Origin of the sequence: Bacillus sp. FSL K6-2944 (assembly GCF_038005385.1) — a bacterium.
Classification (GTDB): domain Bacteria; phylum Bacillota; class Bacilli; order Bacillales; family Bacillaceae_G; genus Bacillus_A; species Bacillus_A cereus.
Window position 1 is genome coordinate 2,188,883 of the sequence record NZ_JBBOTE010000001.1, and the last position, 57,671, is coordinate 2,246,553.

Consider the following 57,671-nt stretch of genomic DNA (forward strand, 5'->3'; position numbering starts at 1 on the left):
TACAATCCAGGTGAAAGAAGGTACTGAAAGTAACACATCGTTAGTAGAGTGGTCTGGTACATTCACTCCTGTTGAGGTTAGTGATGAAGAGGCAATAAATCTGTTTCATGGTATTTACAGCGATGGACTGAAAGCATTACAGCAAGCATTTCTAGATTAATTCATGTAATAAATTGAGACGAAAAAGTAAATTAACAGTCAAATATTCGATTTTTTTAGTTAAATTCATTATGAAAGATAAACAAATACAAATTTCATGCCTGCTTGTTATTGACAAGAAATAAAAAATACTACCTCCAAATGGAAGGTAGTATTTTTTTATTAATCAGGAAAAACAATTAATCCCTCTTCTTTTTCCTCCTGTTTTAAATCTTCTTCTGGGAAGGTTACAGTTGAATTTTTATCACCTGTTCTTTTTGTTTCTTCACCTGGAAATACGAAAGTTGAATTTTCTTTTCCTTCATTTTTTTCTACGTTATCTGGAAATACCATAGGATCATTGGTAGTCAAATCACTATGAAATCCAAGGTTAGACAAAATTGCTTTTAAATCTGGTAAAACCCCTATTTTATCAGATGATGGGTTATTAGACTTTGTGCCTGTATTAGGATTACTTAAAATTGCTCTCAATTCTTTTGGTGTATATGCCTTACCTAAATGTTCTTTAGCAATCCCTTGAATCGATACAGCAGCCCCAGCAATTATAGGCGAAGCGCTAGAAGTACCACGGAAATTAGAAGTATAACGATTAATTATGTTCTGATCTGTAACTTTTTGTCCTTTACTATTTTGATTTTGATATGTATCTAATGTATCAACATACTCTCCCCAACCATATACATCAATTCTACTACCATAGTTAGAGAAAGCTAAACGTTTATGAGGAACTCTTGCTGTAGATGCTCCAACTATAATAGCTCCTGAATCTTTAAAGTCTGGACTATTTCGATTTAAAATCTGCTTACCATTACGGTCTTTAAATTCATCTAAATCAATCCCACCATTACCAGCTGCTTCTACAATAATAATGCCTTTATCTGTACCTTTGCGAATTGCGTTAAATATACTCGGGTATACTTCTACTGGTAAAGGGTCATCTCCATATCCATCATATTTAAAGGATTCTTCTATTAATAAAACATCTCCAGCCTGTAAAGAATCTACGGCACTTAAAATAGCATCTCTTACATCGATTCTCCCATTATCTCGGATCACTGAAATTACTTTTGCCTTTGCTTTTTGTGCAATCCCAATATTCCCAATCCCATTGTCAGCTGCCGAAACAACACCTAGAACTGAAGTACCGTGAGAAAGATCATTACTCATTTTTCCAGACATAAATTCAATATTTTGACCGACTAAATCTTCATGATTTAATAACCAGCCTTCTTCTAAATCTACAAAAGTTGCTCCCTGACCATTTCCTCCTTTAATTCCCCAAGCATAAGGAGCATTAATTCCTAAAGGTGCCTCTTCAAGATATCCCTGTCTTGAAAATCTAGGTTCATCATAAGGATTGACTGATAATACAGGCAATCTCGAACCAGTTGTTGTGTTTATACTCTTATTAGAACGAACTTGTATTTTACTAGAATCGTCATTAGCAGCATATACTGTATTTGTTACAAATGTCGTACCTATCCCAGCAAAAGTTGTAATTGCAAGTGATGATATCAACATACCTTTAAAATTTTTCATTTTTCCACCTCTATTTTTCTATTAGAAATAACATATTTAATAATGTGTATGAACTAAAAACATTTTATCTTATTATAAAAATAAATAGATTTTATAACTTTTTGATTTACATAAAAACTCCCTTCATTCTTGTAATTCAATATGTACATCTCAAAACAACAAACTTACTGTAACTATTATAGTTACACCTTTATTAATTTTCAACTACGAAATATAAATTTTTAAAAATAAATTTATATTACTTTAAAACAGCACTAACCTTTTACCCACATAAAGTGAAACTTTAATCAGTGGAGTTTTGTTCATCCCCCACTGATTATTAGCCCTCACCAATCGGGCATTTACGGGCAGTTAATGCGGGATAAAAATGCCAAATATCTATCCAAATTACAGCAATCAATAAGTTTATGGACTACGAAAGAAATACGAAAAAGCAAAGCACTAAGTGCTTTGCTCCTTATAAAATCCCTTTTAACTTTTCACCAATTAACTTCGCTACATACTCATAACCTTCTGGCCCAAAGTGTAATCCATCTTTTTCATCATTTTCTACAAATCTTTTATAATCCCGTTCTTGAATCATTTCAGCGAATACGTTTAGAAAATAACTTCCTGTTTCCCTCGCCACTTTCTCCACCACGTCTGCATACTGACTAAGCACTCTATTTGTTCTATTACGCTGTCTTTCTTCATCAACTGGTGCAGGACTAATCAGTAGTACTTTATCTGATGAAACTTGGTTCACAATCTTCTCTAAGTTTTCTTTATATGCTTGTAATGACACTTGAGAAAAAGAAACTGCATCATTCGTACCAAGAAAAACTGTTACGAAATCTGGTTTATATGATATTACATCTTCTTCAATCCTATTTAACGCATCGAATGTATTATCACCTGGAACACCTGCATTCACTACTTTCCAGTTCGGAAACATCTCTTGCAAACGTGGTGTTAATCTCGGCATTCCATCAAAAAATGTTTCATCAGCTGTAATACTATCTCCAAAACATACTAACGTTTTCATTAAGCTACTCTCCTTTTACGTATGAAACAACTTTCCTTCTATTGCTTTTATATATCTGTCAGCAGAACGTTCAACTGCCTCATTTGCATTTTCTTTTACTACTCGATGAAAAGCGTTGTATAAACGATTAAACTGTAACGGCTTCACTCGATTCACCATTTCTTCCACTTTTCTCGCTGGTAGTGGAATTAAGTTTGGATAGCTGTACATGAAGCTTACCCACCGCTCATCTGCTACAACTTGAATAATATCACCTGTTAACAAAATTCCTTTTCCGTCATTACCTTCTTCCCAATGTAAGACAGATCCACCTTTAAAATGTCCCCCTAAACGATGAATGACTAATCCATCAGCTAATTGTAAAGACTCACCAGACCAATAAATAATACGACTACTCGGACGCATCACCCACTCTTTATCATCTTCATGTATATAAATTGGTACATCAAATGTCTCTGCCCATTCTACTTGCGTTGAATAATAATGAGGATGAGACAATGCAATCGCATCTAATCCGCCAAGCTCTTTTATTTTCGTAATTGTCGTTTCATCTAAATACGTAATACAGTCCCACAGTAAACGATATGACTCTGTTTTCACTACAAATGCCGTTTGACCGATCGCAAATCCTGGTTTTGTCGTAATACTATAAAGTCCATTTTCCTCTTTAATTATTTCATTTTTATATGTATCATCTGTTTGCAAATTTTCTAAAGTCGTCCAAGACTGCCCTTTCGGATTCACATACTGCCTTTCTTCATCACAAATATGACAACTCACTGGTTCTTCTACACTCGCTGCATACTGCACGCCACACGTTGTACAAACGTAATTTTTCATCATAATTCCCCCTATCCCTAAATTTTTATTAAGCTGCTTTTTTATGTTCAATTAATAAACTTATAAAAGTAAGTAAATAGACAAATGTAACCGATAATGGAATTACAGTAAATCCTTTTTCGCTTCTACAACATTCATCTCACCATCTCCCCTAAAAATATTTGTACTATAAAGTCACCTCAACCTCACCCATCCAATAACGCCAAGCTGCTAAATAATCTTCTAAATCTTTTGGGTGGTGCCGTAAACATGTATCTATACGCAAATATAATCCTATGACTATCTCTTCATATAAATCACGGTCATTTTTATGAAATACACATTGTTTCATCGCATAACCAATCGTTTCTTTTGTTAAATCTTCCGGAGTTGAACAGAACGCATAAATTAAATCATATATAGGATCTCCTAACACTGGTAAAGGATCAATTACACCGTGCAGTTTATTCTCTTGAAATATAAAATTATGAAATCCAAGATCACCATGCAATAAAAATGGCTGATTTATTCCAGTCCCCCTACTTGGACTATTTGCTAACTTAAAAACCGTTCTATACGCTTCCTCACTTATGTAACGTCTTACATTTTCATGAGCTTCCATCACATTTGTCGTTAAAAATTCATTCCAAGATTGAACTAGGTTTTCTTTCCATCCCCAGCCATCAATCTCTGTAGCTACTTCATACTTATTGATAACTTCCTTTACAAGTTTACAAAGAACGCTCCGTTTATGGCCTAGTTTGCAAAAAGTTGTGCCCTCAAGGAATGAGTAAACAATATAGCGATTTAAAGGTTCCTTATAAAAAAGCTTTGGAAATAATTCATCCTTTTTATAAAACTGAAGAAAATAAGCTTCTTCACGTATGACATCCGATTCATTCAACTTTACAACGTATTGTTCATCTAACAAATATATAGTACTTGTCGTACCCCCGTTTAATGCTTTTACACTATTTGGATAATGTGAAATCACTTTCTCCTTAACTAGTTGTGCAGTGATTATTGAAATATCCATTCTCTCACCCTTTAACTCCGAATATTCCCTTAATTCAAAAGACAACTTTACTATTATTTGACAAACATAAGGGAATTCCTCCTAAAAATCTTAATATAACAAAAGATAATTTTATTTCATTGCAACTGCGTCTTTCAATATTCCATCATATAGTTCATTCCATTGATGGTAATGCGATGTAATTTCTTCACTCCAAATGTTCTTCATTTAATCTAGTAATTTCTATTGAATTATCTCTTTCTTTTAACTTATGAGCCAAACTTTCTACACCAAACACTTCTGTAAACGTATGACTGCCTACAATTAAATTAATCCCTTTAAATTTCGCATGTTGCACTGTATATAATGTTTTTTCACCTGTTATGTACGTGTCACACCCTTTTTCTAATGCACGTTCAATCAAATTTGTATTGTTTCCTGCACCGGTTAAAATCGCAATCCGTTTTACTGGTTTATCGTGATTTCTCCAGCTCTTCACTTTCTCTTCCATTCTTTCTTCAAGTTTTCCAACTAAGTTTGAAAAAGGAATCGCTTCTTTATATTCTCCTATTCCCGGTAGTTCTTCTTCCTCATACGTGGAATATTCCAGTATTGTATCTATCCCAATTCCGTTAAATAACGATGTACATGTGCCAAACTTTACAAAATCTAACGGCAAATGAATCCAAAAATGATTCATTTCATATTGCTTCAATTTCTCAATACAAGCCTCTTCCATACCAAATAAAAAACTCCACGGCGCATGATGTGTAACTATCATATCGACTCCATTTCTATACGCTTCTTCAATAGTTTCTAACGTTAAATTTGTTGTGTAACCGATTTTGTGAAATTCATCTTTACTTATATGAGTAAAACCATATTCATCATCGCCGTATTTATGAAGATGCTCTCCAAATAGTGATGTTATATGTTCGTTAAACTGCTTTATATTCATTTTATTTCTCCTTTCATTTACTTTTATATTTCAAAAATAAGGAAATACTAAATAAAAACGTTACATACATATAGGAGGACACCATGAAACCTGAATTTTTAAAAGCTGTACATGATGCCATTGGAAACGTCGAACATATTCATATAGAAGAAAGCGGTGCTGACAGCTTACTTATCCATCATGATGATGCACAGCAATTACAACAAGTCGCTAAAACGCTAGAAAATAACAATTTTCGCTCTGCTTTAAGAACAACTGGAGATGCTTCGTATATTGAAGTGTTGAACAGATAATGAAAGTCCGGATGTATGCCGGGCTTTCTTTTTTATATTAAAACTTCAAACTCTTTCACATACACCGCTGTTCCAGCAATATCTATTTGTAACTTTTCGTTTTCTATCCCTTTCGTTACATAAACAGTTACACGACCATCTTTATTTATTTCCTGTCCTTGCTCAACGATTAAGTCCAATTCATGTTCAAAATCTTTCTCTAAATACTCCGCATAATACGCTCCCATTACACCTGAAGCTGTTCCTGTCACTGGATCTTCAATCGTCCCAGCATAAGCTGACGAGAAATGACGGCCATGCATTTGTGCTAGTTCATCATAAGTTTCTAGACAAATTGGGTGAATAGAAGCATTAGGTATTTCTTTTAATACCGATGGAAATGCAGCATTATTAGGTTTCATTCTCTCACACGCATCTAGATTTTTAATCGGCACAATTACAGTCCAGTTTCCTGTACTTCCATATACTATCGGTAAACTTACATCTAAATCATTTACTTCTAAACCAATACTATGAGCTAATTCTTCTTTTGAACCTGCAAAATCTTTAAACTGAGGTGCTGTCTGCCTCATTTTAATAAAGGTTTCTCCATTTTCATTTACACCTATTTGTATCGGTAAAATCCCTGCCTTCGTTTCAATCGTAAGGTTACTTTTCTCTTCTAATAAACCTTTTTCGCGCAAGGCATATATCGTCCCTACTGTCCCATGACCACATAAATCCATTTCAAAACCAGGTGTAAAATAGCGCATTCTTATATCTCCTACTTCTGAGGAAAGAACAAAAGTTGTTTCGTTATATCCAACTTTTTCAGCAATAATTTGCATTTCCTCTTCCGTTAATCCATCTGCTTCTAATACAATACCTGCTGGATTACCCATACTCGGTTTATTCGTAAATGCGTCATAATGAAATACGTTTATAGTCTTCATTTTCTTTTCTCCTAACCTTCTTTAAAAATTTTATAATAAAGCTCTATCTCCGTTTTCAACGAACAATTATTTCTCCAAAATATTCTCTGCATCTTTTCATTTGAAGTATGTGTGCTTCCGATGTAATAAGTAGCCCCTATTTCCTTTAACATATGTAAAGATTGAAGATGCAGCCGGGAAGCAATTCCTTTCCCGCGATAATAAGGCATTACTCCAAAGTAAAATAATCGCCCTTCACTTTCTGTTCCAGTTTCTATATGCGGTATGGACATACCAATTGGCTCAGTTTTATCATAAAAAACAATACATGACTTTTCCCACCCCTTACCTAACTCTGTTTGCACGGAATAAAAATGTTCATCGATAGTTAAAATTGAAGTTTGATTCCCTGAACCCGACATACATTGTTCCCAAATATATTTAAATTCTTTTTCCGATAACGTTCCTTCTGCTATTGATCGATATGTATATTGTCTTTCAAGCTCTTCTACATTGTTCAATTCTCTACATACTTCTATCTTTGCGGCATACAAAGAAAAACCGACATCAAGTAACACTTTCACACTTGAGTTATAACTACTAAACCTTTTGTTTAATACAATACTCGCTCTTTTTAACTCCCAATTAAAACAAACCTCTTCAAATCTACTTATCTTTTCTTTATATGTTTGTACGTTATACAAAACGTCTTCTTCGATCTCTTCAATCGTTACTGCATTTGGTAAGCCATTTAATACTTTTTTAGAAGGGCCAAACAGATTCTGAATGATTGCAAGATCGTATATCACCATTTTAATTCCCCTACACCTGGCTCAATAAACTTGCCTGAAACATCCTCGTTTGAATCTATTACCCAATCATATATATTTTTTGCTCCTTCAGCGGGAGTCATATTCGCATCAAAAGCACCAATGTCAGTCTTTAATTTTCCAGGGTGAATAGCAGTTACATGAATTCCTTTATCCTCAAACTCTTGTTGTAAACAGAGCGTTAACATATTTTGTGCAGCGTTAACATATTTTGTGCAGCTTTAGCAATTCGATATGAATATGAGAACTGACCTTGTGGAAACTCTTTGTTCGCCATTTTATGCAATGAACCTAACCGAGAGGACACATTTATGATTCTCGGATGATCCGATTTAGCTAAAGCCATATATGTACCTTTTACAGCTCGAATTACACCTAAGCAATGAATATTAAATAAGTCCGTTAACTCTTCTGAATTTGTATGTAAAACCTCAGTCTCCTTCCCAGTAATGCCAGCGTTATTTATAACTAGATCAACATGCTCTGTATATTCCTCAAGCTGCTTCTCAATTTGCTCCGTACTCTCATCAACCGATAAGTCTGCCAATATAGGAAAACATCTACAACTATACATTTGCTTCAATTGCGTTACCGCAACCTCAGTTCTAACTAACGGATAAACGATATGCCCCTTTTCATGAAATACTTTTACTAACTGTAACCCTAATCCCCGATTTCCACCTGTAATAACCACTCTCATATACTCATCTCCTTATTTTTAAAATAAATAAGAAAATCCATCCACTTACCATTCTCTAATGAAAATGCCTCTCTCTTGCATTCAAATGAAAAGCCTGCGCTTTCCGCAAGACGCACTGATGGCTCATTATCAACATGTATATGTAATTCGATTCTATGAAAATTAAGGCTATTAAAAAATAACGATAACGTAGCGTTTACACTTTCTACCCCATATCCATTTTTCCAATATTGATTATGAATAGAGTAGCCCATCATTGCCCACTGATAATCCATACGTAAAATTTTTATTAGCTCTAGCTTTCCAATATTAGCCCCATCTTCTTTACGAAAAATACCTAATACATACATCTCATCTCGATGTGCTGCTTCATCAAACCCTCTAATCCATTCCGTGAACCATTCTTTTGTTCGTGATGCCATAACTTGATAGCCATCGTCATATTTATACTGCGATGGCAGTCTCTTATTAAATCCATCTAACCAACTTTCGTAATCATCTTTTTGAAATGGACGGATAATGAGTCTATCCGTCTCTACTTCTAATAACGGTAGCTTCATTTAATTTCATCCCTCGAATTATTAATTGAATATTCTTTATTATCTTACACAAAATACAAAATCTAGTAAATTATTATGTTTTTGATACATAAAAACCCAGTCATGCTTTATACATAACTGGGTTCTCCATCGTTTCATAATTTTCTATTTCACAAGAACTACATCTCGTAATTCCCTCTTCAACACTTTTCCTAAAGCGTTTTTCGGTAACTCATCTATGAATACCACTTCTGGTATTTTGTAACTGGCTAATTTCTGTTTACAATACTGAGTAATACTTTCTTCTGTTAATATTGTTTCGCTATCCTTCACAATGAAAGCTCTTGGAACCTCTCCCCAAAAGTCATCTAGAACTCCAACTACTGCAACTTCTAAAACACCTTGTATTTCATGAATAACATCTTCTACTTGATCTGGATATACATTGTCACCACCGCGTATAATAACGTCTTTATATCTTCCCATAATATGCAGGAATCCATCGTCATCTATCATGCCAGCATCACCCATGTTAAACCAGTTATCTTTTACTACCTTCTTTGTTGCCTTTTCATTATTCCAATACCCTTTAAACATGTATGGACTTTTCACATGAATCTCTCCAACTTCATTTGTTGTTAGTTCATGTCCTGTTTCCGGATGAACAATTTTCACCTCTACATTTTTCAAGGTTTTTCCTACAGAAGACATCTTTTCTTTTCCCATCATTGGATGCCATGAGGTTACAACCCAACCTTCTGTACTACCATAACCTTGCACCATATAGATTCCTTTTTCCATATATTTTTGAATGAGTGTTTCTGGCACTTTTGTACCACCGCTTTGTGCCACTTTAAAGGTTGAAATATTACGTTCTTTTTTATTTAATTCATCAAGCATGTAACTATAAACAGCAGGGAACGCAAGCATCGTAGTAATTTTCTCTTCTTCAATCTTATCCCAAATAATAGCAGGATTCGAATCAGCTAAGAAAATCATCGTAACGCCATGATAAATACAATTTAAAATAGAAAGCACGCCACTCATATGGAACAATGGATGCACAGATAAAAAGCGTTCACCTGCTGGGATTTCTCTTTGTCCCGCAATTTCAGCAAAATAGTGATGTAAGTTTTTATGTCCAATTACACATGCTTTCGCCTGTCCAGTCGTTCCTGAAGTAAATAAGTAAATGGCGTCGTCTTCTTCATGAACTTCTACGTTCGGTTCTGTCGTTGGCTGTTTTTGCAGCTCTAATTCAAATGAACCAAAACCTTCTTTTGTCGTTTGAATTACATAAGGAATTTCTTTAACAGCATCAACATTTAATAACACTTCACTAAATTCTTCATCAATAACTAACACTTTTAATTTCGCTTCTTTTACAATTGTTTCTAATTCATATACAGTAAGCTGATGATTTAGCGGAATAAATACCGCTCCAATTTTTAAACTTGCCATCATAACGCTTGGAAATGGGTGATTATTTTTGCATAGTATTCCTATACGATCTCCTCTTTGCACACCATTATGTAACAAATAATGTGCAAGCTGATTTACTCGTTCATTATATTGCTGAAACGAATATCTTTTCTTCCCTCCTACAAGCGCTTCCAAATTTGGTGACTGCATTGCTCTCTTTTGTAATAATTGTCGCATCGTTCTCAAGTAAAACTCCCCTTTATATATGTTAGGTTTTTTATTTTACCAGATTAACTATTAATTTACTAAAGATTACACTTAGTGAATATAAGAAGAATATAAAATAGCCATTTACTTCACAAGTAAATGGCTATTTTTCATTATATATTAGAATACTTCTTGTTCATTACATATTGCACATACTCAGGTGCACTTTTATCAATCTCTTCATCACTTAGTTTATATTCTGCACCATATAAATAAAAGGAAGGTATAAATTCCATACCTGTATATAGGCATGTAGCTTGGAATGGTTTCGTCAACTCATCCATTGTAATCCCACTATTTTCATAGTCTTTTTCTAATCCACCTATAGAAATAGCTACACCAAATTCTTTCCCCTTCACTTTATCTCCTTGTGATCCGTACGCAAATCCATATGTTAATACATCATCGAACCATTTTTTTAATAATGGTGGTGAGCTGTACCAGTAAAGCGGAAATTGAAATATATATCTGTCATGTTCTACTAATAACTTTTGCTCTTGTTCAATATTAAACTCCCAATTTGGTGCCACCTTATATAATTCATGCACCGTAATTTCATCTGAATGTTTCTCAAGTTCTTCTATCCATCTTTTATTAATTTTTGATTTTTCAATATGAGGGTGTGCTACAATTACAAGTGTTCTCATCATTTTCCAGCCCCTTTATAAATTAATCAATCCTTTACGTATTAGTATGAATGAGTTACATATAATTGAAAAGTACGTACTTTCAGGTACTATAGGAACCTTGAAGTACCTTTGGAGGTGTTATATGAATCAAAATGATAATTGCCCAATTGCAACAACACTCGATGTAATCGGTGGAAAATGGAAAGTTCATATTTTATGTATTTTGTCGGATGGAAAAATGCGAACAAATGAAATTAAACGAGAAATCCCAAACATTACACAAAAGGTTCTTACACAACAACTTCGGCAACTTGAAGCTGATGGGATTATCTATCGTACCGTATATCAAGAAGTACCACCAAAGGTTGAGTACACCATAAGTGAATACGGAAAATCTTTAATGCAAATAATGAATGATCTGTTTGAATGGGGAAAAGATCATCAAATTAAAAGATTACATGACTAAAAAAGCACTATATACTTTGTTTAATCCTCTACGTTCATATTTTTTATTTCTATAAAGTTTATTTTCATCATTTTTTAGCTAACTTGTTTTCTTAGATTGATGGACGTGACCCCACATCCATCAATCTAAAAAGATACAATTAGAAAAATGAGATTTCTATAAAGTTTCGCATATAAACACTACTTCCGCCTCATTAAGCGCTCGCTCTACTTTTTCTAATCTCAATTGTACGTAAGCTATAAAGAAGCACCCCTAAACCGAGAATTTTTTCATTATTAGACACATTAGAACCTAAGGTAATAGTAGGTACATTTAAACCCATAAACCTTTCACTCCATTCTATAGGCATATAAAAAGATACTCCTTAAAAATAAAAAACGCTATTCTCTCTGTAAAATCATAGAAAAGAATAGCGTTTTTTATTTTGAAATAGAAGTCATTATTTAAACTAAACATGCTAATATTGATTTTGTGCGATTGTCAGTTACCTCATAATAAATTTCTAATCCTTTCCGAGTACCTGTAACCATTTTAGCAGCTTTTAGTTTAGATAAATGTTGACTAATTGTACTTTGAGGCATTTGTAAATCCCCATACATTGTTGTTACATTAGTAGGACCTTTTGCAAGCATTATTTTTACTAAAGATAGACGAACTGGATGCGCCAATACCTTTAACACCTCAGCGATTTCTTGAAACATTTCTTTTTTTTCTTTCATCTTATTTCTCCCCTTTTATATACATATTTATGTTATCCATATATATAATTCGAAGGTATATGCGTTTTTATGTCCGTCATTTTAAAAAAATATAAAAAAACTTTAATCCGAAACTAAAGGATTAGCTTAACATACTGTCTCACTATTCATAATGAATAGGAATCTCGTTATAGAAGCAGCAGTTTTTATGCTACAACTCTACATTCAACTAACTAAAACTAATGAAAAAAAGAGCAGATAGTCCGCTCTTTTATGATGCCTCCTTATGTTCCGTGGAATGTTTAACACTCCCCAGTCTCTTTAGTTTATTCCACCCTACCGCTACTCCTCGAAGCGATGAGAATATAGATTTAATGACAACATAAGTCATAAATTGACGATAAATAAAACGTTGTAAAATTAACCATACTAATGGTTTCGGATTTTCTTCCTCTAATTTAAATGCGAACAGAGAAGCGAAAAGATCCATTAAAAAGAATACAAAATAAAATCCTAAAACTTTTAGCGGATTACTACTAAATAGTCCTATAATCATTAATATATCTGCAAAAGGAGCAATGAATTGCAGAACATATTGGAATAACCACATGTTAGGCAGTGCAATAAACCCTAACGTTTTATGTTTTGAATTACACAACGCTTTTCGATGTTTCCAAAGACATTGAAGTGTACCATATGACCAACGATATCGCTGTTTAATGAGACTTTTCACATCCTCAGGTGATTCCGTAAAAGCATGCGCTTTTTCTTCATATACAATTCTATGCCCTTGACGTAAAAATGTAATAGTAAGATCGGTATCTTCTGCTAATGTATCTTCGCTTAAATATCCAGATTCAACTACATTCTTCTTGCGCCACGCCCCAATAGCTCCTGGAACTACTGTAATACAATTTAACTCATCAAAAGCTCTACGTTCTAAATTAAACCCTGTAATATACTCAACATGTTGCCAAGTAGTTAACAAATTCCGTCTATTCCCCACTTTGACATTACCTGAAACTGCAGCTACATTCTGATCTTCAAAGTGTCTAACCATTAAAGAAATAGCGTCTTGCGCAATAATAGTATCCGCATCTAAAGTGACAATGATTTCTCCTCGCGATTGTTGAAACCCTAGGTTCATTGCCGATGATTTCCCGCCATTTCCTTTCTGAATGAAACGAACTTTAGGGTGTTTATAAAATGTTTCTTTCATTACTTTTGACGTACCATCTGTCGATCCGTCATCCACAACAATAACTTCAAATTCTCTATAATTACTATTCAAAATTGAGTGAATCGTCTTGGCTATCACCTTTTCTTCATTATATGCCGCTATGACAACACTAACAAAAGGTTGATAAGACGAATTAATATAGCGAGATAACGTTTTTCTTTTCTGCTTCCATGCAAAATAAATTAAGAATAAAAATCGAAAAATCCCTAATCCAATAGCAATATAAAAAATAGTAGTTAATATATGTTTAAAGTATCCCGCTCCTGAAAAGACAGCTTTATTGTAAAGTAAATATTGCTTCCCCTCAGAAGAAACAGGAGGCATAATTTCATCTCGTTCTTTATTCATTAAATCTGAAATTGTTACAAAACTATATCCATGCTTTTTTAGGTCTTTAATAATGATTGGGAGCGCCTCTACTGTATGTGTACGATTCCCTCCCGCATCATGGAGAAGAATAATATTTCCCTCTCCCTTATAAATGGGATTAAGAGCACGCTTTACTAATTCATTTGTTGATGGTGTTGCCCAGTCTTCGGGATCAACTTTTTCCGCTACCATTGTATAGTTCATATTTTGTGCACGTAAAATAGGCAATATTTCATTTGATGAATCCGGGTTAGCATCCGCTTCATATGGCGGTCTAAATAAAACCGTAGAATGTCCAGTTACTTCCTGAATTAAACGTTGCGTCGTATTAAGTTCTACTTTCGTTCGCAGTAAAGACGTATCAGCTATGTTAGGATGCTTGAAAGTATGATTGCCAATTTCATGCCCTTCATCGTATATTCTTTTTACAATACTAGTATTTAGTTGTGCGTTTTCACCAAGTACAAAAAAAGCAGCTTTTATTTGATTCTCTTTTAATATATCTAAAATTTCTGGCGTATATTTCGGGTCTGGTCCATCATCAAATGTTAATACTACTTGTCTCCCATTTGGTTTTCCATATCGTTGCACTTCATATGCAGATGGTAAGGATTGATATACTTCATCTGTAAGGTAACCATCTTTGCCTACTTTAAAATCTCTCAATCCATTTTTTCTTTCATTCTCAATCTGTAAAATTTCACCTTGTCCAGAATAATTTACTTCATCTAAACTATTGATTTTATGTAATACATTAGGATTTTTTTGTACCTCAATCGGATTTTTTAAAACTTTCCATATTGTAGGATCTTCTGCTCCTAATCTCCATAGCGCAAATCCATTTACATTATTGTCCATTGCGATTTTCACTTGATTATAGAGAGTAACGCCATCTAAGAACCAAGCAGTATGTTCTTTCTCTCCTGTTTTATATCTAAAATAAGGGTTCCCACTAATCTTATCCCATTGAATTTTCATATTTGAATCATGAGCCATTGCCATAACTTCTGAGAAAGTTAAAGATTTCGCAGCTTCTTTACTATTTACTTCCCAATCATACCCATAGTTACCGAAAGCAACTATAAGTTTATTAGACGGAATATTCAGTTCTTTCAATGTATGTTGGAACCACTTATTTGAAGCAATTGGTCCTGGTTCCCCGGCTCCATAGTGCTCATCGTACATCATTACAATCATTCGATCTATTATTTTTGCTAACGCACTATAATCAAAAGCCTTATCATTAGCTGGAACATCTTGTGTAACGAGCAAATCATGTTGATGAAATTCCGTAGTAAGTTCTTTCATAAAATTTGTTAAGTTTTCTCTATCACTTTCAGGTACGGCCTCAAAGTCAATATTAATTCCTGAAAAATGATTCTTTTTAACTTGGCTTACTAAATCATTAATAAACTTTGTCTTTACATCATTTGAGGAATTCAGTAACTTATGAATTAGCCCACTATCAGGACCAGAAGCTTCCTCAGTATAATTAGTAAGCAAAGGCATAATCTTCACTTGATTTTTTTCTGCCAACTTTACTATCTCAGGTTTGATTTCACTTCTAATCGTTAAATCTGCTTTTAAATGATACCACTCTGGTACTAACGTAGTTAAGGAATCGATATTTTCTTTTAAAGAAGCGGTACTATTTTCATCCCAGTTTACATAAAAACCATACACTTCTTTAGGTTGTTTACTATCCTTCGGCGGATTCACCAAATTTTCATTATCCTTCGTTCCGGTATTTGGGTTAAATTCTTCCTTCTTTAACTGCTGATCACTAAGTTTTTGATTAATTGGTACAAGTTTAGTATCTTGTTGTACAGCGGTATTCATATTTGGAATTTCTGGTGTTGAAAAAATACTTTGAAAGAAAAAATAAAATAAAACACCTACACTAACTATTGAGATACATAGAAACGAAATAAAGGCTATGTTTCTCCTTCCTTTCGGATCATAAAAAACAGGTTTTTCTTTATCTTTCTCTTGTTGAATGTTTTTCTCCATTATATTTTTCACATACTCCTTCTTAATAGAACTATAAAATAATAAAGTGCAACTTTAATCAGCCCTCACCAATTGGGCATTTACAAGCAGCCCAACTCCCACCTAACTTCTTTGCTCCAGCCAAATTTTGAGATGGGAGTTTTACTGCCCACAATAGCGAGAGAAATCCTTTTAGCTTTGAAATGAATCTCTCACTTCCATATTCTATTGATTCTTCTTTTCATTCCCTTGCTGGTGGCCTCTATTTTCTTGTTGAGACCCCCTACCGTTGTTCCCTTGCTCGTTTCCGTCATTTTCTTTCTGGGATCCTCTTCCATTGTTCCCTTGCTGATTCCCGTTATTTCCTTGTTGAGGATCTCTTCCATTGTTCCCTTGCCCATTTCCATTATTCCCTTGTTGAGACCCTCTTCCGTTGTTCCCTTGCTCGTTCCCATTATTTCCTTGTTGAGACCCTCTTCCGTTGTTCCCTTGTCCATTTCCATTATTCCCTTGTTGTGATCCTCTTCCGTTGTTCCCTTGCCCATTTCCATTATTCCCTTGTTGTGATCCTCTTCCGTTGTTCCCTTGCCCATTTCCATTATTTCCTTGTTGTGATTCTCTTCCGTTGTTCCCTTGCTGATTCCCATTATTTCCTTGTTGAGCTTCTCTACTGTTATTCTCCTGTTGATTCCCTCTATTTTCTTGCTGAGATCCTCTTCCATTGTTTTCTTTTATTTGCTTCGATGGCTGTCCCTCTGTTTTCTTTTGTTCTTTCTGCTCTTGCTTTTCATATTTTTTTTCTTTTACAGGAGATAAATCCATTGATGCATCAGGAGATGACTCCGGCTGTGATTGCACCTCTTCTTCATTTTCCACCGGATTAGGCGGCGTGGCAGGAGGAGTAAGCGATTTGTTTTTCTCATTCTCTTGCTTTATATAGACACCTGTGCCAATTCCAGCTTTTCTAGCATTCTCTCGTACTTGCATCGTGCTACTTTGATATTCAACTGTAATATGTTTTAACTCATATTCTTTCTTCAATTCTTTCATTGCCTTTTCTAACTGTGGTTCTAGCGCCTTGTCCTTTGCAACTGCTGTTAGCATAACTTGCTTATCATTCGTTAAATACTTATCCTCTTGACTTTGCTTTATAATAGTACGTATTACTTCTTGTAATTGTTTATTTTCCCATTGCTTCAATTCTTTTAAAATACGCCTTCCATCATCATTACAAGCCTGTAAATCTATAACACGAAAATCCTTCGTTACGCTCACCTCTAAACTTGGATTTATATCAACTGAGACGTAAGCAAATACTTTTTCTTCTGGTTGGTTGTAGAAAAACAGCACTGCAAATAGAAAACAAGCAACAAGTATTGATGCAGGTTTTAGAAAGGAAGGGATCGAAAAATGCGATGCTTTTTGTTCTTGCTCATCAAATGAGATTTCCTCCCCGATCATGCAAGAATCCCCTTTTCTTTTACACGTAATAAACTCTCCATTTGGTGTTAAAACAACTACGCTATGCTTTTTTATATCCATCACAATTCCTTTATTCATCATGCTTTTCCCCTCTTATGTAATCCAGAATATATGTATAGTTGTTTGCAAAAATAATACACATTGCAATAATGTATTTTCTATGTCGTTCCAACGTTTTACGACTTATCCTAACACGCGGTTCAATATGTTTAAGCGGTAACTTTTTCTTTCGGAACAGCTCTTCCATCATTTCCTCTTCTTTTATAATAATTTTTACAATTTCTATTAAGTGCTCACGCGTATCACGATGCTTAGGAGATTCTTTAGCAAGCTCTGAGAATGTGATTTTAAACTCAGCTAGCACACTTTGAAAATGAAGAATTTCCTCCTTACGGTTACTATTTTCCATCTCTTTCATATACTCTGTAAGCGACACTTGCATTTCTAACATTTCCTCTTGCTCATCTTCTTTTAAAAAGACAAAGTTATGTTTAGACTCCTTACGTATATAGTCAATTACATCTCTTTTTATAAGAAGATCAGCAAACGCTAAAAAGGATTTTCCTTTTGTATAGGAATACTGTTCAATTGCTTCGTTAAACGCAAACAATCCAATGCTATATTCATCATCCTGTTCTGTAATATATCGGCGGCAGACAGATGAAATTGATTTTCTAATAAAAGGCTGATACTGTACGATAAATGCTTCTTTATCTGCTTCGTTGTTTTGTATGTTACATACGATATCTTCTATTTTCGGTTTTCTTAAGATCTTCATTACTAAACTCAACACTTGTAATCTCCCAGCCTCCTTCAAATAGCAAAATGGCCACTACAAAAGTGACCATTTAACCAGATTTTCTTGGTACTTTTCTTCGGTCTTGTTTTCTTGCTGTTAGTTATATTTTTCGAGTCTAACTTTTTCCAACGTTTTCTTAATGATTTTCCTTTTCTCTCGGCACTACAGTTAGGTTTGTATTTTTATCTACTTTCTTATTTTCTACCGTTCGTTTTGCTTATTCTTTTTCTATTTTATCTGCAATCCTTGAATAACTCTCCTCTATACCATTGGTAATTTCATCCTTTTATTTTGGATGCCCACCTAATCTAGTAATTTTATTAATGCTTTATATTCTTTCATAGTCATTTTTCTTCTATTTATTTTCTTCACTATACATATTCGGAGGAATACATAGTTTTATGGGGGTCAAAAAATATTTTCATAAAAAAATACATATTTATTTCAAAAATAAAAACCACCAATTTGAAAAAGGATAATCAAATTGGTGGTTTTCTTATAATATCTATTAAATTAAGTTGGATTCTCATTATATCTAAAAAAGTACTAGCTATCCTCTTCTGATTTTCTCCATTTTTATCTTTCTTGGTTATCATAATATGTCTTATCTGCGTATTTTCTATCATTTCCTTTTAGATAAGCTAAAATTACTTTTGGATTTTTAAGTAAAGTCCAGTCTCCATATGTATCAAATCTTCTGCATGAAGTTATCATTCCATTTTTAATAGTACCGAATTTCTTATTTTTTTTCTTTCCCCACTCTTTTAAACGTTTAGCGAAATCTGCATCTTCTGCCATAAGCATGTTTTCATTAAATCCGTTGATTGCCATAAAGTCTTTTCTATAGCACCAAAAAATCCCTACAGATATAGCTCCGTACTTAAAAAGTAAGGGGATTATGATTAACATTGCGGAGAGAAATATTCCTAAAGATATTCTTTCAAACTTACCATTCACCCCACCACCAATGTATGTACCTGAAGCTAAATATTTATCCACATTAAACAACATAGACTCTGTCATTATGGTATCAGCGTCTATAGTAACGATTATTTCTCCACTAGCTATTTTAGCCCCTGCATTTCGAATTTTAGATAAGTTTTTATCGTTATTTTTCAATGTAACACAATTATAAGATTTTGCTATTTCCTCTGTTTTATCTGTACAACGATTTAAAACAACTATAACTTCCGTTTGCTCTTTATATGCCTCTGATGCCTTTGCAATTGAATCTAAACATTTTCTAATGTACTTTTCTTCATTATGCGCAGGAATTATAATAGAAAACTTCACATCTTTTTTCAAATTAACTTCTAAAGATTCGTTTGTCTCAGTCATAATATTCCCCCCTTATTTTATAAGGTAAATATCTACTATACATAAATTATATTAATATTTATTAGGTTATATTATAGAAACTGAAGGTAAAGAGGCTCTTACTGTCGACGTTCAAAAGCAAGACGTACAGCAAGCCCCATTAAAACACTTGCCATAAGCCAACGCTGTACTCGTAGCCACGTCGGGCGTGTGCCAAACCATTTTGCAATTTTACTTGCTGTACATACAATTACAAGGTTAACTATAAAGCTAACAGTGATTTGCGTAAGTCCCAAAACTGCACCTTGAAAAAGCAACGATCCCTTCTCTGGATCTTCAAATTGAGGTAGAAGTGATACATACAAAATAGCAATCTTTGGATTCAAAAGTAACCTATCCGTAGAGCTACTAAAACTACTACGAATAAAGCAAAGCAACATGTAATATTTCGAATCCACTTTTGTATATCACCAAAATACCTTTCTATATATAGCGTTGATAGTAAGCATAAGAAATAAAACAAAGAAAGAAAGGCAGCGAGGTATAGGTCCATTTTTATCTTCATGGCTGGAATTATACTCCTTACCAAACTTCTAAATGAAATGTATAGCTAAGTAGTTACCTTATTTTTCAAAAAAATTCTGATTATTTCTTTTTCACTTCTTCTACAAATTCCCATGTCTCTCCGTTATCTTTTGATTGATAAAGTGCACTACTATCGCCATTGTAGTCTCCATCTGCCCCTTGTCCAACTAACATATTAAAAACCCCATCTTTCTCATATGGCATACTAGGTGAATCAAAAGGACTTATTGTGGACTGTGTATGATCTAATTTCACTTCATGCGGCGGATATTCTACCTTTTTAAAAGATACTCCCCCATCATCTGTGCGATATAACTCTCCTTCATTACCAGAAGGCCTAATTGCTCCTAAAAACCCAAGTTTATCATTTATAAAAGTGATTCCTGATACACTACCAATCCCCCCATTAAATGGGTCTGGATTGATAACCTCCCATGTTTTCCCTTCATCACTAGTCTTGCTTAATGAATAAAAGGCGCTCCCTAATGCTTTATCTGTCATATTTAGTTTATAACCAACTTCTTTCGATAGGAAAAACTGTTCTTTTTCATTCTTTAAATCTTGTTGTTTCTTCTCTTTAAGCATATCTTCTTTTGGAGGCGTCTTTGATTTACTCCAACTTGCGTCACTTATTAAATTATATCTAGCAGGGACTAGCTCTTGCTCTTTTCCAGGGACAAATATAGATACAGTATATCCAATGATATCAGAAGCTGCTTTTTTAAGACTCTGTCCCTTACCATCCTCAGTAATATTAATAATTCCCTCTGTATTGGATCCCCAATTTCTTTTTCCATAATAAATCAACCCATACTTACTTTCATTCCATTTTCTAACCGTTTGCTTAACTGGAATCGCCTTAACCGTTTCAATTAAAGGTTCTACTAATTTATCATCATTATAATCAGGCTTTGCGTATCCGTCTCGTATTATAGTAATATCTTCTGACTTCTTCTTATTATAAGAGATTAAATAAGTTTCTTCTTTCCCATCATCATTTTTCCCATAAACAAATGTATCAAACGCTGTGATTGTTCCATCTGAATGAAATGTAAGATCAAAATCAGTTGCCATATACAATTTCTTTGGCAAAGGATATTTTTTATTTATATCTTCAAAAATACCTTCTACTCCAGACTTATATATATTATTATGTTTAAGTTTAACTGACCTTTCATGTTTTAACTTTTCTATAAACCATGCCAATTTACCATTGTAATTTATTGCACTTTTATAAATCTGCATCCCATAAAATGATGTAATTGCAACAATAATGATAATAGAAATGGATCTCCATGCTATTGAATTTGTTAATTTTTTAGATTCATATTCTCTATTTTTTATCACCCGCATTGTAGTAAATGTAGTTATGGATATAAAAAGTACTATACATAATAACAAAATGTAAATATTATAATTCATTCTTCCGTACTTACAGTATAAGGCCAACTCATAACAAAAAATTCCGTATACAATTATTAGTATTGGATTTGTTACTAATGACAGAAGTATCCTTTTTGTATTTTCTCTAAATATAGAAACCACCCCTAATTACATGAATTACTGATATTAAGTATACTTTATTGTAAAGTAACAAAAAAGCTATTTAATCTTGCCGCAAAAAATACAATAGACATCTTTCTATTAAAGCCGTTTACAAATCTAGTTGTTTCATAGACAATGGATTTTTGAGTGAATACTAAAGTTGCTTCATTTATATGAATTACAAATCCAAGCATGATGCTTAATAAAAAAATAAATCCTGTCATACGCCCCTGTGTAATGGAACGAGAAATAAGATAAATCAAAATAGGCCCAGGTGAACAAACCATACTAAGTAAAACAAGCGCAAAAGCTAGCAAAGTACTCAGGCTCACCATAAACCTTCCTTCTTTATCTTACATAAAATTTCCTATTGTACATTTTATCATGATTGAGGAGAGAAAAGATTAATATAAACCGATGCAGCTAAGTAATAGTATCGGATCAAATGTAGTGTAATCACATACATATTTCTCATTCTCTTAAGTAAGGACTAAAAATAACCTATCCATAGAGCTACTAAAACCACTACAAATAAAGCAAAGCAACATGTAATATTTCGAATCCACTTTTGTATATCACCAAAATACCTTTCTATAAATATAGCGTTGATAGTAAGCATAAGAAATAAAACAATGTAAGTAAAAGATCCCAATTTATCGTTAAATTTTTCATTAGTAAATGTACTTACATGAAGGAATAGAAAAACAAACGTTACTATGAATAGCTCAAATAATCTTTTTTTATTCAATCTGCCACCACCTTACAGCAATTCCCTTTTATTCCATTTCATCAGAACATACTGTGTAGCAGTATATGAATATTATATTCATTTCAAAAAGGCCAACAATACAAGATCGTTAGCCTCTACTTTCTATATTCGCACCTTTTATCACTTTACTTCCTAACAACCGGAATCCACATTTCACCAAATACTAAGCCATTTCTCTGTCCCATCTCAACCGTTGTATTCGGTCCACCAACGTAGGCAAAATCCTTTGCTTCTGGTAAAGCTTGACCGAAGGCGATGCCAGTAAGCTTATTACTTAGCTCTTTAGCCGTTTTGTCTTCCCCTTTCACTACTAAGTATTCTCCCCTCGGAAACTGAATCACTCTAGATTCTTCTTCTATTTGTGCTTCTGTCATGACACCCGCATAATACATCATTTTGTTATTCACCGCTTCGCTCACGGAAAAAATGTATTCATTTGTAGCTAAAGCTTTTAAAGTGTCCAGCCTTCCATCTTCTTTAACAGCCGACCAAAAGTCTTCCTTTTCTTTATTTATTCCAGCAAAGTCTGTGTATTCACTCTTAATTTCAGTTCCAATACCTAACACAATAAAGCTATCTTTTTCTTCTATAGAATAATTTTTCATATTCAAAACCTGCCTCTTTTTTTATTAATCAAACGATTTATCTTTTCATCTGATACGTTTATAATACCTTTAAACCATGTCAAAAAATGATACTGTTTAGGAGACTAAAATGAAAAAAGTTGAACGGATTAATACAATTATGCGGTATATCAACAACCGCTCTCACTTTACAATTTCTGAAATTATACAAGAATTTAACATATCACGGTCGACAGCTATTAGAGACATTAGAGAAATTGAAGCTATGGGAATGCCACTTGTCGCTGAAGTTGGGAGGACCGGGGGATATTTTGTTATGCACAACTCTATCCTGCCCGTTGTTCGCTTTACTGATAATGAAGTGAAAGCTCTTTTTATTGCCTTTATGGCTACAAGGAATCAACAACTTCCCTACCTAAAGAGTCGTCAATCTTTAGCCGAAAAACTACTAGGACTCATCTCAGAAACCCAGCAAGATGATCTCGTTCTTTTAAATCAACTCTTGCTTTTCCAAGGGACTAACCCTCATAATCCCGATCTACTTGAGCTTTCTGATCTCCCCCATCCTATGTTAGAAAAACTCATTCAAATCCTTCTTTTGGATAACCATTTATTGATTACTATGAAAGAAGATGAAGAAATCAAGTCTTATCCAATTTATCTATTGCACCTTTATCAAGAAAAAAGCCATTGGATCATTGAAGGGTTTGACTTAAAAAAAGAAAAGAAGATGATGTTTCCTGTCGATGATCTCATTAATATCGAACCATACACGACGAACAAAAGGCTAAATAAGAAAAAGATTTTAGAAAAACTAAGTAAGAAGGACGAAGCAATTAACCTTGTATTTGAACTTGGTCCGACAGCAATTGCCCAGTTCAAAAAATACCATCCTTTAAAAATTTCAATATCTTATACTAATCCTTACCAATCCACAGCCATTTTACAAACTTTTATCAATGTTAACAATCCCGATGAAATGACGGAAATAATAAATTGGCTGCTTTTTCTAGGGAAGGATATTAAAATCAAAGAAATTCCCGATGAAGTATTAGCAGATTTACAAAAACGAGTGTGCTTATACATTCCATAAGCAGTGAGCCTCAAATATTAAGCTTTATGGACAATTATTCTATTTTTAAATACCATTTCATTTACTACAATGAGAGCATGATAAATAATAAAAGCACGGAAAATCTCCCGTGCTTTTCTAAATATATATTATTCCTGAAGGTTTCGTTTATCTCGTTTCTTACCCTAACTGACGTTTAAATGCTTTACTGGCGAAAAAGTAAGAGATGACCATTATACCTACGCACCAAGCGAGCGCAATCCAAATATCGTTACCAACAGTTCCTTCATATAAAAGAGCACGAATCGCATTCACGATTGAAGTTACAGGCTGATTCTCCGCAAACACACGAACAATTTTTGGCATCGTTTCGGTAGGCACAAAGGCCGAACTAATAAATGGAAGAAAAACTAGCGGGTACGAGTAAGCAGTCGCCCCTTCCATAGACCTCGCTTTCAATCCTGGAATGATAGCTAGCCATGTTAGCGCCAGCGTAAACATCCCTAGTATCCCAGCTACTGCAAGCCAATCTAGAATATTAGCGCTGGAACGAAAGCCCATTAAGAGTGCAACAAGAATAACCACCACGATAGTAAGTACATTAGCAACAAGAGAGGTTAAAACGTGAGCCCACAATATCGATGAGCGCTTAATAGGCATCGTAATGAAACGTGCCATCAGCCCACTCTTTACATCCGTAAAGAGTCGCACGGAAGTGTAAGCTACACCGGATGCGATAGCCATTAGCAAAATTCCCGGCAATAAATAATTGACGTAATTTTCCGTTCCTGTTTTTATTGCGCCGCCAAACACGTAGACAAATAATAGCATCATCATAATCGGCGTAATCGCTACTGTAATAATTGTATCCGGGCTGCGCATAATGTTACGCATTAAACGACCTAGTAATACACCTGTTCTACTTTTCATTTACATCTCCTCCTTTTTACCAATGATCGCAAGGAAGATTTCTTCCAATGTCGGTTGCTTTTCGATATACTCTACTTTTGCTGGCGGGAACATCTCTTTTAGTTCAGCAAGAGTACCTGTCGTAATAATTTTTCCGCCATGCAAAATAGCGATACGGTCTGCTAGTTGTTCGGCTTCTTCCAAGTACTGAGTCGTAAGCAAAATCGTTGTGCCGCTACCAGCAAGTTCCTTGACTGTATCCCACACTTCGATTCGCGCTTCAGGATCAAGTCCAGTCGTTGGTTCGTCAAGAAAAATAACTGCTGGCGCCCCAATCAAACTCATCGCGATATCAAGCCGGCGCTTCATCCCGCCTGAATACTGATCTGCCCTTTGGTTTGCCGCATCAGTCAGGCTAAATCTTGCAAGTAGATTGTCAGCAACTTGAGCGGGATTGGAAACACCACGTAATTTGGCGATCATTATCAAGTTTTCCCTCCCAGTCAGCATACCGTCTAAAGCTGCGAACTGCCCTGTCAAACTGATACTTTGACGAACATGATCTGGTTGACTCTGTACATCAAATCCACAAATACTTACTTCACCGCTATCTTGCTTCATTAGTGTCGAAAGGATGTTGACCGTTGTCGTCTTTCCCGCTCCATTTGAGCCTAGCAGCGCGAAAATTTCTCCACGCTGCACCTCAAAATCTACCCCTTTTAAAACTTCCTTGTCTTTAAAGGATTTTTTCAAGCCTTTTACAGAAATCACTGCATGACTCATACTTTTTTCCTCCCTATAAAAATGTTTTGCGTAGACTATTTATTTACCTCTATCTATTTAGTATCACTGATATTCTGTATTACTTAGTACCGAATTAAAAATATAACTGAATAGCTATGATGGCAATTCATATGTGTAACCAGCTAATCAGTCGGTACTACTTATTCCATTTATTTTTTTCTCAATTTCTTCATAATACTTTCATTCAAATCTTCACGATACTTGGAGACGTAAGTTTTAGCATTTGCCACTAGTTCGTCAGCAAAGGAAGCCACGTCATCCCCAGTAATGTCAAGCACTTGTCTTCCTTCCGCTGCACCCGCTTCGAACAAATCGATTAATTCATACTGTATGTGTAACATATCCATCCCGTTACCCGCTGAAAAATTCCACATGTAGTTTTGAATTTTCTTAAATACAAATTGGTAGTCCTCTGGCAGAGCCTCAACTCGTGCCATCATCATTTTGTACTCTTTTTTATCACCAATTAACTTTTTGAACATTTCTAACATCTTATTTTCCTCCTTTTTTATAAAACCGAACAAGAAATTCTCAAAATATCGGCCGGAACATTTTATCTTATGAACCTATTTTGACTTCAAGACGTTAATTTTTGACGATACAAAATCCCATTTTTTCCAAAACAATTCAAGCTCCTGGCGGCCTTCTTCATTTAATGAATAAAACTTACGAGGCGGTCCCATATCTGATGGTTTCTTTTCAATATTCACAAGCTTTTTCTTCTCTAATCGTACGAGGATGGTATACACCGTACCTTCCACAACTTCGGTAAACCCAAGATCATTCAGGTGGCGGGTAATCTCATAGCCATACGTTTCACGGCGACTAATGATTTCCAGTACACACCCTTCCAGTGAACCTTTCAGCATTTCAGTTAAATTTTCCATGTCCTGATCCTCCTTTACCCCCTATTCTGTCTGACTTATATTCAGTATCACAGAGTACTAAGGCGAATTTTTTACTGAATAGTTTTTGAGTAAAACCACACTATTCAGTATTACTTATTACAACTACATTGTATGACTAAGTAGCGATGAATGTCAACTGATTTTCAAATTTTTTCTATAATCCGCTATTACCTATTGTCTACTGAAAATATTTTGAGAAACAACACTACTCAGTATTGCTTATTACAACTACATTGTATGACTAAGTAGCGATGAATGTCAACTCGATTTTATATTTTTTTCTAAAATCAACTATTACCTATTCGATACAGCCTGTTTTCTTTTTTTTAATTTCCCCATACCTATCCCACTAAGAAAAGAAACTACCCCAAAATAAAAATTCTACATTTTTGTTTTGGGGCACTATACTATACCAAAGTTAATAAATATGGCTAGCTCTTCTTATTTAATAAGACAGATCATTTTTTATTACGATAACATCATAGCCATATCTTCTGCTGCATTTGTAATTAGTTTTAAACCAAATGTTTCTTGTAATACATCAAGCACGCCAGGTGAAATAAATTCAGGAGCCTTTGGACCGATGCGAATATCTTGAATTCCAAGACTAAATAGCCCGAGTAAAATGGCAACCGCTTTTTGTTCAAACCATGATAGCACAATACTTACTGGCAATTCATTCACTTCACATTGGAAAGCATCAGCTAATGCAGCTGCTATTTTCACTGTAGAAATGGAATTATTACATTGTCCTAAGTCGATGTAGCGCGGAATCTCGGTACCAGGTACAACACCGTAATCCACATCATTAAAGCGGAATTTCCCGCAAGAAGTTGTTAAAATAACTGTTTCTGGCGGAAGTGACGTTGCTAATTCACGATAATATTCTCCGCCTTTTCCCGGTGCATCACAACCGGCGATAACAAAGAAACGCTTTATCTTCCCCTCTTTTACTGCATTAATAATTTCCGGAGCTAATGATAATACTGTATTATGATGAAACCCTGTTACTAACTGTTCATCCGACTCCATATGTACTTCTGAAAGTTCTAGTGCTTTTTGAATCAATGGTGTAAAATCATCATTTTCAATTTTTTGTACACCCTCTAAACCTGCAATGTCATATGAAAAGAATCGATCAGAGTATGATCCTTTAATTGGCATAACACAGTTCGTTGTAGCTAATATGGCACCAGTAAATTTTTCAAAAAGGCGTCTTTGATCATACCATGCCTTACCGATGTTTCCTTTTAAATGTTTATATTTTTTCAGTTGCGGGTATCCGTGTGCTGGTAGCATTTCAGAATGCGTATAAATATTAATGTCTTTTCCTTCTGTTTGCTTTAATAGTTCTTCTAATGCAAATAAATTATGGCCCGTAACTACAATTGCTTTACCTTCTACACGATTTTGTGTAATTTGTACAGGCTCTGGCACACCAAAATGATTCGTATGTGCCTCATCCAATAACTCCATCACCCGTAAAGCTGATTTCCCAACTTTCATAGCCATATCAATATGCTCTTGTTCGTTAAAGTTAGAATTTGTTAATGTCATATATAAAGCTTCTTGTGTTGTAGCATCTACAAATGCATCCGTATACCCTAGCTGAGCAGCATGTGTGCGATAAGCTGCAATTCCTTTTAGCCCAAACACAATCGTATCTTGTAAACTCGCAATCGTTTCATTCTTGCCACAAACACCCATTACTTTACATCCGCCTGTTGGCGTTTGTTCACATTGATAACAAAACATATCATCCCACCCTCTCCCAATCATTCATTACACCTTAAGCATAATACCCATTGAAAAAAAGTGATGTGATATCAATCACAATAATATATAAAGATTTGTGACAGTTCATATTGTTGACATAATACTTTTATTGACATCCAAAAAATATACATTAGTGTGCACACATCTTTCGATACTTTTAAATAGCTAAATAATTAATTTGGAGAAATATATACAACGAAAAAATTTTTTTGAATCCCTTATACAAATAATTGCAATTCATCTCATATGAAAATAGCGTATTTTTTATTTTAAGGAACTATCATTTTTTTATTAAAGCCTTCATTGTAAACCTCTTTATTTACAATACATTTACACTATCTTAACATTACTTACATTATTTATATGATATATTTATATAGAAGCTACTTAAGAAATTTCATATACATTTTATCTTTATGATCTCTAATCTAATCAATAAAAAGATCATGTTATATTTTTATAACAGGGGTGAATTACGATGACTGAAACTTTAAAAACACTTATAATGCTTGATGCTACTTACGTTGTTATTGCAATTATGACAGTACTAGTATTTGTATACTTGGAATTAAAATCTCAGTAATATATGCTGACGTAATCGACAGATTCAGCATTTAAATATAGTTAGAAGAAAGAAAGGAGAAAATTATTTCTCCTTTCTTTTGTATTTCTACAATTTCTTATTTTAATAAATCCAATGTATGTAAAAGTAATCCCTTGTCTCCTACTTCTCCATGACCAGGTACTACCGAATTTATATTTCCATATCGCTTCAGCACATTCTCAATCGATGTAGACCATTCATTTACATACGCATCCGCAACATTTCCTAAATCTTTAGCTTCCGCAGATTTTACTAAACAGCCTCCAGCTAAAATTTGATATTGTGGCAACCAAACAACAATATTATCTTCTGTATGTCCTTTCCCTGGATAGAACGTTTCTACTTTTGTGTTGCCAAACTTCAAACTCATAATTGTTTGTAAATCTCCAAGCGGCTCTTCATATCCACTGTTCTTTGCTAGTTCTGCGGTTAATGCTGTACTATGCGCTTTAATGCCTCTTTCTTTCAACGCTGTTATTCCGCCAATTCGATCAGCGTGCGCATGTGTAATAATGACATCTGTTACGCGCTTCTGAAATTTCTTTTCTACCATTTCTATTAGTTCCTTCGTTAATTTGTTATCCCAAGAAGAATCAACAAGTACTAGCCCTTTAGAAGTATTAAGAACTAGACCGTTCGAAGGAACTGCTTCTCCATTAAAATAACCTAACTCCGTATGAACCCATACATTCTTGTTTAACTGAGATATTGAAATAGTTCCCGTCTCATTTTTGATTACTATTTGCTCTACCTTTTGTGATGCTTGTACAGAAGAAATCGTGCTAACAAATTGAGTTGTTCCTAGTAAACTTACACATAATCCTACTTTTAACAACGTATTCTTTTTCATGTTATCAACCCTTTCTTTCAAGCTAAATAGTTATTACCTATATTAGACAATTCATCTCAAATGTTTGTTCCATCTTCATTTGCATACTTTTATGTAATTAACAAAAAAGCGTACAAAATTTTGTACGCTTTAAAACTTAATCTTTCATTCCATAACTCTCAAACTCTTCCTCATTCCCATAAAATACATTCAAATCAATATGCTTTTCTTTTCCATTATAACCGCTTAATCTCCCGCGGTTCGTGTATTGCCAAAACGTCCATTTTCTCTCATCAGATAAACTCGGTTTTGTAAAAACACTACGAATCCATATATCACATTTTGGATACGCATCCTTTATATATAAATCATATGCCTCTTGCGTTGCATACAATATTACTTTCTTATCGTAATGTTTTTCTAGCATTTCAATCATGACCGCCAACTCTTTCGTAACATCTTCACGCTTAGGCGGATTATCTTTTTTGTTAGCGTAAAACTCAACATCAATCACGGGTGGCAGTGCTTGTTTATATTTTGGAACAGTTCGTATAAATTGCTCTGCTTGTGTTTCGCCCTTACTATCGAAACTAAAAAAATGATACGCTCCGATGCGTATATCTGTCTTATTCGCATTCCTCCAATTTTTCGAAAAGTACTCATCCACAAACGAACTTCCTTCAGTCGCCTTTATAAACGCAAACTTCATATTTTGCTTTTTTAACTCTCTCCAATCTATATCCCCTTGATACGATGCGACATCTACACCTTTTATTTCATACTTATCAGCACTTATTTGATTCGGAATGAATATGCCTTGAAAAACTAAGTAAACGACAACACTTATTACACTAATTAAAGTAAAGGTTCCTCCTATAAAAAGCTTCTTTTTCATTCATATCACCCATCTTTACAAATTAAAATTCTACTTACCATTCACGCTTTTTATTAATTTTCATTTTTTCTTTAAACGCCTTCTCTAAATCAATATTTAATTTATTTGCTAAATCACATACATTCCAAATTACATCAAACATTTCTAAACCGATTTCTCTTTTCGCATCTTGTATTGTATCACGCTTTAATATGACTTCCGCTAATTCACCTAATTCCGCCATCGTATATATCGTACGCTCTTCAATTGTTGTATCTTGAAATCCTTTTTCTTTACTGAAATTTGATACATACCTCTGAAACTCCACAATATTCATACTTAATCTCCCCTCATTATCAATACTCCATTTTTCTATTACACTTAAAACCAAAATTATATTTTGTTAAATTGTAACATTCGGACTATAATTTATTTATAGCCCATTAACGGAGGTGTTTGCAATGACTCTCTTCGCTTCACCAACATTATTTATAGTAGCAATCATTTCATTTGCACTAGCTTATTTCATCGGAGTAAAGCAGTACACTTGGCTCTTATCAGGATTCAACGAACGCCGCGTGCCTGATAAAGTGAAACTATCAAAAATAGTAGGTCTTTATAATTTAATTGCTGGTGTCATTGCGACAATCGGTAGTGTCTTCACTACGCCCAATGTCACAATCGTTATTCCTATCACTCTAATTGGACACTTTATAATCGCGGCTTATGTAAATACACGCATGGTGCAGTAAAAAAGATCACCCAAAAGGATGATCTTTTTTATAATTTATCAACATATTGCTTCGCTTCTAGTAAGGAAAAACCAAAAGCTTCTCTTACTCTCTTAACTGCTGTAATTTTTTTGCCTTCTTCTACAAGCTGGCGTAGTTCTTTATTAATTTCAGGTTCTCTTTCTATAATTCCCATTTCTTTCGTAATTAATTGTAATCTATCTTCAATTCTCTTTAAACGCGCATCATTTTTCTTTTCAATTGTAGTTAATTTTTCAGCGATATAAATGAAACCAACAGCTACTATCAGTATAACCATCCAGAATTCCATGAATGTTCCCCCTTACTAACTTTCATTTTCTTTATTCCACTAACTTATGTAAATTTTACCATAATAAACATTTAATGTATAATATCACTATATCAAACTGTTAATAAAACCTATTATTTTAGGGGGACACTTTATGAAAAGATTTTTAAATACGTTACTTCAATTTGTAGTTCTTTCAATCGTGCTACATTTGTTATTCGATATAGTTGGTTGGCTTGTTTTCAATGCACCAATTAAAAACAAACAAATCATCATTTCTTTAATAACAATCTCATGGGTTATGTACATGTACCGAGACAATTTTTTTCAAAAGTTCACTTCAAACTAACTAAAAAAGAAAACACTTCATTGGTGAATGACGAAGTGTTTTCTTTTTTTTACTACTGTATAATAAAAATACTATTCTGTCTTTAAAGAAAGGAGTCACCATGAACTTAAAAAGTAGCAATATATACGAGAAAATGAACCAATATTCCGTTGCAGGTTTAAGCCTCGCTGTTATATGTAATGGCAAACTAGATGAAGCGACTGCCTTTGGAACACTTGAAGCTGGAACAACTAGAGCTGTTACTACAAATTCTCTCTTTAATTCTTGTTCTATCAGCAAATTCATCACTACAATGCTCGTACTAATGTTATCAGATCAAGAAATCTTGCATTTAGACGAAGACGTAAATGATAAACTCACATCTTGGAACATTCCTACTAATCTATTTACTTCACAAAAAAGCATCACTTTGAGAAACTTATTAAGCCATCAATCTGGACTCATTGATCCACCTAATAGTTTTGAACATTATACACCTGCAAAAGGCTTACCTAATATGTCTGAGCTCCTTTCCGGTAAAACACTATATTGCCCCGTACCTATAGAGGTAACTTATAAACCAGAAAGTGAATTTCACTACTCAGACGCAAACTTTTGTATAATCGAACTACTACTAGAAGATATTACAGGAAGATCATTTAGTCAGTTATTAGAAGAACACATCTTCCAGCCATTACAAATGAAAAATAGTACACTTTTTTCTCCAAAAGACATAGATAAAACCGATGTTTTTGCTTGCGGACATAATAAAGATAGAACTGTAACAAATGAGAAGTATCCATTTTATCCATTCGCAGCTGCTTCAGGTATTTGGCCAACACCAACTGACTTATCAGCTTTAGTTATTGAAATCATTCATTCCTTACAAGGAAAGGGCAAACTAAAACTTTCTCAAAAATTAGTAATAGACATGATTTCTCCTCAAGGTTGCTCAAAATGGACTGGATTAGGTGTTTTTCTAGATGATTCTAATGAAGAATTACAGATTTATTCACTCGGATGGGGCGTTGGATTTCAATGTATGATGGTTTGTTATCCATACTGCGGGAATGGTGCTGTTATTATGACCAATTCCGATTTAGGTGTTCATCAAATGGAAGGGATCATTGGTGAGGTTGTAAAAACGTTACCCTTATAATGAAAGTAAAGAAGCTGTTCCTTCCAGCTTCTTTATCTATATAACATTTTTCGCAACAATTTTTATATGTTCTGGTGCGATAATCTCCGTTATACTTTCTTGGAAATCTTCCCGCAACATTTCTTCCAAATGTTCTAACTGCACTTCAACATGAGTGCATTCTAAATTATGTATATTTAACAGTGCATAATGATCTTTTTTCTTAATTACTAAATATTGATTTTCCTCTGTCACAAGTACAGAACCTAATCGGACTCCTAGTAAGCGTTGATCATCAAACTTCATAATTACTTCTCCTTCCCTCATATAAACAAAATTACAATGAAAATAATTACATTTATGGAAAAACACACTTATTTAGACTATATCATAATTTACTAAAATAGAAATATCTTTTTCTGTTTTAATAAAAATCCCTATTTTTTCATATATTTCGATACAAAAAACTTTCTCAACATTAAATTTGAATTTTCAGTTTTTAATTCTATGAAAGTCTATTATAATAAAGTTAATAAATGTTTGACCTCTCCTAATTCATGTACATATGGATGATCAGTAGTTATTGCTACTGATCTATTTTTTTGATTTCAGAAAGTACATACTCTGCATCCTTTCCTACACCACAAATAAGTGCGGAACCCCTTTGAGATTGCCATGGTAAACCGATATAATACAATCCTTTTACTGGACTGATTCCCTTTATATGATTAGGAAATCCTTTCTCATTCACTGCCTGTTCAATTTCAATCCAATTATAATTTTGAACAAAACCAGTTGACCATATAATGCTTTCTGCACTATAAGTATCACCATTCTGAAACATAATGTTATTTCCTGATGCACTTACTACTTTTTCTTGCAGTTTGATTGCTCCATTACGAATAAGTTTCTTACCTTCAAAACCGAAAATAGGGTCCTTTCTCTTCTGAAACCATCTTCCCCTTTTTGTATTTATTTCAGCGTACAATAAACCCACTTTTTCTAGCAGATTAAAAATACTTTTTCCCAAAAGTTGTAACGGTAAAAACGTTAAAGGATGACTAATAGACACCGTAACTTCATGAGTCTTTGCCAGTTCTACTGCAATTTGCATTCCTGAATTCCCACCACCTACTACTAGTACTTTTCCCTTAGGAATTTGTGATGGTGATTTATATTGTGATGAATGTATTTGAAAAATATGTGATGATAGATTTGCTGAAACTGAGGGAATAAACGGTTGCTGAAAAGCACCTGATGCGATAATAACTTTTTTCGTTTGTAAAATTTCTGTAGGAGTATGTAATTCAAATATTTCTTTTTCTTTCTTTATTTTTAGAACTTCCGTTTGTAATTGTACCGGTAATTGAAAATGTCTTGCATATTCTTCTAAATAAGTTGCAATTTCATCTTTATATGGAAATTCATTTTTTTCACCTATTAACGCCATACCCGGCAAGCTACTGTAAGACCTTGGGGTAAAAAGCTGCAAAGAATCATATCGATTTCTCCATGAATCACCAACTCGTTTTCCTGCCTCAAGTAATAAAAAATTATGCCCTTCTTGCTTCAAGTAATATCCCATTGTTAATCCAGCTTGACCCGCCCCAATAATAATTAGATCTTTCATTCTAATCCCTCCTCTTCTTAAACGTATGAATACTTGTTCATATATTCATACGTTTCCATAATCATAACATTTTCTTTTTATATGATTCAATATCTACTCAAAATAAAAAAGAGCAGTTCACTGCTCTATGAACTACTCTTCATTCCATTTCTACAATTTTTCCTCGTATAGTGTAATTCTATTTGAAAACGGATCAATTACAGTTAATTCAATTGTACCCCAAGGTGTTTTTTCTATATTCGGCTTCGAATAAGCATATTCTTTACTTAATACTACAGAATGATAATCCTTTACATCATCTATTTTGATCCGAATCGCACCACCTGGTGAGGCATCACCATGATGTTCTGATAAATGTATCACAGCATCCTGTAACGAAATTTGCAAATATAATGGCATATTTTCCTCATACCGATGTTCCCAATCCAGTTTAAATCCTAAAAAACCTAAGTAAAATAGTTTTGCTTTTTCAATATCAAAAATTCTAAATATAGGTGTTATCATTTATACTCTCCTCCTATTTATAAACATCTGCTGCCAATTCTCTCAAAACTTCCACGTTTACTACTTCAAAACAACCATCATTCTTCTTTATTATCTCTTTATCACAAAAAACATTTAATGTGCGCAACAAATGCCGATAGCTCGTTCCTAACAATTCCGCTGTTTCCGTTAAATTCCCACTAAATACAATTCTATTTCCGTGCTGTACTGCCCGTTCTCCTGCTGCTAACATGTAACTCGCAAGTCTATTTTCAAGCGGATACAATAAATTAATTGTACTATTTTTTGAAAGTCGATTTAACTTATGTGCTAACGATCCACAAATACATCTTAAAAATTTCGCATCATGAAATAGCTGATTTCTCACTTTTCCTAATGGTAAACCAACACAATATGAATCTGCCATTACTTGTACATTTGAAGTAATCCTTTGGGAATGAATTAACTCTACATCTCCAAGTAACTGCAAACTATCATAAAAACACAGTAATACGGATTTCCCGTTACTTAATGTGTTAAACGCTTTCGCTTTTCCTTCAACAAAGAAATATAAATAATCTATCTCTTCATTTTCTCTACAAATAAACTCATTCTTTTTAAAAAATATAAGTTCCATATATGGCTTCATATCATGACTAAAAAATGAATCAATATTATTTTTCTTCATATACTCTGCTAATTTAATAGAATTACATACTTTCTTCATAGTTCCCCACCTTTACAACTCATCCCCATTGTAATCAAAATTTTCTTCTTCCACTATGACATATGTCATAACAATACACAATTTCAGCATGATACAGTCATTACAAATATGAAATACAAAGGGGATATTACATTGTATAACTTTCTTTCTGTCTTTATTGGTGTGCTCATCGCCGTTATGCTTCCATTGAATGGAATTTTATCTGAGTTAATTGGCAAGTACACAGCAAGCGTGGTCATTCACCTTGTCGGTTTAATTGCAGTTATCTTCATTTTAATCATAAACAAAAATAAAATTCGTTTCGATAAAAGTATTCCACTTTTTTTATATAGCGCTGGAGCGATTGGAGTATTCACTGTTCTTTTTAACAATATAAGTTTTTCCGTCCTTGGTGCTTCTATTACGATCGCATTAAGTTTACTCGGTCAATCTATTGCTTCCATCGTTATTGATCATTTCGGCTTATTAGGAATGAAAGTTGCAAAGTTTGAAAAGAAAAAACTAATTGGATTATGTTTCATCTCTTCTGGAATTATAATCATGACAATTTATTAATGGGGGCAAGAAAATGTTATATATTACGATCGCTATTTTAGCTGGTGTTTCTATCGTTGTTGCTAGAATTATTAACGCGAATTTAGCAAAGGAAATTGGAAACTGGGAAGGCACGTTTTTCAATTATATTACTGGATTATTTTTCTCTATGTTATTTTTAATTTTCAGTTCAGATTCATTGTATATCCCTATTCATAAGTTGCAATCTATTCCTATCGCCGTATACTTAGGCGGATTAGTAGGAGTTATCGTTATTTCATTATCCAACTATATTACTCCTAAAATATCAGCCTTTTATTTAACATTACTCATCTTTATCGGACAATTATTTGCGGGGACTATTATTGATTTCTTCCTGACAAATGAACTCTCAATTGGTAAAGTTATCGGTGGCATTTTCGTATTAATTGGGCTCACTTACAATTTACTCATAGATCGCCCGATAAAAACTGTGAAGCATAACCAAGTTCAACTATAATACTTTACGCTTACCTATCATATATTAATAGAAAAGCTCTTCACACGAAGTAATAGAGAGGAGAAAATCCTATTAAAAAAATTATTTTATTGCTAGGTAGCGTATTAATTATTTCTGGAATTGCATGGTTTATAAACTCGGGAAAATCTATTCAAGATCTCTATACTGCAAATAAGCCGAAAAAGAAAGCTACTATTATTTCAAGCTCGCGAGATCCAAATGAGCCCCCTGTTTTTTTAGGTAAACAGGAAATAAAAGATATACATGTCGAATCAATTAAAACAAAACAGGATATCTTTCTCACAAAAACAGATGAATTAAAAACGTTTATTAACAGTATGAATACCGCAAAAAAAGGTAAATTAACATTAGATGAAGAAGGATCAGACTTAATAGATTGTGATATGTGGATTACTTTCGAGGATGGAACTTATAAAAAATATTTCATATGGGTAGTTGATCATCACAGCAGCGAAGTGATGATTGCTCAGCAAGATACTCCTGATGATGTAAAACTTACGTACTATCAGTTAAACGAAGATAGTTCAAAAAAAGTTTATAATTTATTTAAAAAAATTATTTAAACGAAAAAGTCATGAGCACGCGAACTCATGACTTTTTGCACTATATATACTCAGGGAACACTCTACAACCCTTTTCCTGCTCTATATCATGACCAAAGAAAACAATTGGTTTCTCTTTCGCCACAACTCCTTTTAAACGTTTAATTGAAGATAAAGCTAATTCTGGATCAAATCCTGCGAACGGCACTTCATCTTCAAAATTCTCTTTCGTGTACGATGCATCAATTGTTAATAAAACTGAACCGGATTGCTCCGTCTCAATGAATAACGACTGATGGCCTGGAGAATGACCTGGCGTATACAATAATTGAACACCTGGTACCACTTCATAATCCCCTTCAATAATTTTGTAGTTCAAATGCGGTAATATACATTCTTTCATATATTCTTCTCTATGAAGTGCTGCCTCATATTCCGTTCGCTGCACAATAATCGGTGTATTTGTAAAAGCACCGTTTCCTCCTGCATGATCAAAATGTAAGTGAGAACTAATAATATATAAAAGGTCGTCCGGCTCATACCCTACACGCTTTAATATATTCACGATTCTATCTTCTTCAGTCATTTTCGGTAAAATCTGTCCTTCAACAAATGTACCGTTAAAAAGCCCTTCATTATTAACTGCACTTTCTGGCATACCTGTATCTACTAAAATAGGCCCCTCTTCTGTCTCCAAAAGATAACACCATACAGGTAAGTTCAATAAATTCCCCGGCGCGAGTGTACCATTAACAGAAGAATGATCCAACATACAACGACCTGCTGGGATGAAATAAAGTTTCTTTACTGTCATTATGTATCCACCTTTACATTTAGTTTTGGATAAAGTAATACAGTAAAAAATTCTTCTTTTTAGAAATAAATTCCTTCTAGACTATCAGTACAGCTTACATAAAAATGAAACATTAACACCGATTAACGCTGAAAACTTAAAGAAAGCACATGCACTACTTGAAAGCGGGCACACCATTGGGAAAATCGTATTAGAGAGATTTTAATCATGATAGTGACAGATAGTATGTGAAACTATATTAACGATTTTTCGAATATATCTATCATAACGTACAATATATCAACGATTTTTCAAATATATCTATCATAAATCAAATTATATCAACGATTCGTCAAGCTATATCGATTTATCGACAAATAGCAACAATAAGAAAAGGCTGTTCCAGATGAACAGCCTTTTCTTTATTAACTTGAAATCTCTTTATTATTTTGAACGTCTAACGGAGCTCGCTTTCCTATTCCGAAAGCATAGAAACTAATTGTAACGATAGCTAAGAAAATAATACCTACAACTAATGAAATACGAGTATCATCGTTAAACCACATTCCGATTAATACCATAATTAAAAAGGCAATCGTTAAATAGTTTGTTACAGGAGCAAATGGCATTTTGAATGGATGATCTTTCATCTCTGCTCCCTTTTCTTTTCTAAAATTAATTTGACTAATTAAAATGACAAACCATGGTACCATACCAGGAAGTACACTCGCACTATATACATATACGAATAAGTTTTTCGGTGCGATGTAACTTAAAACAACACCAACCGCCAGACCGATAATTACGCCAACTGTACCAAATAAAGGTACACCATTTCCAGAAAGTTTCGTAAAATATTTCGGTGCTTGTCCATTTACACCTAACGTATAAAGCATACGACCAGCACTATAAATACCACTATTACAACCAGACATTGCTGCTGTAATAACAACAAAGTTAATAAGTCCAGCTGCTGCCGTAATACCAACTTTCGCAAAAGTCGCTACGAACGGGCTACCAATTGTACTTAATTGATCCCACGGATACACAGTTACAATAACGAAAATAGCACCGATGTAGAAAATTAAAATACGCCAAATTGTACTTTGAATCGCTCTTGTAAGTGTCTTCTTTGGATCCTTCGCTTCACCAGCAGTAATACCGATTAATTCCACACCTTGATACGCTCCAACTACAAGTGATAATGCAAAGAAGAATCCTGAAAAACCACCTGTAAAGAAACCGCCATTTGACCAAAGATTAGATATGCCAATCGCTTCTCCGCCGTTACCAATTCCAAAGAAAATAAGGCCAAATCCCGCAATAATCATTAATAGAATCGTAACGATTTTAATCATCGCAAACCAAAATTCAAATTCACCAAATGACTTAACTGAAATTAAGTTAGCTGCACCAAGAATAACCATTGCGATTATACCTGGTATCCAAGCTGGTAAATCCGGGAACCAATATTGCATATATGCTCCAACCGCGATAATTTCTGACATCCCAACGATAACCCACTGGAACCAGTTACTCCACGCTGTCATATAACCAGCTAACGGGTGAATATACTTATGACCGAACGTCGCAAATGAGCCTGTACTTGGCTCCATATACAACATTTCTCCCATGGCACGCATGATGAAGAAGATAAAAATACCTGCAATGGCATAAGCAAGCATTACTGACGGACCTGTCCATTTAATTGTGCTGGCTGACCCCATAAACAAACCAACACCAATCGTTCCGCCTAAAGCAATCATTTGAATATGACGTGCTTCTAAACCTCTTTTCAATTCTTTGTTTGCCACTTCACTTCCCCCTCTTAGATGATTCATAGCCGCATTTTAACACAAGATGCTTTCCCCTAATTCCTTTCGGCCCTGAAAATGATGAAGCAAACGTCATTTTACACTAGCTTTAAAGCTATCCTAAAATCGTTTTGCGCTCCTAATAAAATTCTCAAAACCTTTCATCTTCCAATATTCTATAAATCTTAAAATTACTTACCTTATATTAATTCATTAATCTGAAAAATTCAATTATTTTTTCAATAAATTATTATACATAAGTCTGATTAATTTTTAACTAAATTAACAATAAAATACATCTATTCAATATGATTCCGGCATGAATATTATTACAATATAAATAACCGAGGAAAGTATATCTTCCTCGGTTTCATACTGCATGTACTTTAATATCTATATCTGATAACGTCATTTCCATTTCTACTAACATTTTCAAACTTTATTTTCGTGGTTTCTGAACGCTCCATTAACATCTCACCCCAAAATATAATATATCAGTAAAATTACATACCATATACATCCTTCGCACAGACTTCCTTATCAAAACGAACAAATTTACTCTGTACTTCCATTCCAGCTGCTTCATATACGCGAGGTGCACCTGTAATATTTTCAGAATCTACATTTAAATGCACTTTTGAAATCCCTTCTTCGTATAATTGACCGAATGCATGATGTAACAGTGCTAATCCCAATCCTTGTTTCCGCTTAGAACGCCTTACACCTAAGTGAGTAATTTCTGCTTTATTGTCAGCACCCTTTTTACTAAAGACAAAACCAACTACTTCACCCTCAACCATCGCTAATGACCATAATGTAGGATGAAATCCCTCTCTTTCTGTACGCTGTAAAAACTCTTCTAACGTAGAAGATTTCGAATTCCAGTGGTCTGCGAAGGCTTCATTAAAAGCTTGATGTAATCTCTCATCATCTACACCAGGTATGTAATGTCGCACTGTAACACCATTTGGCCAGATTGCTGATGGAATATTTTTCTTTAATTCAATCCCCATTCCCCACCAAATACGAGTTGGAATAAACCCGGCTTCCCCTAATATTTTTTCCTCATAGGAATTATTTGCTTGTATTACAATCGTGCCATTCAAGCAAGATGAGTTACTAACAAGATCCGTAGCACGCCCTTCAAGCTTTGACCATATTACTTGTTCAATGCCTTGATTCATATAATTAGGATGAATAAGTACAGCAGATGGAAACTGCCCTTCATTCCCTGTCAAAATTCCATAAGCGATTATTTCTTCTCCATTCATAACAACATAAGAGCTTTTACTAACATCAATACCTTTCCATGAATTAGTTATATCCTCTACCGTTGTATCAATTTCCCCATAAATAGCTTGATCATAAATCTTACATAAATTGAAAATTTGTAGTAAATCTTCTTGTGAAGTTGCTTTAACGTTTAGACCGTTTACTAAGTTCTGCATACAATTCACCTGTTATGAAGTGACCTTTGTCAATAGTTTTTCACCCATAATATTTTTCTTGATGGCATACAAAAGCTTCAGAAATAAGATCTATCGACAGTTAACCACTCTGTTATTCGTGGATTGGTTACCTCAGGTTAATGGTTCGTCGTTAGGCTCTTATAATCTCACTGCGTGGATCACACCTTTTCAAATTCTAATAAATAGCTTGTTTATCAGAATTTCAGCCATGCCAGAAGAGGTGAGTCATAGATAGCCAGACCTGTAATTCACTATCTCTGAAGCTCATCTATGCCATCAATTGATACCTTTGGTTTCTAACTATGAATGAATCAATCAACTTCATATCCTTCCCTCTTTATTTTCGGTGAATTTTACCTGTTTCTAATCCCCATATAAAACACCCCAGTTCTCTTGCGATAGCTGTAACGGCAACATTTCTAGGTTTCCCTTGATATATCATGCGATAATATTTTCTTTGTAACCTTTCTACAGCCTGATCCGCATAAGCAATCACTTCGCTTCGTTGCCCTTTTTGTCTTGCTTTCACTCGCTTCGATTTTAATCCGATTGTTCCTTTTACCAACGCATTTGCACATTCTACAAGAGTAGACCTAACGGTCGAATTTCCTTGTTTTGTAATCGAACGTCGACTGATTTTTTCTCCACTTGAGCTTTCGCTTGGTGTCAATCCTACATAAGCCATAAATGCTTTAGCCGTGGGAAAACGAGTGAAGTCTGCAATTTCCACATGAACAGTCATTGCCGATGTTGTATCTATACCTTTTAAGCATCTTAAATTTGCGATTGGTTCTTCGTACCTTTCACGATGAGATAATTCTTCTAATCTCAGACTGAACCGCTCAATTTTATCGACTAGAACATCATACTGTAATAGGTATTCGCCTAACGTTTCTTTGAATAATCCTTGTAGATCAAGATTCTTTAACCATTTCATATAAGCGATTGTCCAGCTTGATTTCCCTTCATACACATAGCCATGCCTTAAAAGGAATGCTTTTATCTGTTGTTTTATTTTTTTCAAAGATGTTTTAAAATCACCTAACATGCGGATATACTCTTTCACGGCAACATCCTCTTCTTCTGGAACATATACTTCTTTATAGGTGCCATTTGCTAAATTAAGAGCAATCATTTTGGCATCGAATTTATCATTTTTAACCATTTTATTTTTTGATGAACTGTACATTGTTGTGGGAGCTAAAATATCACAATCAATTCCATTTTGTTCAAGAAGATTATGAAGTGAATACCCTAAACAACCAGCCTCATATCCAGCTTTAATTTTTATATCTTCACCATATTTTGTTTTCAGTTTCTCAACGAATTTTTTTACGAGAGATACATTTGAAGCACATCGTGCTTCTCTTACAATTTCCCCAGTTGTTCCGTGTAGTGCACATAAGCTAAAACTTTCCTTGTGGACATCCATCCCAATATAGATTATATTTTCCATAGTGGCCTCCTATTATCATAGGGTATAACCCCATTCATAATGTTTTCATTCATTATTATGGGTTAAAATCCCTGACTTGATAATCTAGGAGGTCGCTTCATATTATCTCATTTTAATTAAAAATTCAAATCTTATCGCAAAAACATTTCATAATACTACTATTTTATGAAAAATATTAATCCACCTAAAACAATCAACAATACACCCGAAAGTGGAAAACTCTTCTCTTCAATTTTTATCTTTTCCTCAATAATATCTTTAATTTTCCCCTTCATATCATCTGGACATTTTTTAAATAAAATATTAGTTGTATGTAGTGGTCTATTCAATATTCGAATTTTAACAGGAGAACCTGATAAATATATATTATTTTTCTCCACAGTAAATTCTATATTTGCTTCAATTAACCCTTCTTTCACTAACATATTCACCCGGCTAGAAGATAGATTAAATACTGTATAATCGTTAAAAGCTAGTCCTCTAATATCGAAATGTGAGTATACGAGAACTAAAGCTATAAACAACAAAACAAGTACAACTATTGTTTTCACTAATGAAAGTTGATTTAACATATAAGAGGATATTGTCATATAAGCACAAAAGAATGCCATTAAATTACAAAGATAGTGGTTTACAATGAAAGTTTTTCTTGCAACGATAGTAAGTCCGGAAATGATTAGTAGCGTGCATACTAGATTCATTAACATATTTCCCCCTCCCAAAAACTATAACTATACAACTTTGTTATATTTTAACATTAATTACATATTCATACCTATAATTACTTTCATAAAATATAAAAGAGTCTCATTAAAAAATGAGACTCTTTTACAATTTCATATTTAAATCGATTTCGAAGTTTGCTTACCAAAGATAAATATCCTAGTAAACACTGCCATTATAACTACAATAACTAGAAAATAAAGTGGCATCACCAGTAACGAGCCCGTATGCAATTGACTCATTCCCCAAATTGTCATCGTTACAATTACATAGTATCCTAAGCTAAACAACGCTCCAGCTGTACCAATGACATCTTGAAAATCTACTAACGCTAAACTTAAACAATTAGGCAATGCTACTCCAATTCCTAATAGCAATATAAACATCGCTATTAAAAATACAACCATATATATTACATTCGGATTTGATCCCACAAACGTAATAACAGATAAAAGGATAGCTCCTCCTGTCATTACGAGACAACCGATATATATAATTTTCTCTGGTTTATAAGTAGCAAGTAAACGTTTTGAAATTTTCGCTCCAACAATAGAAGCAGATGCAACAACAATTCCTAGAAATCCATACATACTAGGCGATAATTGAAAATATTCAATAAAGATAAACGGCGCTTCTGCATAATAGCTAAATAAAACACCATTTGCTTCTCCAATTAACAGCCCATATGTTACCACTTTCGGATTTGTAATTAACCTCTTCAAGACTGAAAATACATTTATTTTATTCGTTACTGAGCCCGTTTTTGTTTCAGGAAGAGAAACAAACGTATACAGAAAAATACCGATACTCATAACTACTAAACTTAAAAATACTATTTTAAATCCAAACATTTGATCAAGAAAGCCACCAATTAACGGTCCTATCGCTGGTGTAAAAGCAATGACTGCCGAGATTTGAGCAAACATAACATGCCTCTTATGCCCTTCTACACTTTCACGAAGAATCGTTTGCGTCACAACTGATCCTGCACTTGCTCCAAACGCTTGAATAAAACGACTTACCAATAAAACTTCAATGGAATTTGCAATATAGCATAAGAAACTCCCAGCGCCATATACGACAATTCCAAGTAACATCGCCCGGCGACGACCAATTATATCTGATAACCACCCAATAAAAAATACACCTAACGCAAAACCAGCAAAATACACACTAAGTGTTAACTGCACCTCATTATTACTTACATGTAACGCCTTTGAAATATCAGGTAACGACGGTGTGTAAATCGTTTCACTAATTTGCGGAAATGCGACAAGAACAATCATTAACAAAAGTGATGGTACTGAGACTTTTTTCATTTTTCATACCCTCCTATAACTTTGAAAATCTCAGAAATAAAAAGACTTTCCTTAGCTACGGAACAGGAGGGGCCATTATAGAAATCCGTTCATAAAACAACAAAGAAAACACCTCAATTACGTATGTTAATACTTATAGGAGGGTAATATTAACATCGATTTTTAAATATACTTTTTCAATTATATTACATACTACGTTTCTTTTACTAGTGCTCGGCCTTGGAGGATTGTTAAAAAGATAACTTGATGCAGTCACCTTTTTGTGGAATAATTAGAAATAGTTTGAATTCGTAAGTTTAATTATTAAACGATAGACTAGCATATTTTAATGTCACAAGCTTACAAACTGGAGGCCTTTCGTAATGATTGAAATTTTAAGGACAGTAGTAAACTTTCTAATTTCTCTATTCTCAGGAGAATTACCATTTGTATATTATGTATGGATTATTACCCTATTCCTAATTCAAATAACCCAATCTACTCTAAACTATAAACTCTTTAACAAGAAAGGCAATTTCAGCACTTATATATCGGAAAGATTACTTGCTTTTATTATTTTATTGTTTGGAGGAATATTAGTATCTAAGTTACTTGCTTACATAATAGACGATCCTACTATTAGTATGACGAATTTAACACATTATTTTGTTTCTCTTATCATATTAACTATATTTGTCGTAATAACCTGTGTTAAAGACTTTATAGAGACATCTATAAAGAATAAAAATATATCTCTTTTGAGCTTTTTAGTAATTTCCTTAATAACAAGTATACTTTCATTCAAGTTTTTATCACCTTAATTGAAGGTTCTTTTTCTCTTTCTAAATCTTTTATAACTACTTTAATCATTCTAGTAACTGTATCCATTCCTCTATTAATTTCCTTAGAGGATAAGTATGCAGATGAAAAGGAAACGGAAAATTTATAGCTTCTCATTTACATAAAAGAAAGAGGGAGCTCCCCTCTTTCTTTTATATCTTTCTATTTCACAAGACTAAATCATTCCTTTTAATATTAATCCTAAAACTGACATTATTATCGCACTAATAATAATTCGCAAAATCCAAGTTGTGTTTGTACTTATTTTTTCTAATTGCTTATTGATTGTTGCTATATCTTTCTCATTAATAGTAGTACGCGTTTCTAAAGCACGAATGTCTCTCATAATTTCTTTTTGCTCCGCCTTGAGACTGTCAATTTTAGCATAAACATCTTCCATATATTCACACCCTCTGTTCATCTTAATAGAAAAATCTATATATATTATGAGACAACCCTCTTACCTGTGAATACATTGCGTACATCCGCGTACCAAATTATTTGTACAATCTAATTGAATTATTCATATGTTTCCTATCTTCTATATAAATCAGCGTTAAGATAAATTAAAAAAGGAATCCCTTGTTTATTTAACAACAAACAAGGTGCAATCCAACATTCGGGAGCACCTACGATAATTTCTATTGTTTTCATATTTACAACTCCATATAATCAGTATGATTTTCTGAAGAAGCCACTTTTTGAACTGCTTAAAGTATACTAATATGAATACGAAATAGCTGTATTGATAAACTCTCTAGAACAATAAATATACTGGCTGAAACCGATCTATATCCAATATTTTTTCCAGTAACATGAATGGTTATTTCTGATAAATACGTTTGTATATCATTGTTTTCAAAAATTTCATCCTCAACCTTTACAATATCTGCTTCACAATCTACTTCTTTAAAAGTTTTCAATAATTTTGTTTCCAATAAACTACAATCAAAATTCTCATCTTTTATTACGGCAAATTTAACCTTCATATCGATTTCCCCATTTTTAACAAACTAAAATCATTAAATCAATATAAATATATATTATTCTATTAAATAATTCAAAATATACGCTTCTCATATACATTATTTCCTTTCACTCATACTTTTATCATTGAGTTTTTATTCACAAATTCGTAACACATATATATGAGTTATTATGCTAAAATTAGTTTATTCACAAGAAGAAGTTATTCTTAATAAATCAATCATTTTTAATACCCTGTTTAAAGCCTTGCCCCCCTGCAAGGCTTTTTCCTATTTAACTAGAGTAGTAGTTTTCGTTATGCATCTCTCCCCTTTGTTCCTTACCCTACAAATAATACTGAATGTTTATTTTACTTTTTCAACATCCTTACTCGCTCTGTTCGAGAGCTCTTTACCAAATATTCAATCTAATGATAAAATTGACCAAATTAATATTTTCGTCCATAACTGTATCAAAAAGTACACTAAAGAAAAAATAGCACTCTCACGATTAAGTTAACGCGAGCTTTTTTCTTCTATCTACTTACTATTTAAGGTTAATAGTTTAGTAACAAGATTTAAAAATTCGACTTAAATTCATTAATGAATGGAGAGGTTTATATGAAATTAAAAGACAAAGTAGCAATCATAACTGGTGGTGCAAGTGGAATTGGCGAATCTACTGTTCGTCTTTTTATCGAAGAAGGTGCAAAAGTAGTTATTGCTGACTTTTCTGAACGTGGAAAAGAACTATCAGATGAATTGAATGCACATGGATATAATACGTTATTTATTAAAACCGATGTAACAAAAGAGGCAGATATTAAACAGCTAATTCATGAGACAGTAAGTACATACGGTAAATTAGATATTATGTATGCCAATGCCGGCGTTGCTGATGATGCACCGGCAAACGAATTATCCTATGAAAAGTGGAAAAGAACTATTGATATTAATTTGTCTGGGGTATTCCTTTCTGATAAATATTCGATTGAACAATTTCTTAAACAAGGTACAGGTGGTGTCATCGTTAACGCTGGTTCGATTCATAGTTTTGTTTCATTACCTACACCAACAGCATACTCCTCTGCAAAAGGTGGTGTGAAACTATTAACTCAAAATTTATGTACTGCCTACGCTAAATATGGAATACGTATTAACGCGGTGTGCCCTGGTTATATTGACACCCCTTTACTAGGTAGTGTTAATCCTCAACAGAAAGAATATTTAGCTTCACTTCATCCACAAGGCAGACTTGGAACACCAGAAGAAGTCGCTAAAGCTGTCTTATTTTTAGCAAGTGATGATGCTAGTTTTGTTAACGGCACAACACTTCTTGTTGATGGAGGCTATACTGCACGTTAATTTAAAAATTTTGAAGCACCCTAAAAAATATATAGTCTTCAACAAGAAAAAGCGCCATCACAAGTGACGGCGCTTTTTCTATGTAAGAGCAACTAGAAGATATCCTTCTAGCCTACTCCCATTTATAAGTCCAAAACTGTTCAAGTTGCAGCCATTTTAATGTTGCTGCATCTTTGTTTTTTATTTTTGCATGCGTGTCTTCAAGCATTGCTTCTGTTTGTGAACGGTGCGCACCTAATGCAGTTAATTTATGATCAAATACTTCACTAATGTTATTTACAACATCCGGTTCTCCTAATACTGCTTCACGATTTTTCGTAATCGCAACAGCATGAATAACTGGGCGCTCTTCTTTTGGCATACGTGATACAGCGCGAACGACAGCGCGGCCAAATGCATTATGATCTGGATGTACACCGTGCTCTGGATAAAATGTAATAATTCGAGATGGATTTACTTCTTGAATGATTGCTTCAATTTTGTCAGCAACGAAATCAACATCTTCAAATTCTAACGTTTTATCATGGAAGCCAAGCATTCTTAAATCTTTAATACCCATCGCTTCACAAGCATCTTTCAATTCTTTCTTACGGATATGTGGAATCGTTTCACGGTTAGCGAATACGTTCTTACCCATGTTACGTCCCATTTGTCCTAGAGTACCACATGCATATGTTACAGGTACTCCTTGATCTGTTAATAAGCGAATTGTTCCTCCCGCAGCATATGCTTCATCATCTGGATGCGGAAATACAACAAGTACATGTCTCTCCATAAGTTTCCCTCCTTCTTACTTAAATGGTGTTAAGCTTAACTCAAGTGCAACTGCTAGACGACCTAAATTATCATGTCCAGCTAATAATAAACGCTCTTGATCGTCTACTTCCCAGTGCGTAATACCTTCAGCATATACCCAACCGTGATCCATTTTCAGACCAACTCGGTATGGATTTGTTCCAGTTATCTTCCCGCGTTCAAAACGGATAATCGCATTTCGAATGAAAGCACCAACTGTCATCATCTTTTCATTTATATGTGATGCATACGCTCCGTTTGTCGTTTCTAAATGAATATATACATCTTTATTTACAAAACGTTCAATTTCATTTTGAATAAGAGAACTATCTTTTACTATTTCCATCGGAATTCACCTCTTTAAACCATTTTACGCAAAAATAATGTAAATTGCTATCTCTATATTAGAGGACAACGCTCACTTTTCCTAATAATTTGCACTGTGTTTTTTATATTTTTTATATGATATGTAAAAAATACATTTTTTCCTTCACTTTGTTAAATAGTTTTCTTTCTTTTTTGAATTTGCTACAATATATTTTATCCCGTATTATTGCAGCGAGATACATTTCGAAAATTGAACACATAATTTAAAGAAGGTGACATGATTGGAACAGTCAGCACATGAAGTAGCAAATTGGCAATATTATTTTGCAATTGCCGTATTTTTAATCACGTACGGATTTATTATTTCTGAGAAATTGAATCGTGCTGTAATCGCACTATTCGGTGCTGCTATTATGATTATTTTTGGAGTTGTAGATTTACATACTGCTTTCACATCACATATTCAATGGGAAACGATTACCCTTTTAATTGGGATGATGATTCTCGTACATATTACGAGTCAATCAGGCGTCTTTGAATTTGTGGCCATTAAAGCGGCAAAAGCAGCTGGCGGAAAACCGATTCCCATTTTATTATTACTATCCCTATTAACTGCTGTCGGATCAGCATTTTTGGACAATGTAACGACTGTTTTATTAATCGTTCCTGTTACATTATCCATTACACGTATTTTAAAAGTAAATCCTGTGCCTTATTTGATTTCAGAAGTGCTGTTTTCAAATACAGGCGGAACAGCAACATTAATCGGTGATCCACCTAATATTATGATTGGATCAGCAAACAAGCATTTAGACTTTAACGCCTTTTTACTTAACTTAGCTCCAATCGTAATTATTATTTCTATTGTGACACTTGGCATTATTTACTTCATGTACCGTAACAAACTAAAAACAACACCTGAACAAATCGAAAAACTAATGGCATTAAATGAAAAAGATTATATTAAGGATCAAAGCCTCCTTTTAAAATCTATTTCGATTTTAGGACTAACTATTTTAGGCTTCGTACTTCATTCGATTATTCATGTAGACGCTGCCGTTATAGCGATGACAGGCGCTACACTTCTTATGTTAATCGGCGTGAAAGAACATGATATTGAAGATGTATTTGCCCACGTTGAATGGGTAACCATTTTCTTCTTCGCCGGACTATTCGTTCTCGTTGGCGGGTTAATTGATATCGGACTTATCTCTTCACTTGCAAAAGAAGTAATCGGCGTAACAAACGGTGACATCGGATTCGCAGCTATACTTATTTTATGGGTATCTGGCATCGCATCTGCGACAATCGACAACATCCCTTTTGTCGCTACGATGATTCCTCTTATTCAAGACTTAGCTACAGGACTCGGACTATCTGTCGATTCTCCGCAAATCGAAGTACTATGGTGGGCGTTATCTCTTGGAGCTTGCTTAGGAGGAAATGGAACGCTAATCGGAGCATCTGCAAACGTAGTCGTTGCTGGTATTGCAAAACGTGAAGGACATGCTTTCTCTTATATGGACTTCTTAAAAATTGGTTTACCATTAACTATTGTTGCACTCTTGTTATCACATGCTTATATATATTTACGTTATTTAATGTAAAAGTTGTATTGCATGAAATTATATCGTCAAATCCAAAAGGTTTGCAGCATCGTGCTGCAAACCTTTTTTCATCACCAAAATATACCGATAATTGCTAACCCACCTAAAATCATACCACCAATTTGTCCGACAATTGTTGGTGATAATTGAACACCTTTTCTCACTTCAACAACTGGTCTTTCGTGCCTTAGTTGCTGCACTTCGCTTTGCAGTTGATGTACACTTCCGTGTAACTCTTTAATTAGTTCCTTTAATTCAGCGACCTCTTCATTTACTGGTTTTGCTTTTTCTAAATTCATTTTACATAACTCCTTATAAATTCAATCAGTTCACTGTAAATTTTCGCCAATTATCATTATATCTCCTGCATACTACATATATAATATTGAATGTATTCGCTAATCTTGCAACCCTATCCATTCATCCCGCAATATCCCCATAATGATACGATCAAAACACTTCCCATCTCTTTGAACCGCTTCTCTCATACACCCTTCCATCTGAAAACCTATCTTTTTATACAACGCAATGGCTGCTTTATTATAAGAAATTACATCCAGACCGACGCGGTGTAAATTCAATTCATAGAAAGCATACTTTAAAATAAGATGTATTGCTTCTTTCCCATATCCTTTTCCTCTATCATTCGCATCTCCTATACCAATGGCTAATAAACCTGTTCTGTTATTCCACTCTATACCATGAATCGCCACAAAACCAATTAAGCGATCTTCTTGAACTGTCCTTACCATGAAAGAAACACTATTCGATCTTCGTCCTTTTAATAACCCATCACTTGCTATTTCATTTAAAGATTGCGGGAATGCTACATCTGTATCAACATTTCTTAAATACTCACTATCTTCTTGCCACATAGCCATTACTTCAGCATCTGTTTCTCTCATAGCTGATAATTTAATCGTTTTATTTCGAAAAAGATTCATTGTCATTTCAAACTCCCCCTTTATTAAATAACGGGGATAATTATTCCAGCCTATTTACCCCCTCGTTTCATAAACTGTTTCATAAACGGGATACTTACAATAAGCGCTGACATTGGCACATCTCCTCCATATCGAATTAACTTCATTGTATAATTTTTCATTTATTCTAACAATAATAGAAAGGCCCTCCAAATTTAGAGGGCCTTTCCTAATAACAAAACTATATTATTTCGTAAACATTTTCTCCGCTTCATCCATTGCCATTTTGTTTCCTAAAGCAGAATAGTCAAGCCATGGTTGATCATTGATAATGTATACATGCTTGCCTTTAACTGCTTTTAAGTCTTTCCAAATTGGTGTTTCTTGAAGTTGTTTAAATGCTGCTTTTGCTTTGTCATCTCTATTTACAACAACGAAAATCGCATCTGCATCAAAGTCAGGTAATACTTCTTGTGAAATGACTTCGAAAGGACGGTTTCCATCAATTTTCTCTACACCATTTGCAGGTTGTAACCCTAGGTCTTGGAATAAAATTGGTCCCATCGGTCTTTTCGTACTAAATACACGCAATTCTTTTGCAGTAACGCGAATTGCCATTACTTTTTCGTTATTACCTAGCTCTTTATCTATTAAACCTTTTACTCGTTTTGATTGCTCTTCGTAATCTTGAATATATTTATCTGCTTCTTTCTCACGGTTTACAAGTTTACCAACTTGTTTTAAATGCTCTCTCCACGTACCTTCATCTAAATTGAAAGAATGTGTTTTTGCAATTTTTTCGTATTTCGCTACATCTTTACCAGCATATTTTTCATCAACATAAATGTCAGTTGGCTTTAATTGAAGTAACGCTTCCATATTCGGATCTGTTACAACACCAAGCTTCTTCGTATCTTTCAACTTCTCTTTAGCGTGCGGTAAGAAATCTTTTAAATCTCCACCAATAACAGAACCTACTGGTGTAATTCCTAATGCAAGTAAATCATTCGTTAAATGAATAGACATTGAAGCAATTTTTGGGTCATTACTTTTTTCCGTTTTTTTCGTTGCCTCTTCATTAGCTTTCGTTTGACCACATGCTGCTAATACTAAAATACACATCATGCTAAATAAAATAGTAAGTTTCTTTTTCATATGTTCTCCTCTTTGAAGTATTTATTTTGTTTTTGTAAGTAAATAAAGAAAATACGGTGCTCCTAAAGTTGCCACTACTATACCAGCTGGAATAGAGTTTGGCTCAAATATAGAACGACCTATCGTATCTGCTAGCACTAAAATAATCATTCCGATAATGCCAGCTAAAGGAAGAAAGTGTTGATATGTAGTACCTACTAACTTCCTTGCGATATGCGGAGCAACTAAACCGATAAAACCAATTCCTCCTGCCATCGATACACTTGCGCAAGATAATCCAACCGCTGTAGCTAAAAGTAATAACCGTTCTTTTTGAACAGAAACACCAAGTCCTGCTGCTACACTATCACCTAGTGACAATGCATTTAACGTTTTAGATTTTAGCCACGCATAAGGGGTTAGTATGAAAATCCATGGTAATAATGCAAGGACATGAATCCAATCCCTTCCCCACACGTTACCAACTAGCCATCTAGAAGCGAATGTATACGTCTCATCATTTAACTTGAGAGAGAAAAATAGCGAAATTGCACTAAAGCCAGCTGAAACTGCAATACCAACGAGAATAAGTCTAATGGGAAGTAAACCTTTTGACCGATCACTCGCAAGTAAAATAATAAGAAATGCAGCTAATACTCCTCCGCCAAATGTAAATAACGGTATTAAAATGGATGCACTCTCATTAATAGAATGAAAGAGAGTAACAAATACGATAAGACCGAAAGATGCACCTGAATGCAACCCTAAAATACCAGGATCTGCAAGTGCATTACGTGATAACCCTTGCAAAATCGCACCGGAAATACCAAGACCAATGCCGGCTAACATCGTGATTATTATTCTTGGCATACGATAATCATATAGCACGGTTGCACTCTCAAAATCACCATAACCCAAAAGTGTTTCAATTACTCTAAGTGGTGCTATACTCAGCGTCCCTGTATTTAAACTAATTAAAATTACAGCGATACTTATACATCCGAAGATTGTAGTTACAGTAATAGCTCTCTTTTTATCCGTGTTAAAAAGATCTTTCACTTATAACTCCCTCCCAACTTTACGTGCTATATAGAGGAAGAACGGAACTCCAACAAGAGCTACCATAATCCCTATCGCAAGTTCCTTAGGAGGATTTACTGTTCTTGCCCCTAAATCAGCTACAACTAATAACATAGCTCCTAATAATGCTGACATAGGAATAATGAGTCTATAATTCACACCAACTAATTTTCTAGCAATGTGCGGGATAACTAGTCCTACAAATCCAATAGAACCAACAGCTGAAACAGAAACACCTGCCAGAATAACTACTATAATCATCCCTAGTATTCTCGTTCGGTTCGTTTTCACTCCTAAATTTGTAGCAACATCATCCCCCATTGATATGAGTGAAATAGATCTCCCTAGCATTGTCGCGAAAATAATCGTTATAAGAATAATAGGAACTAAAAATTTCAAGTGTTCCCACTTAACCCCTGCAACACCACCAGCATACCAAAATGCTAAATCTTGGCTTAAATCATAATAAATCGCAACACCTGAACTTAATGAATGTAAAAGCGCTGCCATAACTGCTCCAGCAATCGTTAATCTCATTGGTGTTAACCCGCCTGATGTTGCTGACCCAATAACAAAAATAAGTACTGTACTTAAGACTGCTCCAATAAAGGAAACAATCATTAAATAGGAATACGGCATATGCGGAAAAAAAGCAAAACTAAGTGCCACTACAAACATCGCACCTGCATTTATTCCGAGTACACCTGCATCAGCTAAAGGATTTCGTGTTATACCTTGCATAACAGCACCAGCAACCGCAAAAGCTGCCCCTACAACTCCTGCACCAATTACTCTCGGGAGCCTTAATTCATAAATAATTTGGTGCTGCGTTAATTTCGGATTGTAATTCAAAATCGCTGCCCACACCGTTTGTAAATGAATATCTTTTGCACCAAATGAAATGGCTAAAAATATAGATCCAATTAAACATAAAATTGTTAAGCTCATGAAACATATGAACTTAATATGTATCCAGCGGTTATTACCAGCATGTACAGTAGACTTATGTAACATGTTTCATTTCATCCTTTATATTCAGTTGTTTTTTATAATTATTTTTTATTTATAATTATTATTGATAATAATTATTGATAATAATTATCATTTTCATTTAGATATTATATCCCCACTTTTTTTAAATAGCAAACTATTTTTTCACTTCGCTAAATATTAAAATACTCATTACAATTCCCTTCTAAAACTTACAAATACATGCAACATAGACTACTGGATTATTTTTTAAATTGTAGTATACTTATTAATTATTTTGATTTTTCTAATAAAAATCCCGAAGGTGACACAATGTTCCATATAAAACAACTACTACACTTCACTTACGAGCAAACATTATCTTGCTTATTCCCAGTCGTTATTTTCTTAACACTAGCCCTTTCAAAAATCGTTTCTATTCCAGGGTTATATCGCTATGATTTCATACTCATCGCATGTCTTCTTATGCAGTGGATTATGTACAAGACTGGACTTGAGACGAAAGACGAATTAAAAGTAATTACTGTCTTTCACCTCATCGGCCTTTTACTAGAAATATATAAAGTTCATTTCGGTTCATGGGGTTATCCTGAAGAGGCGTATTCAAAGATTTTTGGAGTTCCGCTTTACAGCGGCTTTATGTACGCAAGTGTCGCAAGTTACATATGCCAAGCGTGGAGAAGGTTGCATTTACAAATGCATTATTGGCCGAAAGCTATTTTTACCGTGCCATTAGGAGCAATGATTTACTTCAATTTTTTCACGCATCATTTTCTATACGATTTTAGATGGTTCTTAACTTTACTTCTATTCATCGTTTTCTTTCGGACATTTGTGGAATTTTCATTACGAGGCGTTACATATAAAATACCACTCGTTCTCTCCTTTTTCCTTATCGGTTTCTTCATTTGGATTGCAGAGAACATCGCAACATTTTTCGGAGCATGGCAATATCCAAATCAACGGGAAGCATGGAATCTCGTTCACTTAAGCAAAATTAGTTCATGGTTTTTACTCGTTGTTATTAGCATTATGATTGTCACGCAGCTCAAACATTTGAAGGAATCAAAAAGATAATGCTGATTATGTAAAAACAGTTAGCCCATCACTCATTAGAGAGTGATGAGCTAACTGTTTTTAGTAATATTTTTTAAACCGTCCTTATCAAGGGAGTTATAATTTACAAGAGTATAAGCAATTACACATTATGAACTGCTACTAGCAGAAGATGTTGCTACAGATGAAGCGGCAATCGTTGCCATCATGGCTGCCTGTTGTGCTTGTATGAGGACTTCTATCATTGTTTGTAAACCTGTGTTAGTAGCTTTACTTTCCTCACCTTTCTGACTTACGAACAGTTGAATAGCAATAAGAATAGTTGTATCTGTATGCCAACGGAACAATTTATCCCCCTGCAATTTTTCAATAAATGCTCGAATAGAATGAATCTCTTTTTCTCCGTCCTCGAGTAACGCTAGTAGCCCGATAGCTGGGTAATGCATCTGTTTTACTTTTACCTTTTCTTGCTTTAACAAATTCCATATATTTGTACATTTTGCAACTAATAGTTCTTCCCTGACATCCTTCTTTAGTGAAAGAATATGACTCAAAAATTGAAGATCATTCCCTTTACGCAAACCAGCTGTCGCTAGTTTCTGATAAAGACGTTCCACTCGGTCCATAAGTGTTTCTACATGCTCTGATTGTCCTGCTAATAAAACTGCGAGCGGATAATCATTTGTACTTGTAAGAAAGAGGTGATCCTTTTTCATGCGTTTATATACTTGCATCGAACGCTGAATGTGCGCGCCATGCTGTTCATTTTCTTCTGTTAAAAGCACAGCTGCTGCGAGATAAGTAAATATACTCCGGCTAAAGCCACCAGTGACCAATTGTTCATATAAATCTAAAAACTTCCGAAAAGCTTCCTTGTAATCTGTAAAGTGAATATCTAATGTTGCGGCCACTACAAAACGATGATAAGACTTTAAGTATGAAAACATCCCTACCTGATTCTTAATATAACTACTAATTTCTAAAAAGCGTCCGAGATCAAACAATTTATCACTACCTGCATACATAGCAGCAATCATCATTCCTGTTCGAGAATCACTCGTTTTCCATTTTAGTTCTCCCTTTAACTGTACATATGTATGTTTATATTGCTCCAACTTTTGCTCTAATGTAATCATAGTATTCACCCCTATTTCTAGTTCTTCTCTATTATTATACGTATATTCCATATTTATGAATACTATAATTAATAATCACAACATAAAAAATTATAAAATTCTCTAATCCTTCAAGAAGTTATACAAAAAAGGTAGATAATAATTTATCTACCTTTTTTGTATATATTATTTAACATTACAACTGTATTGCTTGTTATATGCAATTAAGACTAAAGAGCTTTAATAATACGTTC

The 57,671-nt window shown here is 34.0% G+C and carries 62 protein-coding genes and 6 pseudogenes (2 of these 68 running past the window's edge); 14 read left to right on the forward strand and 54 right to left on the reverse strand.

Annotated elements, in window-relative coordinates:
• Positions 1 to 160: the end of an SRPBCC family protein gene (locus MHH55_RS11065; RefSeq protein WP_000951521.1), read on the forward strand. It extends 257 nt beyond the left edge of the window; 160 of the gene's 417 nt are visible here — the last part of the coding sequence; its start codon lies off the left edge, out of view; the stop codon is at positions 158 to 160.
• 161 nt (positions 161 to 321) lie between these two features.
• On the opposite strand, the gene MHH55_RS11070 is transcribed toward MHH55_RS11065, so the two are convergent.
• The 6 genes and pseudogenes from MHH55_RS11070 to MHH55_RS11090 all read right to left on the reverse strand — a co-directional run bounded on the left by MHH55_RS11070 (position 322) and on the right by MHH55_RS11090 (position 5,514).
• Positions 322 to 1,698: a S8 family peptidase gene (locus MHH55_RS11070; protein ID WP_078187591.1), complete on the reverse strand. Its 1,377-nt coding sequence runs from the start codon at positions 1,696 to 1,698 to the stop codon at positions 322 to 324.
• Between the two features lie 457 nt (positions 1,699 to 2,155).
• Complete coding sequence (locus tag MHH55_RS11075) at positions 2,156 to 2,722, reverse strand: SGNH/GDSL hydrolase family protein (RefSeq protein ID WP_000855207.1); 567 nt, start codon at positions 2,720 to 2,722, stop codon at positions 2,156 to 2,158.
• Positions 2,723 to 2,737: 15 nt separating this feature from the next.
• The gene (locus MHH55_RS11080) at positions 2,738 to 3,565 is read right to left on the reverse strand and encodes an MBL fold metallo-hydrolase (protein ID WP_078186961.1); all 828 of its coding nucleotides are present in this window, start codon (positions 3,563 to 3,565) and stop codon (positions 2,738 to 2,740) included.
• Positions 3,566 to 3,590: 25 nt separating this feature from the next.
• Positions 3,591 to 3,686, reverse strand: a pseudogene (locus tag MHH55_RS36410) (DUF7010 family protein); the annotation flags it as partial.
• A 42-nt stretch (positions 3,687 to 3,728) separates the two neighbouring features.
• A complete protein-coding gene (locus MHH55_RS11085) occupies positions 3,729 to 4,577 on the reverse strand; it encodes a phosphotransferase (RefSeq protein ID WP_002026086.1) in 849 nt (282 codons plus the stop codon).
• Positions 4,578 to 4,764: 187 nt separating this feature from the next.
• Positions 4,765 to 5,514, reverse strand: coding sequence for a Nif3-like dinuclear metal center hexameric protein (locus tag MHH55_RS11090; RefSeq protein WP_078186962.1), 750 nt, complete (start codon positions 5,512 to 5,514; stop codon positions 4,765 to 4,767).
• 83 nt (positions 5,515 to 5,597) lie between these two features.
• On the opposite strand from MHH55_RS11090, the gene MHH55_RS11095 reads away from it, so the two are divergent.
• Positions 5,598 to 5,807: a hypothetical protein gene (locus tag MHH55_RS11095; protein WP_000801653.1), complete on the forward strand. Its 210-nt coding sequence runs from the start codon at positions 5,598 to 5,600 to the stop codon at positions 5,805 to 5,807.
• A gap of 32 nt (positions 5,808 to 5,839) precedes the next feature.
• Here MHH55_RS11095 and MHH55_RS11100 read toward each other — a convergent pair whose 3' ends face one another.
• The 6 genes and pseudogenes from MHH55_RS11100 to MHH55_RS11125 form a co-directional block, all read right to left on the reverse strand.
• Positions 5,840 to 6,739: a PhzF family phenazine biosynthesis isomerase gene (locus MHH55_RS11100; RefSeq protein ID WP_078186963.1), complete on the reverse strand. Its 900-nt coding sequence runs from the start codon at positions 6,737 to 6,739 to the stop codon at positions 5,840 to 5,842.
• An 11-nt stretch (positions 6,740 to 6,750) separates the two neighbouring features.
• Positions 6,751 to 7,527 carry a GNAT family N-acetyltransferase gene (locus MHH55_RS11105; RefSeq protein ID WP_139362466.1) on the reverse strand — a complete coding sequence of 259 codons (777 nt, stop codon included), beginning with the start codon at positions 7,525 to 7,527 and terminating at the stop codon, positions 6,751 to 6,753.
• Positions 7,524 to 8,248: pseudogene (locus tag MHH55_RS11110) on the reverse strand (SDR family NAD(P)-dependent oxidoreductase). Before MHH55_RS11110 ends, MHH55_RS11105 begins: the two are co-directional and overlap by 4 nt.
• Entirely contained in the window at positions 8,245 to 8,808 is a 564-nt protein-coding gene (locus tag MHH55_RS11115; protein WP_078186965.1) for a GNAT family N-acetyltransferase, read from the reverse strand. Before MHH55_RS11115 ends, MHH55_RS11110 begins: the two are co-directional and overlap by 4 nt.
• A gap of 144 nt (positions 8,809 to 8,952) precedes the next feature.
• Entirely contained in the window at positions 8,953 to 10,446 is a 1,494-nt protein-coding gene (locus MHH55_RS11120; protein ID WP_078186970.1) for a class I adenylate-forming enzyme family protein, read from the reverse strand.
• A gap of 143 nt (positions 10,447 to 10,589) precedes the next feature.
• A complete protein-coding gene (locus MHH55_RS11125; RefSeq protein WP_002164479.1) occupies positions 10,590 to 11,123 on the reverse strand; it encodes an NAD(P)H-dependent oxidoreductase in 534 nt (177 codons plus the stop codon).
• Positions 11,124 to 11,247: 124 nt separating this feature from the next.
• Between MHH55_RS11125 and MHH55_RS11130 the strand changes: the two genes are divergently transcribed.
• The gene (locus MHH55_RS11130) at positions 11,248 to 11,571 is read left to right on the forward strand and encodes a winged helix-turn-helix transcriptional regulator (RefSeq protein WP_001072980.1); all 324 of its coding nucleotides are present in this window, start codon (positions 11,248 to 11,250) and stop codon (positions 11,569 to 11,571) included.
• A 193-nt stretch (positions 11,572 to 11,764) separates the two neighbouring features.
• On the opposite strand, the gene MHH55_RS11135 is transcribed toward MHH55_RS11130, so the two are convergent.
• The 12 genes and pseudogenes from MHH55_RS11135 to MHH55_RS11190 all read right to left on the reverse strand — a co-directional run bounded on the left by MHH55_RS11135 (position 11,765) and on the right by MHH55_RS11190 (position 22,969).
• A complete protein-coding gene (locus tag MHH55_RS11135) occupies positions 11,765 to 11,920 on the reverse strand; it encodes a hypothetical protein (protein WP_166669637.1) in 156 nt (51 codons plus the stop codon).
• A gap of 94 nt (positions 11,921 to 12,014) precedes the next feature.
• Positions 12,015 to 12,290: an ArsR/SmtB family transcription factor gene (locus MHH55_RS11140; protein ID WP_000660066.1), complete on the reverse strand. Its 276-nt coding sequence runs from the start codon at positions 12,288 to 12,290 to the stop codon at positions 12,015 to 12,017.
• A 250-nt stretch (positions 12,291 to 12,540) separates the two neighbouring features.
• Positions 12,541 to 15,888, reverse strand: coding sequence for a glycosyltransferase (locus MHH55_RS11145; RefSeq protein WP_226369001.1), 3,348 nt, complete (start codon positions 15,886 to 15,888; stop codon positions 12,541 to 12,543).
• A 204-nt stretch (positions 15,889 to 16,092) separates the two neighbouring features.
• Entirely contained in the window at positions 16,093 to 17,430 is a 1,338-nt protein-coding gene (locus tag MHH55_RS11150) for an anti-sigma factor domain-containing protein (RefSeq protein WP_078186967.1), read from the reverse strand.
• Positions 17,420 to 18,142: an RNA polymerase sigma factor SigI gene (sigI, locus tag MHH55_RS11155; protein WP_078186968.1), complete on the reverse strand. Its 723-nt coding sequence runs from the start codon at positions 18,140 to 18,142 to the stop codon at positions 17,420 to 17,422. Before sigI ends, MHH55_RS11150 begins: the two co-directional genes overlap by 11 nt.
• A gap of 582 nt (positions 18,143 to 18,724) precedes the next feature.
• Positions 18,725 to 19,486 (reverse strand): glycosyltransferase, encoded by a 762-nt coding sequence (locus MHH55_RS11160; RefSeq protein ID WP_078186969.1) that lies wholly within the window; start codon positions 19,484 to 19,486, stop codon positions 18,725 to 18,727.
• Between the two features lie 98 nt (positions 19,487 to 19,584).
• Positions 19,585 to 19,854 (reverse strand): annotated as a pseudogene (locus tag MHH55_RS11165) (LysE family translocator); the annotation flags it as partial.
• Positions 19,848 to 19,989 (reverse strand): annotated as a pseudogene (locus MHH55_RS11170) (DUF3963 domain-containing protein); the annotation flags it as partial. The pseudogenes MHH55_RS11170 and MHH55_RS11165, both read right to left, overlap by 7 nt.
• 121 nt (positions 19,990 to 20,110) lie before the next feature.
• Positions 20,111 to 21,595, reverse strand: coding sequence for a WD40/YVTN/BNR-like repeat-containing protein (locus tag MHH55_RS11175; RefSeq protein WP_074048016.1), 1,485 nt, complete (start codon positions 21,593 to 21,595; stop codon positions 20,111 to 20,113).
• Between the two features lie 169 nt (positions 21,596 to 21,764).
• A pseudogene (locus tag MHH55_RS11180) lies at positions 21,765 to 21,930 on the reverse strand (LysE family translocator); the annotation flags it as partial.
• 155 nt (positions 21,931 to 22,085) lie between these two features.
• Positions 22,086 to 22,343 (reverse strand): DUF3963 domain-containing protein, encoded by a 258-nt coding sequence (locus MHH55_RS11185; protein ID WP_001036214.1) that lies wholly within the window; start codon positions 22,341 to 22,343, stop codon positions 22,086 to 22,088.
• 146 nt (positions 22,344 to 22,489) lie between these two features.
• Complete coding sequence (locus MHH55_RS11190; protein WP_002041563.1) at positions 22,490 to 22,969, reverse strand: GyrI-like domain-containing protein; 480 nt, start codon at positions 22,967 to 22,969, stop codon at positions 22,490 to 22,492.
• Between the two features lie 109 nt (positions 22,970 to 23,078).
• On the opposite strand from MHH55_RS11190, the gene MHH55_RS11195 reads away from it, so the two are divergent.
• Positions 23,079 to 24,041, forward strand: a complete 963-nt coding sequence (locus tag MHH55_RS11195; RefSeq protein WP_063225552.1) for a helix-turn-helix transcriptional regulator — start codon at positions 23,079 to 23,081, stop codon at positions 24,039 to 24,041.
• Positions 24,042 to 24,200: 159 nt separating this feature from the next.
• On the opposite strand, the gene MHH55_RS11200 is transcribed toward MHH55_RS11195, so the two are convergent.
• The 8 genes from MHH55_RS11200 to MHH55_RS11235 all read right to left on the reverse strand — a co-directional run bounded on the left by MHH55_RS11200 (position 24,201) and on the right by MHH55_RS11235 (position 31,061).
• Positions 24,201 to 24,950, reverse strand: coding sequence for an ABC transporter permease (locus tag MHH55_RS11200; protein WP_071731219.1), 750 nt, complete (start codon positions 24,948 to 24,950; stop codon positions 24,201 to 24,203).
• A complete protein-coding gene (locus MHH55_RS11205; RefSeq protein WP_071739348.1) occupies positions 24,951 to 25,712 on the reverse strand; it encodes an ABC transporter ATP-binding protein in 762 nt (253 codons plus the stop codon).
• A 170-nt stretch (positions 25,713 to 25,882) separates the two neighbouring features.
• Positions 25,883 to 26,224 carry a DUF1048 domain-containing protein gene (locus MHH55_RS11210; protein ID WP_000891986.1) on the reverse strand — a complete coding sequence of 114 codons (342 nt, stop codon included), beginning with the start codon at positions 26,222 to 26,224 and terminating at the stop codon, positions 25,883 to 25,885.
• Between the two features lie 75 nt (positions 26,225 to 26,299).
• On the reverse strand, positions 26,300 to 26,620 hold the full coding sequence (locus MHH55_RS11215; protein ID WP_000429488.1) for a PadR family transcriptional regulator: 321 nt from the start codon (positions 26,618 to 26,620) through the stop codon (positions 26,300 to 26,302).
• Between the two features lie 489 nt (positions 26,621 to 27,109).
• Positions 27,110 to 28,396 carry a hydroxylamine reductase gene (hcp, locus tag MHH55_RS11220; protein ID WP_078186972.1) on the reverse strand — a complete coding sequence of 429 codons (1,287 nt, stop codon included), beginning with the start codon at positions 28,394 to 28,396 and terminating at the stop codon, positions 27,110 to 27,112.
• Positions 28,397 to 29,097: 701 nt separating this feature from the next.
• A complete protein-coding gene (gene bla2 / locus MHH55_RS11225; RefSeq protein WP_078188016.1) occupies positions 29,098 to 29,871 on the reverse strand; it encodes a BcII family subclass B1 metallo-beta-lactamase in 774 nt (257 codons plus the stop codon).
• A gap of 136 nt (positions 29,872 to 30,007) precedes the next feature.
• Positions 30,008 to 30,745 (reverse strand): glycoside hydrolase family 25 protein, encoded by a 738-nt coding sequence (locus MHH55_RS11230; protein ID WP_078188015.1) that lies wholly within the window; start codon positions 30,743 to 30,745, stop codon positions 30,008 to 30,010.
• 34 nt (positions 30,746 to 30,779) lie between these two features.
• Complete coding sequence (locus MHH55_RS11235) at positions 30,780 to 31,061, reverse strand: MazG nucleotide pyrophosphohydrolase domain-containing protein (protein ID WP_001028132.1); 282 nt, start codon at positions 31,059 to 31,061, stop codon at positions 30,780 to 30,782.
• 124 nt (positions 31,062 to 31,185) lie between these two features.
• Here MHH55_RS11235 and MHH55_RS11240 point away from each other — a divergent pair, with 124 nt between their 5' ends.
• Positions 31,186 to 31,476, forward strand: a complete 291-nt coding sequence (locus MHH55_RS11240) for a DUF3784 domain-containing protein (protein WP_000171773.1) — start codon at positions 31,186 to 31,188, stop codon at positions 31,474 to 31,476.
• 28 nt (positions 31,477 to 31,504) lie between these two features.
• Here the strand turns inward: MHH55_RS11240 and MHH55_RS11245 are convergent, their stop codons facing one another.
• Positions 31,505 to 31,786, reverse strand: coding sequence for a hypothetical protein (locus tag MHH55_RS11245; RefSeq protein ID WP_000397724.1), 282 nt, complete (start codon positions 31,784 to 31,786; stop codon positions 31,505 to 31,507).
• Between the two features lie 133 nt (positions 31,787 to 31,919).
• Between MHH55_RS11245 and MHH55_RS11250 the strand changes: the two genes are divergently transcribed.
• Both MHH55_RS11250 and MHH55_RS11255 read left to right on the forward strand, forming a co-directional pair.
• Positions 31,920 to 32,114 (forward strand): hypothetical protein, encoded by a 195-nt coding sequence (locus tag MHH55_RS11250; protein ID WP_000819661.1) that lies wholly within the window; start codon positions 31,920 to 31,922, stop codon positions 32,112 to 32,114.
• A gap of 100 nt (positions 32,115 to 32,214) precedes the next feature.
• Complete coding sequence (locus tag MHH55_RS11255; protein ID WP_078188014.1) at positions 32,215 to 33,252, forward strand: serine hydrolase domain-containing protein; 1,038 nt, start codon at positions 32,215 to 32,217, stop codon at positions 33,250 to 33,252.
• A gap of 36 nt (positions 33,253 to 33,288) precedes the next feature.
• On the opposite strand, the gene MHH55_RS11260 is transcribed toward MHH55_RS11255, so the two are convergent.
• The 4 genes from MHH55_RS11260 to yeiL all read right to left on the reverse strand — a co-directional run bounded on the left by MHH55_RS11260 (position 33,289) and on the right by yeiL (position 36,071).
• Positions 33,289 to 33,537 carry a hypothetical protein gene (locus MHH55_RS11260; protein ID WP_000666948.1) on the reverse strand — a complete coding sequence of 83 codons (249 nt, stop codon included), beginning with the start codon at positions 33,535 to 33,537 and terminating at the stop codon, positions 33,289 to 33,291.
• 280 nt (positions 33,538 to 33,817) lie between these two features.
• Positions 33,818 to 34,861, reverse strand: coding sequence for a flavin-containing monooxygenase (locus MHH55_RS11265; RefSeq protein WP_000653863.1), 1,044 nt, complete (start codon positions 34,859 to 34,861; stop codon positions 33,818 to 33,820).
• Between the two features lie 150 nt (positions 34,862 to 35,011).
• Complete coding sequence (locus tag MHH55_RS11270; RefSeq protein ID WP_000632406.1) at positions 35,012 to 35,365, reverse strand: glyoxalase superfamily protein; 354 nt, start codon at positions 35,363 to 35,365, stop codon at positions 35,012 to 35,014.
• Positions 35,366 to 35,378: 13 nt separating this feature from the next.
• Positions 35,379 to 36,071, reverse strand: coding sequence for a transcriptional regulator YeiL (gene yeiL, locus MHH55_RS11275; RefSeq protein WP_074554911.1), 693 nt, complete (start codon positions 36,069 to 36,071; stop codon positions 35,379 to 35,381).
• 108 nt (positions 36,072 to 36,179) lie between these two features.
• Here yeiL and MHH55_RS11280 point away from each other — a divergent pair, with 108 nt between their 5' ends.
• From MHH55_RS11280 to MHH55_RS11290, 3 genes are all read left to right on the forward strand, one after another.
• The gene (locus MHH55_RS11280; RefSeq protein WP_002039063.1) at positions 36,180 to 36,626 is read left to right on the forward strand and encodes a DMT family transporter; all 447 of its coding nucleotides are present in this window, start codon (positions 36,180 to 36,182) and stop codon (positions 36,624 to 36,626) included.
• A gap of 13 nt (positions 36,627 to 36,639) precedes the next feature.
• Positions 36,640 to 37,104 (forward strand): DMT family transporter, encoded by a 465-nt coding sequence (locus tag MHH55_RS11285; protein WP_000965811.1) that lies wholly within the window; start codon positions 36,640 to 36,642, stop codon positions 37,102 to 37,104.
• Positions 37,105 to 37,193: 89 nt separating this feature from the next.
• On the forward strand, positions 37,194 to 37,688 hold the full coding sequence (locus MHH55_RS11290) for a hypothetical protein (RefSeq protein ID WP_000901700.1): 495 nt from the start codon (positions 37,194 to 37,196) through the stop codon (positions 37,686 to 37,688).
• Between the two features lie 40 nt (positions 37,689 to 37,728).
• Here MHH55_RS11290 and aiiA read toward each other — a convergent pair whose 3' ends face one another.
• The 6 genes from aiiA to MHH55_RS11320 all read right to left on the reverse strand — a co-directional run bounded on the left by aiiA (position 37,729) and on the right by MHH55_RS11320 (position 45,241).
• The gene (aiiA, locus tag MHH55_RS11295) at positions 37,729 to 38,481 is read right to left on the reverse strand and encodes a quorum-quenching N-acyl homoserine lactonase AiiA (RefSeq protein WP_000216574.1); all 753 of its coding nucleotides are present in this window, start codon (positions 38,479 to 38,481) and stop codon (positions 37,729 to 37,731) included.
• Positions 38,482 to 38,885: 404 nt separating this feature from the next.
• Entirely contained in the window at positions 38,886 to 40,274 is a 1,389-nt protein-coding gene (locus MHH55_RS11300) for an amino acid permease (protein ID WP_139362544.1), read from the reverse strand.
• A 503-nt stretch (positions 40,275 to 40,777) separates the two neighbouring features.
• Positions 40,778 to 41,722: a GNAT family N-acetyltransferase gene (locus MHH55_RS11305; RefSeq protein ID WP_078188206.1), complete on the reverse strand. Its 945-nt coding sequence runs from the start codon at positions 41,720 to 41,722 to the stop codon at positions 40,778 to 40,780.
• Positions 41,723 to 42,080: 358 nt separating this feature from the next.
• Complete coding sequence (locus MHH55_RS11310) at positions 42,081 to 43,199, reverse strand: IS110 family transposase (protein ID WP_340880263.1); 1,119 nt, start codon at positions 43,197 to 43,199, stop codon at positions 42,081 to 42,083.
• Positions 43,200 to 43,357: 158 nt separating this feature from the next.
• The gene (locus MHH55_RS11315) at positions 43,358 to 43,906 is read right to left on the reverse strand and encodes a hypothetical protein (protein ID WP_071741096.1); all 549 of its coding nucleotides are present in this window, start codon (positions 43,904 to 43,906) and stop codon (positions 43,358 to 43,360) included.
• Between the two features lie 135 nt (positions 43,907 to 44,041).
• Positions 44,042 to 45,241, reverse strand: coding sequence for a multidrug effflux MFS transporter (locus MHH55_RS11320; RefSeq protein WP_078187378.1), 1,200 nt, complete (start codon positions 45,239 to 45,241; stop codon positions 44,042 to 44,044).
• A 362-nt stretch (positions 45,242 to 45,603) separates the two neighbouring features.
• Here MHH55_RS11320 and MHH55_RS11325 point away from each other — a divergent pair.
• A pseudogene (locus MHH55_RS11325) lies at positions 45,604 to 46,169 on the forward strand (DUF5823 family protein).
• Between the two features lie 66 nt (positions 46,170 to 46,235).
• Here the strand turns inward: MHH55_RS11325 and MHH55_RS11330 are convergent.
• Positions 46,236 to 46,460, reverse strand: a complete 225-nt coding sequence (locus tag MHH55_RS11330; protein WP_000390461.1) for a hemolysin XhlA family protein — start codon at positions 46,458 to 46,460, stop codon at positions 46,236 to 46,238.
• 310 nt (positions 46,461 to 46,770) lie between these two features.
• Positions 46,771 to 47,049 (reverse strand): hypothetical protein, encoded by a 279-nt coding sequence (locus MHH55_RS11335; protein ID WP_000865005.1) that lies wholly within the window; start codon positions 47,047 to 47,049, stop codon positions 46,771 to 46,773.
• Positions 47,050 to 47,646: 597 nt separating this feature from the next.
• Between MHH55_RS11335 and MHH55_RS11340 the strand changes: the two genes are divergently transcribed.
• Positions 47,647 to 48,390 (forward strand): SDR family NAD(P)-dependent oxidoreductase, encoded by a 744-nt coding sequence (locus tag MHH55_RS11340; RefSeq protein WP_000768018.1) that lies wholly within the window; start codon positions 47,647 to 47,649, stop codon positions 48,388 to 48,390.
• Between the two features lie 112 nt (positions 48,391 to 48,502).
• Here the strand turns inward: MHH55_RS11340 and bshB2 are convergent, their stop codons facing one another.
• Positions 48,503 to 49,165, reverse strand: a complete 663-nt coding sequence (gene bshB2 / locus MHH55_RS11345; protein ID WP_000439483.1) for a bacillithiol biosynthesis deacetylase BshB2 — start codon at positions 49,163 to 49,165, stop codon at positions 48,503 to 48,505.
• Positions 49,166 to 49,180: 15 nt separating this feature from the next.
• Positions 49,181 to 49,531, reverse strand: a complete 351-nt coding sequence (locus MHH55_RS11350; RefSeq protein WP_000407045.1) for a YojF family protein — start codon at positions 49,529 to 49,531, stop codon at positions 49,181 to 49,183.
• Positions 49,532 to 49,793: 262 nt separating this feature from the next.
• Between MHH55_RS11350 and MHH55_RS11355 the strand changes: the two genes are divergently transcribed.
• Positions 49,794 to 51,119, forward strand: coding sequence for an ArsB/NhaD family transporter (locus MHH55_RS11355; RefSeq protein WP_078187377.1), 1,326 nt, complete (start codon positions 49,794 to 49,796; stop codon positions 51,117 to 51,119).
• Between the two features lie 71 nt (positions 51,120 to 51,190).
• Here the strand turns inward: MHH55_RS11355 and MHH55_RS11360 are convergent, their stop codons facing one another.
• From MHH55_RS11360 to MHH55_RS11380, 5 genes are all read right to left on the reverse strand, one after another.
• Positions 51,191 to 51,418, reverse strand: coding sequence for a hypothetical protein (locus MHH55_RS11360; protein WP_001047304.1), 228 nt, complete (start codon positions 51,416 to 51,418; stop codon positions 51,191 to 51,193).
• 99 nt (positions 51,419 to 51,517) lie between these two features.
• Positions 51,518 to 52,069, reverse strand: a complete 552-nt coding sequence (locus MHH55_RS11365) for a GNAT family N-acetyltransferase (RefSeq protein ID WP_000178509.1) — start codon at positions 52,067 to 52,069, stop codon at positions 51,518 to 51,520.
• A 219-nt stretch (positions 52,070 to 52,288) separates the two neighbouring features.
• Positions 52,289 to 53,197, reverse strand: a complete 909-nt coding sequence (locus MHH55_RS11370) for an iron-hydroxamate ABC transporter substrate-binding protein (protein ID WP_000728218.1) — start codon at positions 53,195 to 53,197, stop codon at positions 52,289 to 52,291.
• Positions 53,198 to 53,218: 21 nt separating this feature from the next.
• A complete protein-coding gene (locus tag MHH55_RS11375; protein ID WP_017656308.1) occupies positions 53,219 to 54,235 on the reverse strand; it encodes a FecCD family ABC transporter permease in 1,017 nt (338 codons plus the stop codon).
• Positions 54,236 to 55,270, reverse strand: coding sequence for a FecCD family ABC transporter permease (locus MHH55_RS11380; RefSeq protein ID WP_000902719.1), 1,035 nt, complete (start codon positions 55,268 to 55,270; stop codon positions 54,236 to 54,238).
• 288 nt (positions 55,271 to 55,558) lie between these two features.
• Here MHH55_RS11380 and MHH55_RS11385 point away from each other — a divergent pair, with 288 nt between their 5' ends.
• The gene (locus tag MHH55_RS11385; protein ID WP_078187376.1) at positions 55,559 to 56,323 is read left to right on the forward strand and encodes a DUF817 domain-containing protein; all 765 of its coding nucleotides are present in this window, start codon (positions 55,559 to 55,561) and stop codon (positions 56,321 to 56,323) included.
• Between the two features lie 128 nt (positions 56,324 to 56,451).
• On the opposite strand, the gene MHH55_RS11390 is transcribed toward MHH55_RS11385, so the two are convergent.
• Positions 56,452 to 57,489: a DUF4003 domain-containing protein gene (locus MHH55_RS11390; RefSeq protein ID WP_002041575.1), complete on the reverse strand. Its 1,038-nt coding sequence runs from the start codon at positions 57,487 to 57,489 to the stop codon at positions 56,452 to 56,454.
• A gap of 158 nt (positions 57,490 to 57,647) precedes the next feature.
• Positions 57,648 to 57,671, reverse strand: partial view of a DinB family protein gene (locus MHH55_RS11395; RefSeq protein WP_078187369.1) — the final stretch only. 432 nt of this gene lie beyond the right edge of the window; only the last 24 of its 456 coding nucleotides appear in the window; its start codon lies beyond the right edge, outside the window; it ends in the stop codon at positions 57,648 to 57,650.

What these genes read in the sequence shown, in the direction of transcription:
- MHH55_RS11135 (WP_166669637.1), bottom strand. Translation starts at nt 11,920, where the DNA reads ATGCCTATAGAATGGAGTGAAAGGTTTATGGGTTTAAATGTACCTACT.
- MHH55_RS11255 (WP_078188014.1), top strand. Translation starts at nt 32,215, where the DNA reads ATGAACTTAAAAAGTAGCAATATATACGAGAAAATGAACCAATATTCC.
- MHH55_RS11270 (WP_000632406.1), bottom strand. Translation starts at nt 35,365, where the DNA reads ATGATAACACCTATATTTAGAATTTTTGATATTGAAAAAGCAAAACTA.
- MHH55_RS11140 (WP_000660066.1), bottom strand. Translation starts at nt 12,290, where the DNA reads ATGAAAGAAAAAAAAGAAATGTTTCAAGAAATCGCTGAGGTGTTAAAG.
- MHH55_RS11115 (WP_078186965.1), bottom strand. Translation starts at nt 8,808, where the DNA reads ATGAAGCTACCGTTATTAGAAGTAGAGACGGATAGACTCATTATCCGT.
- bla2 (WP_078188016.1), bottom strand. Translation starts at nt 29,871, where the DNA reads ATGAAAAAGAATACGTTGTTAAAAGTAGGATTATGTGTAAGTTTACTA.
- MHH55_RS11125 (WP_002164479.1), bottom strand. Translation starts at nt 11,123, where the DNA reads ATGAGAACACTTGTAATTGTAGCACACCCTCATATTGAAAAATCAAAA.
- MHH55_RS11280 (WP_002039063.1), top strand. Translation starts at nt 36,180, where the DNA reads ATGAAATACAAAGGGGATATTACATTGTATAACTTTCTTTCTGTCTTT.
- MHH55_RS11100 (WP_078186963.1), bottom strand. Translation starts at nt 6,739, where the DNA reads ATGAAGACTATAAACGTATTTCATTATGACGCATTTACGAATAAACCG.
- MHH55_RS11360 (WP_001047304.1), bottom strand. Translation starts at nt 51,418, where the DNA reads ATGAATTTAGAAAAAGCAAAACCAGTAAATGAAGAGGTCGCTGAATTA.
- MHH55_RS11250 (WP_000819661.1), top strand. Translation starts at nt 31,920, where the DNA reads ATGAAAAGATTTTTAAATACGTTACTTCAATTTGTAGTTCTTTCAATC.
- MHH55_RS11370 (WP_000728218.1), bottom strand. Translation starts at nt 53,197, where the DNA reads ATGAAAAAGAAACTTACTATTTTATTTAGCATGATGTGTATTTTAGTA.
- yeiL (WP_074554911.1), bottom strand. Translation starts at nt 36,071, where the DNA reads ATGAAGAAAGTATGTAATTCTATTAAATTAGCAGAGTATATGAAGAAA.
- MHH55_RS11365 (WP_000178509.1), bottom strand. Translation starts at nt 52,069, where the DNA reads ATGACAATGAATCTTTTTCGAAATAAAACGATTAAATTATCAGCTATG.
- MHH55_RS11215 (WP_000429488.1), bottom strand. Translation starts at nt 26,620, where the DNA reads ATGGAAAATTTAACTGAAATGCTGAAAGGTTCACTGGAAGGGTGTGTA.
- MHH55_RS11315 (WP_071741096.1), bottom strand. Translation starts at nt 43,906, where the DNA reads ATGTTAATGAATCTAGTATGCACGCTACTAATCATTTCCGGACTTACT.
- MHH55_RS11320 (WP_078187378.1), bottom strand. Translation starts at nt 45,241, where the DNA reads ATGAAAAAAGTCTCAGTACCATCACTTTTGTTAATGATTGTTCTTGTC.
- aiiA (WP_000216574.1), bottom strand. Translation starts at nt 38,481, where the DNA reads ATGACAGTAAAGAAACTTTATTTCATCCCAGCAGGTCGTTGTATGTTG.
- MHH55_RS11190 (WP_002041563.1), bottom strand. Translation starts at nt 22,969, where the DNA reads ATGAAAAATTATTCTATAGAAGAAAAAGATAGCTTTATTGTGTTAGGT.
- hcp (WP_078186972.1), bottom strand. Translation starts at nt 28,396, where the DNA reads ATGTTTTGTTATCAATGTGAACAAACGCCAACAGGCGGATGTAAAGTA.
- MHH55_RS11305 (WP_078188206.1), bottom strand. Translation starts at nt 41,722, where the DNA reads ATGCAGAACTTAGTAAACGGTCTAAACGTTAAAGCAACTTCACAAGAA.
- MHH55_RS11120 (WP_078186970.1), bottom strand. Translation starts at nt 10,446, where the DNA reads ATGCGACAATTATTACAAAAGAGAGCAATGCAGTCACCAAATTTGGAA.
- MHH55_RS11385 (WP_078187376.1), top strand. Translation starts at nt 55,559, where the DNA reads ATGTTCCATATAAAACAACTACTACACTTCACTTACGAGCAAACATTA.
- MHH55_RS11150 (WP_078186967.1), bottom strand. Translation starts at nt 17,430, where the DNA reads ATGATGAATAAAGGAATTGTGATGGATATAAAAAAGCATAGCGTAGTT.
- MHH55_RS11205 (WP_071739348.1), bottom strand. Translation starts at nt 25,712, where the DNA reads ATGAGTCATGCAGTGATTTCTGTAAAAGGCTTGAAAAAATCCTTTAAA.
- MHH55_RS11095 (WP_000801653.1), top strand. Translation starts at nt 5,598, where the DNA reads ATGAAACCTGAATTTTTAAAAGCTGTACATGATGCCATTGGAAACGTC.
- MHH55_RS11340 (WP_000768018.1), top strand. Translation starts at nt 47,647, where the DNA reads ATGAAATTAAAAGACAAAGTAGCAATCATAACTGGTGGTGCAAGTGGA.
- MHH55_RS11195 (WP_063225552.1), top strand. Translation starts at nt 23,079, where the DNA reads ATGAAAAAAGTTGAACGGATTAATACAATTATGCGGTATATCAACAAC.
- MHH55_RS11160 (WP_078186969.1), bottom strand. Translation starts at nt 19,486, where the DNA reads ATGACTGAGACAAACGAATCTTTAGAAGTTAATTTGAAAAAAGATGTG.
- MHH55_RS11310 (WP_340880263.1), bottom strand. Translation starts at nt 43,199, where the DNA reads ATGGAAAATATAATCTATATTGGGATGGATGTCCACAAGGAAAGTTTT.
- MHH55_RS11380 (WP_000902719.1), bottom strand. Translation starts at nt 55,270, where the DNA reads ATGTTACATAAGTCTACTGTACATGCTGGTAATAACCGCTGGATACAT.
- MHH55_RS11090 (WP_078186962.1), bottom strand. Translation starts at nt 5,514, where the DNA reads ATGAATATAAAGCAGTTTAACGAACATATAACATCACTATTTGGAGAG.
- MHH55_RS11210 (WP_000891986.1), bottom strand. Translation starts at nt 26,224, where the DNA reads ATGTTAGAAATGTTCAAAAAGTTAATTGGTGATAAAAAAGAGTACAAA.
- MHH55_RS11235 (WP_001028132.1), bottom strand. Translation starts at nt 31,061, where the DNA reads ATGAATATTGTGGAGTTTCAGAGGTATGTATCAAATTTCAGTAAAGAA.
- MHH55_RS11390 (WP_002041575.1), bottom strand. Translation starts at nt 57,489, where the DNA reads ATGGAATATACGTATAATAATAGAGAAGAACTAGAAATAGGGGTGAAT.
- bshB2 (WP_000439483.1), bottom strand. Translation starts at nt 49,165, where the DNA reads ATGGAGAGACATGTACTTGTTGTATTTCCGCATCCAGATGATGAAGCA.
- MHH55_RS11330 (WP_000390461.1), bottom strand. Translation starts at nt 46,460, where the DNA reads ATGGAAGATGTTTATGCTAAAATTGACAGTCTCAAGGCGGAGCAAAAA.
- MHH55_RS11240 (WP_000171773.1), top strand. Translation starts at nt 31,186, where the DNA reads ATGACTCTCTTCGCTTCACCAACATTATTTATAGTAGCAATCATTTCA.
- MHH55_RS11265 (WP_000653863.1), bottom strand. Translation starts at nt 34,861, where the DNA reads ATGAAAGATCTAATTATTATTGGGGCGGGTCAAGCTGGATTAACAATG.
- MHH55_RS11350 (WP_000407045.1), bottom strand. Translation starts at nt 49,531, where the DNA reads ATGGAAATAGTAAAAGATAGTTCTCTTATTCAAAATGAAATTGAACGT.
- MHH55_RS11285 (WP_000965811.1), top strand. Translation starts at nt 36,640, where the DNA reads ATGTTATATATTACGATCGCTATTTTAGCTGGTGTTTCTATCGTTGTT.
- MHH55_RS11260 (WP_000666948.1), bottom strand. Translation starts at nt 33,537, where the DNA reads ATGAAGTTTGATGATCAACGCTTACTAGGAGTCCGATTAGGTTCTGTA.
- MHH55_RS11335 (WP_000865005.1), bottom strand. Translation starts at nt 47,049, where the DNA reads ATGAAGGTTAAATTTGCCGTAATAAAAGATGAGAATTTTGATTGTAGT.
- MHH55_RS11230 (WP_078188015.1), bottom strand. Translation starts at nt 30,745, where the DNA reads ATGAAAAAGAAGCTTTTTATAGGAGGAACCTTTACTTTAATTAGTGTA.
- MHH55_RS11085 (WP_002026086.1), bottom strand. Translation starts at nt 4,577, where the DNA reads ATGGATATTTCAATAATCACTGCACAACTAGTTAAGGAGAAAGTGATT.
- MHH55_RS11075 (WP_000855207.1), bottom strand. Translation starts at nt 2,722, where the DNA reads ATGAAAACGTTAGTATGTTTTGGAGATAGTATTACAGCTGATGAAACA.
- MHH55_RS11080 (WP_078186961.1), bottom strand. Translation starts at nt 3,565, where the DNA reads ATGATGAAAAATTACGTTTGTACAACGTGTGGCGTGCAGTATGCAGCG.
- MHH55_RS11245 (WP_000397724.1), bottom strand. Translation starts at nt 31,786, where the DNA reads ATGGAATTCTGGATGGTTATACTGATAGTAGCTGTTGGTTTCATTTAT.
- MHH55_RS11145 (WP_226369001.1), bottom strand. Translation starts at nt 15,888, where the DNA reads ATGGAGAAAAACATTCAACAAGAGAAAGATAAAGAAAAACCTGTTTTT.
- MHH55_RS11200 (WP_071731219.1), bottom strand. Translation starts at nt 24,950, where the DNA reads ATGAAAAGTAGAACAGGTGTATTACTAGGTCGTTTAATGCGTAACATT.
- MHH55_RS11130 (WP_001072980.1), top strand. Translation starts at nt 11,248, where the DNA reads ATGAATCAAAATGATAATTGCCCAATTGCAACAACACTCGATGTAATC.
- MHH55_RS11070 (WP_078187591.1), bottom strand. Translation starts at nt 1,698, where the DNA reads ATGAAAAATTTTAAAGGTATGTTGATATCATCACTTGCAATTACAACT.